Source organism: Streptomyces sp. NPDC004435, from assembly GCF_042873895.1.
In the GTDB taxonomy this organism is placed as follows: domain Bacteria; phylum Actinomycetota; class Actinomycetes; order Streptomycetales; family Streptomycetaceae; genus Streptomyces.
This window is the reverse complement of the sequence record NZ_JBIAMB010000016.1, coordinates 1-57,671: the sequence shown is the minus strand read 5'-3', so window position 1 is coordinate 57,671 and position 57,671 is coordinate 1. Positions and strand designations below refer to the sequence as shown.

General features: G+C 68.3%; 48 protein-coding genes and 2 pseudogenes (1 of these 50 running past the window's edge). 24 read left to right on the top strand and 26 right to left on the bottom strand.

Features of this window, described 5'->3' with window-relative positions; translation table 11 throughout:
- Together ACFYT9_RS26790 and ACFYT9_RS26785 are read right to left on the bottom strand one after the other, a co-directional pair.
- Positions 1-416: the start of an arabinogalactan endo-beta-1,4-galactanase gene (locus ACFYT9_RS26790; protein ID WP_389168056.1), read on the bottom strand. Its footprint begins 1,144 nt before the window's first position; 416 of the gene's 1,560 nt are visible here — the first part of the coding sequence; the start codon lies at positions 414-416; its stop codon lies off the left edge, out of view.
- A 104-nt stretch (positions 417-520) separates the two neighbouring features.
- A pseudogene (locus ACFYT9_RS26785) lies at positions 521-2,536 on the bottom strand (beta-galactosidase); the annotation flags it as partial.
- A gap of 183 nt (positions 2,537-2,719) precedes the next feature.
- On the opposite strand from ACFYT9_RS26785, the gene ACFYT9_RS26780 reads away from it, so the two are divergent.
- The 5 genes from ACFYT9_RS26780 to ACFYT9_RS26760 all read left to right on the top strand — a co-directional run bounded on the left by ACFYT9_RS26780 (position 2,720) and on the right by ACFYT9_RS26760 (position 7,957).
- Entirely contained in the window at positions 2,720-4,039 is a 1,320-nt protein-coding gene (locus ACFYT9_RS26780; protein ID WP_389168053.1) for an ABC transporter substrate-binding protein, read from the top strand.
- Positions 4,036-4,962 (top strand): carbohydrate ABC transporter permease, encoded by a 927-nt coding sequence (locus ACFYT9_RS26775; protein WP_389168050.1) that lies wholly within the window; start codon positions 4,036-4,038, stop codon positions 4,960-4,962. The genes ACFYT9_RS26780 and ACFYT9_RS26775 overlap by 4 nt, the downstream gene beginning before the upstream one ends.
- The gene (locus tag ACFYT9_RS26770; protein WP_389168048.1) at positions 4,959-5,864 is read left to right on the top strand and encodes a carbohydrate ABC transporter permease; all 906 of its coding nucleotides are present in this window, start codon (positions 4,959-4,961) and stop codon (positions 5,862-5,864) included. The genes ACFYT9_RS26775 and ACFYT9_RS26770 overlap by 4 nt, the downstream gene beginning before the upstream one ends.
- Positions 5,861-6,892, top strand: a complete 1,032-nt coding sequence (locus ACFYT9_RS26765; RefSeq protein WP_389168046.1) for a LacI family DNA-binding transcriptional regulator — start codon at positions 5,861-5,863, stop codon at positions 6,890-6,892. The genes ACFYT9_RS26770 and ACFYT9_RS26765 overlap by 4 nt, the downstream gene beginning before the upstream one ends.
- 702 nt (positions 6,893-7,594) lie before the next feature.
- Entirely contained in the window at positions 7,595-7,957 is a 363-nt protein-coding gene (locus tag ACFYT9_RS26760; RefSeq protein ID WP_389168043.1) for a hypothetical protein, read from the top strand.
- 567 nt (positions 7,958-8,524) lie between these two features.
- On the opposite strand, the gene ACFYT9_RS26755 is transcribed toward ACFYT9_RS26760, so the two are convergent.
- Complete coding sequence (locus ACFYT9_RS26755; protein ID WP_389168041.1) at positions 8,525-9,160, bottom strand: hypothetical protein; 636 nt, start codon at positions 9,158-9,160, stop codon at positions 8,525-8,527.
- Between the two features lie 1,801 nt (positions 9,161-10,961).
- Here ACFYT9_RS26755 and ACFYT9_RS26750 point away from each other — a divergent pair.
- Complete coding sequence (locus ACFYT9_RS26750) at positions 10,962-11,642, top strand: HNH endonuclease family protein (RefSeq protein ID WP_389168038.1); 681 nt, start codon at positions 10,962-10,964, stop codon at positions 11,640-11,642.
- On the opposite strand, the pseudogene ACFYT9_RS26745 reads toward ACFYT9_RS26750, so the two are convergent.
- Positions 11,636-11,848: pseudogene (locus ACFYT9_RS26745) on the bottom strand (hydroxymethylbilane synthase); the annotation flags it as partial. The gene ACFYT9_RS26750 and the pseudogene ACFYT9_RS26745 overlap by 7 nt on opposite strands.
- Positions 11,849-12,293: 445 nt before the next feature.
- Between ACFYT9_RS26745 and ACFYT9_RS26740 the strand changes: the two are divergent.
- Positions 12,294-12,584 carry an SUKH-4 family immunity protein gene (locus ACFYT9_RS26740; RefSeq protein WP_389168036.1) on the top strand — a complete coding sequence of 97 codons (291 nt, stop codon included), beginning with the start codon at positions 12,294-12,296 and terminating at the stop codon, positions 12,582-12,584.
- Between the two features lie 601 nt (positions 12,585-13,185).
- Here ACFYT9_RS26740 and ACFYT9_RS26735 read toward each other — a convergent pair.
- The 7 genes from ACFYT9_RS26735 to ACFYT9_RS26705 form a co-directional block, all read right to left on the bottom strand.
- On the bottom strand, positions 13,186-14,241 hold the full coding sequence (locus ACFYT9_RS26735) for a terpene synthase family protein (protein ID WP_389168033.1): 1,056 nt from the start codon (positions 14,239-14,241) through the stop codon (positions 13,186-13,188).
- Positions 14,242-14,320: 79 nt separating this feature from the next.
- On the bottom strand, positions 14,321-15,412 hold the full coding sequence (locus tag ACFYT9_RS26730; protein ID WP_389168030.1) for a polyprenyl synthetase family protein: 1,092 nt from the start codon (positions 15,410-15,412) through the stop codon (positions 14,321-14,323).
- Positions 15,413-16,398: 986 nt separating this feature from the next.
- A complete protein-coding gene (locus ACFYT9_RS26725) occupies positions 16,399-17,499 on the bottom strand; it encodes a hypothetical protein (protein WP_389168028.1) in 1,101 nt (366 codons plus the stop codon).
- Positions 17,496-22,142 carry a hypothetical protein gene (locus tag ACFYT9_RS26720; RefSeq protein WP_389168026.1) on the bottom strand — a complete coding sequence of 1,549 codons (4,647 nt, stop codon included), beginning with the start codon at positions 22,140-22,142 and terminating at the stop codon, positions 17,496-17,498. Before ACFYT9_RS26720 ends, ACFYT9_RS26725 begins: the two co-directional genes overlap by 4 nt.
- A 1-nt stretch (position 22,143) precedes the next feature.
- Entirely contained in the window at positions 22,144-22,908 is a 765-nt protein-coding gene (locus ACFYT9_RS26715; RefSeq protein WP_389168023.1) for a hypothetical protein, read from the bottom strand.
- Positions 22,905-24,500 carry a hypothetical protein gene (locus ACFYT9_RS26710; protein ID WP_389168020.1) on the bottom strand — a complete coding sequence of 532 codons (1,596 nt, stop codon included), beginning with the start codon at positions 24,498-24,500 and terminating at the stop codon, positions 22,905-22,907. Before ACFYT9_RS26710 ends, ACFYT9_RS26715 begins: the two co-directional genes overlap by 4 nt.
- 415 nt (positions 24,501-24,915) lie before the next feature.
- Positions 24,916-25,461 carry a DUF2971 domain-containing protein gene (locus ACFYT9_RS26705; RefSeq protein WP_389168017.1) on the bottom strand — a complete coding sequence of 182 codons (546 nt, stop codon included), beginning with the start codon at positions 25,459-25,461 and terminating at the stop codon, positions 24,916-24,918.
- A 737-nt stretch (positions 25,462-26,198) separates the two neighbouring features.
- Between ACFYT9_RS26705 and ACFYT9_RS26700 the strand changes: the two genes are divergently transcribed.
- From ACFYT9_RS26700 to ACFYT9_RS26660, 9 genes are all read left to right on the top strand, one after another.
- A complete protein-coding gene (locus ACFYT9_RS26700; RefSeq protein ID WP_389168014.1) occupies positions 26,199-30,647 on the top strand; it encodes a DNRLRE domain-containing protein in 4,449 nt (1,482 codons plus the stop codon).
- 169 nt (positions 30,648-30,816) lie between these two features.
- Positions 30,817-31,305 carry a SigE family RNA polymerase sigma factor gene (locus tag ACFYT9_RS26695; protein WP_389168301.1) on the top strand — a complete coding sequence of 163 codons (489 nt, stop codon included), beginning with the start codon at positions 30,817-30,819 and terminating at the stop codon, positions 31,303-31,305.
- Between the two features lie 5 nt (positions 31,306-31,310).
- Positions 31,311-32,081, top strand: a complete 771-nt coding sequence (locus ACFYT9_RS26690) for a hypothetical protein (RefSeq protein ID WP_389168011.1) — start codon at positions 31,311-31,313, stop codon at positions 32,079-32,081.
- Positions 32,082-32,179: 98 nt separating this feature from the next.
- On the top strand, positions 32,180-32,464 hold the full coding sequence (locus tag ACFYT9_RS26685) for a hypothetical protein (protein WP_389168008.1): 285 nt from the start codon (positions 32,180-32,182) through the stop codon (positions 32,462-32,464).
- A 742-nt stretch (positions 32,465-33,206) separates the two neighbouring features.
- Entirely contained in the window at positions 33,207-33,530 is a 324-nt protein-coding gene (locus tag ACFYT9_RS26680) for an O-methyltransferase (protein WP_389168005.1), read from the top strand.
- 38 nt (positions 33,531-33,568) lie between these two features.
- Positions 33,569-33,706, top strand: a complete 138-nt coding sequence (locus ACFYT9_RS26675; RefSeq protein ID WP_389168002.1) for a hypothetical protein — start codon at positions 33,569-33,571, stop codon at positions 33,704-33,706.
- A gap of 17 nt (positions 33,707-33,723) precedes the next feature.
- Positions 33,724-34,656 carry a hydroxymethylbilane synthase gene (gene hemC, locus ACFYT9_RS26670; protein WP_389168000.1) on the top strand — a complete coding sequence of 311 codons (933 nt, stop codon included), beginning with the start codon at positions 33,724-33,726 and terminating at the stop codon, positions 34,654-34,656.
- Positions 34,657-35,239: 583 nt separating this feature from the next.
- A complete protein-coding gene (locus ACFYT9_RS26665; RefSeq protein WP_389167997.1) occupies positions 35,240-36,064 on the top strand; it encodes a GAF domain-containing protein in 825 nt (274 codons plus the stop codon).
- Positions 36,065-37,281: 1,217 nt separating this feature from the next.
- Positions 37,282-37,836 (top strand): hypothetical protein, encoded by a 555-nt coding sequence (locus ACFYT9_RS26660; protein ID WP_389167995.1) that lies wholly within the window; start codon positions 37,282-37,284, stop codon positions 37,834-37,836.
- A 116-nt stretch (positions 37,837-37,952) separates the two neighbouring features.
- Here the strand turns inward: ACFYT9_RS26660 and ACFYT9_RS26655 are convergent, their stop codons facing one another.
- The 9 genes from ACFYT9_RS26655 to ACFYT9_RS26615 form a co-directional block, all read right to left on the bottom strand.
- The gene (locus tag ACFYT9_RS26655; protein ID WP_389167992.1) at positions 37,953-39,263 is read right to left on the bottom strand and encodes a hypothetical protein; all 1,311 of its coding nucleotides are present in this window, start codon (positions 39,261-39,263) and stop codon (positions 37,953-37,955) included.
- A gap of 44 nt (positions 39,264-39,307) precedes the next feature.
- Positions 39,308-40,351, bottom strand: a complete 1,044-nt coding sequence (locus ACFYT9_RS26650) for a serine hydrolase domain-containing protein (RefSeq protein ID WP_389167989.1) — start codon at positions 40,349-40,351, stop codon at positions 39,308-39,310.
- Positions 40,352-40,458: 107 nt separating this feature from the next.
- Positions 40,459-41,580, bottom strand: coding sequence for a glycosyltransferase family 4 protein (locus ACFYT9_RS26645; RefSeq protein WP_389167987.1), 1,122 nt, complete (start codon positions 41,578-41,580; stop codon positions 40,459-40,461).
- A complete protein-coding gene (locus tag ACFYT9_RS26640; RefSeq protein ID WP_389167984.1) occupies positions 41,577-42,113 on the bottom strand; it encodes a deoxycytidine triphosphate deaminase in 537 nt (178 codons plus the stop codon). Before ACFYT9_RS26640 ends, ACFYT9_RS26645 begins: the two co-directional genes overlap by 4 nt.
- The gene (gene dcd / locus ACFYT9_RS26635; protein ID WP_389167982.1) at positions 42,110-42,649 is read right to left on the bottom strand and encodes a dCTP deaminase; all 540 of its coding nucleotides are present in this window, start codon (positions 42,647-42,649) and stop codon (positions 42,110-42,112) included. The genes ACFYT9_RS26640 and dcd overlap by 4 nt, the downstream gene beginning before the upstream one ends.
- A complete protein-coding gene (locus ACFYT9_RS26630; RefSeq protein WP_389167980.1) occupies positions 42,646-43,866 on the bottom strand; it encodes a metallophosphoesterase in 1,221 nt (406 codons plus the stop codon). The genes dcd and ACFYT9_RS26630 overlap by 4 nt, the downstream gene beginning before the upstream one ends.
- Positions 43,866-45,179 (bottom strand): UDP-N-acetylglucosamine 1-carboxyvinyltransferase, encoded by a 1,314-nt coding sequence (locus ACFYT9_RS26625; RefSeq protein WP_389167979.1) that lies wholly within the window; start codon positions 45,177-45,179, stop codon positions 43,866-43,868. Before ACFYT9_RS26625 ends, ACFYT9_RS26630 begins: the two co-directional genes overlap by 1 nt.
- 297 nt (positions 45,180-45,476) lie before the next feature.
- Positions 45,477-45,923: a hypothetical protein gene (locus tag ACFYT9_RS26620; protein WP_389167976.1), complete on the bottom strand. Its 447-nt coding sequence runs from the start codon at positions 45,921-45,923 to the stop codon at positions 45,477-45,479.
- A gap of 55 nt (positions 45,924-45,978) precedes the next feature.
- Positions 45,979-47,208 (bottom strand): helix-turn-helix domain-containing protein, encoded by a 1,230-nt coding sequence (locus ACFYT9_RS26615; RefSeq protein WP_389167974.1) that lies wholly within the window; start codon positions 47,206-47,208, stop codon positions 45,979-45,981.
- A 140-nt stretch (positions 47,209-47,348) separates the two neighbouring features.
- Here ACFYT9_RS26615 and ACFYT9_RS26610 point away from each other — a divergent pair, with 140 nt between their 5' ends.
- From ACFYT9_RS26610 to ACFYT9_RS26600, 3 genes are all read left to right on the top strand, one after another.
- A complete protein-coding gene (locus ACFYT9_RS26610) occupies positions 47,349-47,537 on the top strand; it encodes a hypothetical protein (protein ID WP_389167971.1) in 189 nt (62 codons plus the stop codon).
- A 119-nt stretch (positions 47,538-47,656) separates the two neighbouring features.
- On the top strand, positions 47,657-48,337 hold the full coding sequence (locus ACFYT9_RS26605; protein ID WP_389167968.1) for an HNH endonuclease family protein: 681 nt from the start codon (positions 47,657-47,659) through the stop codon (positions 48,335-48,337).
- Positions 48,338-48,340: 3 nt separating this feature from the next.
- Entirely contained in the window at positions 48,341-48,520 is a 180-nt protein-coding gene (locus ACFYT9_RS26600) for a hypothetical protein (RefSeq protein ID WP_389167965.1), read from the top strand.
- A 124-nt stretch (positions 48,521-48,644) separates the two neighbouring features.
- Here ACFYT9_RS26600 and ACFYT9_RS26595 read toward each other — a convergent pair whose 3' ends face one another.
- Entirely contained in the window at positions 48,645-49,235 is a 591-nt protein-coding gene (locus ACFYT9_RS26595; RefSeq protein ID WP_389167963.1) for a hypothetical protein, read from the bottom strand.
- Between the two features lie 409 nt (positions 49,236-49,644).
- The gene (locus ACFYT9_RS26590; RefSeq protein ID WP_389167960.1) at positions 49,645-50,046 is read right to left on the bottom strand and encodes a hypothetical protein; all 402 of its coding nucleotides are present in this window, start codon (positions 50,044-50,046) and stop codon (positions 49,645-49,647) included.
- Between the two features lie 428 nt (positions 50,047-50,474).
- Here ACFYT9_RS26590 and ACFYT9_RS26585 point away from each other — a divergent pair, with 428 nt between their 5' ends.
- Together ACFYT9_RS26585 and ACFYT9_RS26580 are read left to right on the top strand one after the other, a co-directional pair.
- On the top strand, positions 50,475-50,600 hold the full coding sequence (locus tag ACFYT9_RS26585; RefSeq protein ID WP_389167958.1) for a hypothetical protein: 126 nt from the start codon (positions 50,475-50,477) through the stop codon (positions 50,598-50,600).
- 285 nt (positions 50,601-50,885) lie between these two features.
- The gene (locus ACFYT9_RS26580) at positions 50,886-51,392 is read left to right on the top strand and encodes a hypothetical protein (RefSeq protein ID WP_389167957.1); all 507 of its coding nucleotides are present in this window, start codon (positions 50,886-50,888) and stop codon (positions 51,390-51,392) included.
- Positions 51,393-51,456: 64 nt separating this feature from the next.
- On the opposite strand, the gene ACFYT9_RS26575 is transcribed toward ACFYT9_RS26580, so the two are convergent.
- Positions 51,457-51,681, bottom strand: a complete 225-nt coding sequence (locus ACFYT9_RS26575; RefSeq protein ID WP_389167954.1) for a hypothetical protein — start codon at positions 51,679-51,681, stop codon at positions 51,457-51,459.
- Between the two features lie 609 nt (positions 51,682-52,290).
- On the opposite strand from ACFYT9_RS26575, the gene ACFYT9_RS26570 reads away from it, so the two are divergent.
- Positions 52,291-52,872 carry an SDR family NAD(P)-dependent oxidoreductase gene (locus tag ACFYT9_RS26570; RefSeq protein ID WP_389167952.1) on the top strand — a complete coding sequence of 194 codons (582 nt, stop codon included), beginning with the start codon at positions 52,291-52,293 and terminating at the stop codon, positions 52,870-52,872.
- Here the strand turns inward: ACFYT9_RS26570 and ACFYT9_RS26565 are convergent.
- Complete coding sequence (locus ACFYT9_RS26565) at positions 52,817-53,020, bottom strand: hypothetical protein (protein WP_389167949.1); 204 nt, start codon at positions 53,018-53,020, stop codon at positions 52,817-52,819. The genes ACFYT9_RS26570 and ACFYT9_RS26565 overlap by 56 nt on opposite strands.
- A 292-nt stretch (positions 53,021-53,312) precedes the next feature.
- On the opposite strand from ACFYT9_RS26565, the gene ACFYT9_RS26560 reads away from it, so the two are divergent.
- Together ACFYT9_RS26560 and ACFYT9_RS26555 are read left to right on the top strand one after the other, a co-directional pair.
- A complete protein-coding gene (locus tag ACFYT9_RS26560) occupies positions 53,313-53,852 on the top strand; it encodes a hypothetical protein (RefSeq protein ID WP_389167947.1) in 540 nt (179 codons plus the stop codon).
- Positions 53,853-54,267: 415 nt separating this feature from the next.
- Positions 54,268-54,951 carry a hypothetical protein gene (locus ACFYT9_RS26555; RefSeq protein WP_389167944.1) on the top strand — a complete coding sequence of 228 codons (684 nt, stop codon included), beginning with the start codon at positions 54,268-54,270 and terminating at the stop codon, positions 54,949-54,951.
- 156 nt (positions 54,952-55,107) lie between these two features.
- On the opposite strand, the gene ACFYT9_RS26550 is transcribed toward ACFYT9_RS26555, so the two are convergent.
- Entirely contained in the window at positions 55,108-55,485 is a 378-nt protein-coding gene (locus tag ACFYT9_RS26550) for a hypothetical protein (RefSeq protein ID WP_389167941.1), read from the bottom strand.
- A gap of 957 nt (positions 55,486-56,442) precedes the next feature.
- On the bottom strand, positions 56,443-57,147 hold the full coding sequence (locus tag ACFYT9_RS26545) for a DUF6907 domain-containing protein (RefSeq protein ID WP_389167938.1): 705 nt from the start codon (positions 57,145-57,147) through the stop codon (positions 56,443-56,445).
- Between the last annotated feature and the right edge of the window lie 524 nt (positions 57,148-57,671).

Below are 57,671 nucleotides of genomic sequence, written 5' to 3'. Positions count from 1 at the left end.
CGGATCCAGCCACTCGTGGAGACCGGCAGGTCGGTGCGCTGCTCTGCGCCGCCGCAGTCCTTCAGCGCGAGGTAGGCGGCCTTCTGTCCGCCGCTGGAGCGGACCCAGGCTGTGATCGTGTAGGAGCCGTTGGCCAGTCCCGTAAGGTGCTGGTAGGTCCTCACTTTGTAAGCCCTGGAAGACCAGTGGCTGAGGCGGAAGCCGCCGCTGTGGCCGCCGGCTTCGGTGTAGCTCGCGCCTGCGGCTCCCTGCTCGGACCACCCGGCGGGGGTCGTCGTGCTGGCGCCGCCTGTTTCGAAGCCGCTGTTGGTGAGAGGGTGGGCCAGTTGCGCGCTTTGGGCTGGCACGGTGCTGAGAGCGAGGGCCACCACGAGCAGCGGCAGCACGGCCTTGATCATGCGTCCGAGATGGAACATCGTCGTCCCTTCGACGTAGGGCGTGGGGGCCTCCTCACCGGCGAGGAGGCAAACCCCTTCACCTGTGATGCGCGGCTCGCGCAGGTGAAGGGGGCGGCTGAGTCGTCGAGCCGCACAACGCGGACGGCTCCCGCAGGCACGGCCAGTCGGCCTGTGGCGCGCTCGCCGGTCAGCAACTCGGTGCCGGCGGTCTCCAGCGGCACTTTTGCGTCGGTGGTGTTGTGGTTGATTGCGAACAGATAGCGGCCCCGGTCGCCTGCGCGGCGCACGACCTCGACATCGTGTGGCAGGTCGGTGCGCGTGATGATGCGGGCATCCGCGGTTGCACGATCGAGAAGCGCATCGAGCCCCTCGTATCCGAGGCGGGTGGATACGTACCAGGCCGTGCCGTCGCCGAGACGGTGGCGTGTGACAGCTGGGTGGCCGGCGGCCGGTCCGTCGGCGTAGCTCCACACGGTCTCGGCGTCGCGCGGCGAGACGAATTCGGTCCACACGTCAGCGCTCAGCCTGTAGCCGCCGGGGCCGGTGATCCCCACCCGCTCGTCGCGCAGCAACGGTGAGAATTCTTCGACGATCAGGCCGAGGGTGTCGCGCAGCGCGCCGGGGTAAGGGCCCAGGTGGACGGCGTCGTGCTGGTCGACAATGCCTGAGAAGTACGACACGACCAGTGTTCCGCCGCGCTCGACGTACCTCTTGAGGTTGCTCCCTGCCGCCTCGGTCATCGAGTAGAGGGCGGGGACGACGACCAGGGGGTAGCGCGACAGGTCGGCTTCCGGGTGGGCGAAGTCGACGGTGAGATGGCGATCGTAGAGGACCTCATAGAATGCGTCGGCGCGTTCGCGGGCGTCATGATCCTCGCTGGGGCGCCAGTCGAGATTCTGCGCCCACCAGGACTGCCAGTCCCACACCATGGCCATGTCGGCCTGAGTGCGGGTGCCGAGGATCTCGCGCAACCGTGCGAGGGAGCAACCGAGGTCGACGACCTCGTTCCAAACGCGCGTGTCGGTGCCGCCGTGCGGGAGCATCGCGGAGTGGAATTTCTCGGCGCCGCGCCGGGACTGTCGCCACTGGAAGAACATCGCGCCCTCGGAGCCGCGGGCGACATGGGCCAGGGAGTTGCGCGCCATCTGGCCGGGTGTCTTGGCTGGGTTACGGGGCTGCCAGTTGACGCCGGAGGTGGAGTGCTCCAGCAGCAGCCATGGGGCGCCTCCGGCGACGGACCGCGTGAGGTCAGCAGCCATGGCGAGGTTGACGTGGGTACGGCGACCGTCTGTGATGAGATAGTGGTCGTTGGTGACGATGTCGACCTCGCGTCCCCACGCCCAGTAGTCGACGGAGTCGCACTGGCTGAGTGCGGTCATGAAGTTGGTGGTGACCGGTACGCCAGGTGAGAGCTGATGCAGGATGTCGCGCTCGGCGCGGAAGTTCTCGCGCATGGTGGCGTCGGCGAAGCGGCGATAGTCCAGGGCCTGAGCGGGGTTGGCGACTGTGGCGGCCAAGCGCGGCGGGTTGATCTCATCGATGCTGGCATAGCGCTGGCCCCAGAAGTTGGTCCCCCAGGCGTCGTTGACGACGTCGACCGTGCCATAGGTGCTGCGTAACCAGAGGCGAAAGTGCGCGGCGCAGGATTCGCAATAACAGGAGGAGACGGGGACGCCATACTCGTTATGCACATGCCACATCGTGAGCGCAGGGTGGTCGCCGTACCGCTCGGCGAGCCGAGTGGTGATGCTTGCGGCGGCTGCCCGGTAGTCGGAGTTGCTGTGGCAGATCGCGCCGCGGGAGCCGAACTCGAGGCGCACTCCCTCGGCGGTGACCGGGAGGGCCTCAGGGTGGGCTCGGTAGAACCAGGCGGGTGGCGCCACGGTGGGGGTACCGAGGTCGACCCGGACACCGTTCTCGTGCAGCAGGTCGAGGACCCGGTCGAGCCAGCCGAAGTCGTACTCCCCAGGTGCCGGCTCCAGCAGGGCCCAGGAAAAGATCCCGACGCTGACCATCGTCACGCCGGCCCTACGCATGAGTCGGACGTCCTCCTGCCAGACGGATTCCGCCCACTGCTCGGGGTTGTAGTCCCCGCCGAAGGCAAGCGTCGTGAGACCCCAGGGGGTCGTATCCGGCACCGATCTCTCCCATCGATGTTTGATGATCTGGGAACGAGCACAGTCTCGACAGTGGATTGATGTCAACTAAAGCGCCAGTGGCAGACGTTGACAAGCATCCGGGAAGCTTCTCTACTGTGCACGATCACAGAAGCATGACAGGTCTCCGCGTCCAGCGTGAGACCCCGGTCAGGGGAGAGAACCATGCCGTACACCAAGCCCCGTCGGCTCGTGACTTCCGCCGCCGTCGTCGCGTTAGGCGCCACCGCACTCACCGCCTGCGGCTCGTCCGACGACCAGGACGACGCCCAGTCAGGTCCGGTCACACTGACGTACTGGAGCTGGGCGCCCGGCATGGACAAGGTCGTGGACCTGTGGAACAAGGGCCCGGGCAAGAAGAACCAGATCACCGTCACGGTGAAGAAGCAGGCATCCGGCGACACGCTGGTCACCAAGATCCTCACCGCGCACAAGGCCGGCAAGGGACCGGACCTGATACAGGCGGAGTACCAGGCACTGCCGACCCTGGTCAGCAACGGCGCGCTGGCCGACATCGCGAAGAACGTAAGCGACGTCAGACGAAAGTTCACCGACGGTGTCTGGCAGCAGACCACGCTGGGCACCGATGCCGTCTACGCGATACCGCAGGACATCGGACCCATGATGTTCTACTACCGCGCAGACCTCTTCCGACAGTACGGCCTGGCAGTGCCGGCCACCTGGGACGAGTTCGCTCAGACCGCCCGCGCGCTGAGACACAAGGCCCCGGACAAGACCCTGACCACCTTCTCCGCCAACGACTCCGGTCTGTTCGCAGGCCTGGCCCAGCAGGCAGGTGCGCGATGGTGGACGATCTCCGCTGACAAGTGGAAGGTCGGCATCGACGACGCGGCGACACAGAAGGTCGCGAAGTTCTGGGGCGACCTGGTCCACGAGGGAGCCATCGACAACCAGCCGATGTACACCCCCGCCTGGAACAAAGCCCTCAACACTGGCAAACAGATCGCGTGGGTCAGCGCGGTGTGGGCGCCGGGCACCCTGACCACGGCAGCGCCGGCCACAAAAGGCAAGTGGGCCATGGCCCCGCTGCCACAATGGTCCAAGGGCGAGGAGCGCACCGGCAGCTGGGGCGGCTCCTCAACGGCCGTCACCACCGACTCCAAGCACAAAGACGCCGCCGCCAAGTTCGCCGCCTGGCTGAACACCGACGCCGAGGCGCTCAACGCGCTCGCCAGACAGAGCGGGATCTACCCAGCAGCCACGTCCGCGCAGCTCAGCGGCGCCTTCCAAAACCCGCCGGACTTCTTCGCGAACCACAGCGACTTCTACAGCAAAGCCGCCGACATCGCCGAGACCACCGCGCCCTCCGCGTGGGGTCCGAACGTGAACGTCGCCTACACCTCCTTCAAGGACGCATTCGGGGCGGCGGCCCAAGACAAGTCGGACTTCCGTGCGGCACTGCGAAGGATGCAGGCCGACACCGTGGCCGACATGAAGAAGCAGGGCTTCGAGGTCGCTCCGTGACCGCTGCCTCACACAGGAGACCGGGCAGAACCAGGTCAGCTCCCTTCGTCTTCCTCCTCCCCGCAACGCTCCTGTTCATCCTGTTCCTCGCCCTGCCCATCTGCTACGCGCTCTGGCTCAGCTTCCGCAGAGTGCACGTCCACGGGCTCGGTCTCGGAGCCCACGCCCGCAGCGAGGTCTGGGCCGGCCTGGAGAACTACGCCGACGCACTCACCGACAGCGAACTGCTGCACGGCGCGATGCGCGTGGCCGGATACGGCTGCATCGTCGTCCCCGTCATGCTGGGGCTCGCCTTGCTGCTGGCGTTGATGCTCGACACCGAAAGGGTCCGCCTGGCCCCGTTCACCCGCCTCGCGATCTTCCTGCCCTACGCCATCCCCGGCGTCGTGGCGGCACTCCTGTGGGGCTTCCTGTACCTGCCGGACGTCAGCCCCTTCTACTACGTCCTGGAAAAGCTGAATCTGCCGCAACCCGACCTCCTGGACGGTGGACCGCTCTACCTCGCCCTGTCCAACATCGCCGTCTGGGGCGGCACCGGATTCAACATGATCGTCATCTACACCTCGCTGCAGGCCATCCCTGCCGAGGTCTACGAGGCGGCAAAGCTGGACGGCGCAACCCCGCTGCAGATCGCCCTCCGGATCAAGATCCCGATGGTGGCGCCCTCGCTGGTGCTCACCTTCTTCTTCTCGATCATCGCGACGCTGCAAGTGTTCAGCGAGCCGACCACACTGAAACCCCTCACCAACTCCGTCTCCACGACATGGAGTCCGCTGATGAAGGTCTACCGGGATGCCTTCGGCTCCGGTGACCTCTACGCCGCCGCCGCCGAAGCCGTACTCATCGCCATCGCCACGCTGCTGCTCTCCTTCGGAGTCCTGAGGACGGCGACCCGCCGCAACCGTCAGGAGCCAACCCCATGAGTGCCACGGCCCTCCGCGAAGCCAGCTTGACCACCGGTACCACACCAGGCACCGCCCAGGTGCCTCCGCCGCGTCGCCGGATCGCCCTGGTCCCGACGGCGACGCTGCTGCTGGGCGCGCTGTACTGCCTGCTACCCGTAGCGTGGGTGGTGATCGCAGCAACCAAAACTGGCCAGGAACTGTTCTCCACGTTCACCTTCCTGCCAGGCACCGGATTCTCCAGCAACCTGCACGAACTGAACGCCTACCGCGACGGCATCTACTGGGAATGGATGGCAAACTCCGCACTGTACGCGGGGCTCGGTGCCCTGCTGTCGACGGCGGTGTCCGCACTGAGCGGCTACGCGCTGGCGACCTACTCCTTCCGCGGACGCGAGTCGGTGTTCAACATCATGCTCGCGGCCGTACTGATGCCACCGGTGATCCTCGCCGTGCCGCAGTACCTGCTGCTGGCACAGGTGAACCTGTCTGACTCCTACCTGTCGGTGCTGCTCCCGCAGATCCTCTCGCCCTACGGCGTGTACCTCTCGCGGATCTACGCGTCCGCCGCCGTGCCGGCGGACGTGGTGGAAGCAGGCCGGATGGACGGGGCGAGCGAGTGGCGGATCTTCACCCGCATTGCGCTGCCCATGATGCTCCCTGGCCTGGTGACGGTGTTCCTGTTCCAGTTCGTCGCCGTATGGAACAACTTCCTGCTGCCGCTCATCATGCTCAGCGACGACGAAAAGTTCCCGATCACACTAGGCCTCTACACGTTGCTGGAGCAGGGCTCAAGCCAGCCGGCACTGTACACACTCGTCATCACAGGCGCGTTCCTTGCGGTGCTGCCACTGATCGCCCTGTTCCTGGTGATCCAGCGGTTCTGGAGCCTGGACCTTCTCTCCGGGGCCGTAAAGTCATGACCATGACTGCAGCAGGGGGCCGGCGCAGACCGCCGACGATCCACGACGTGGCGCGCGAGGCGGGAGTCTCGCGCGGCACCGTCTCACGCGTGCTCAACGGCGGGCACTACGTCAGCTCCGCTGCCCAACAGGCCGTCAACGCGGCCATCCGCAAGACAGGCTACGTCGTCAACCGACACGCACGCTCACTGATTACAGGACGTTCCGATTCAGTGGGCTTCCTGCTCACCGAGCCCCAGGAACGGTTCTTCGAAGACCCCAACATCAACGTCCTCCTGCGCGGCTGCACCCAGGCGCTCGCCGCGCACGACATCCCGCTGCTACTCATGCTGGCGGGGAACGAGGACGAACGGCGGCGGATCACCCGCTACATCACCGCCGGACATGTCGACGGAGTGCTACTGGTCTCCAGCCACTCCGGCGACCCCGTTGCCCAGGAGCTACGCGAGGCGGGCGTGCCACTGGTCGTATGCGGCAAGCCTATCGGCCTGGGCTCAAAAGTGAGCTACGTCGCCGCCGACGACTGGGACGGAGCCCGCGAAATGGTGCGATACCTACTCACCCTGGGACGACGCAGGGTTGGAACGGTCACCGGCCCGCTCGACACCCCGGGCGGTATCGAGCGCCTGGCCGGCTACAAGAAGGTACTCACCGACGCGGGGCTCACGGTCGACGATCGGCTGATCGTGTCAGGCGACTACAGCAGGGCCAGCGGCGAATCGGCCGCCGAGCGACTGCTCGATCGGGCGCCGGACGTGGACGCCGTGTTCGTCGCCTCCGACTTGATGGCGCAGGGCGTACTGGCCGCACTACACCGGTCCGGACGGCGGGTGCCTGAAGACGTGGCAGTCGGCGGATTCGACGATTCCCCTGCCGCACTCTCCGCAAGGCCCGAGCTGACGACCATGCGGCAGCCGTGGGACCGCATCAGCTCCGAGATGGTCCGTGTCCTGCTCGCCCAGATCGGCGGCGACGACCCGGCGGCGGTCATCCTGCCCACGGAACTGGTCAAACGGGCCTCTACATGAGTGACTCGGTGCAGTGAGTGGCGACTGGCGCGGCACTACGGACCCACCTTCCTCTGGCAACCTGAATCTCACAGGGCACGGCTGAGGCGGGGATTGGGTCGCTCGCGTGGCTCGAACCGAGGACGTCTGAAGACGAAGCACGCGCCTGCTGCAGCACGTGGGTTCAGGCGGCGCTTGCGTCTTCTGATTTTCCTGCCGGCCTCGATGCTCTGGCTGGTCTCGGCCACGTTGCCCGAGGTCTTCACGCTGTGGGTGTCCACCACGGCCGCGGGCGGTTTCATCGTTCGATGTTTCACCAACAGACCACGGTCCGCACCCGCAATAGTGGAGGCGAACGCCGATCCTGTCTGCTTCGACGCCCCAACGCCCACGGTTTACGAACTCGTTAGGCACGCCAGAATCCTGTGCCGGTGGCCGCCTGGTCGCGGACCATGAGGTTGCCCGCCCTGAGAACCTCCGCTATTGGCTGACGGTCAACGTCAGCACGATCCTTAGGCGCCCTCGGGGGCGCGTAATTCGCGCCAGGCGTGCGCCGTCTCTCTCGTAGTACTAGATACGCTGCGAATTACCCCTGGTGATTCCAGCGCGGCGCTTCGGCCGTAGTGCAGAAGCAATTGAAGCCCTACACTCGCTTTTGAGTGATTGGCTGCGCTGGCATTCCTATCGGGGCAGCGGGCCGAATCCGTGGAAGGAGCATCCCGAGTGAATCCGATCCAGAAAATGGCGCTGACACTGGCAGTCCCGGCAACCCTGGGGCTCGTGGCTGTCGTTCCTGCCAGCACCGATGACGCAGAGATGCAGACCGTGGTGGGTGCCGGCTACCAGGCCCGAAACTTCGGGGGCAGCACGGTGGCATTGGAGGACACCGGTGGAGTGTGCGAAGAGCTCCCGAACCGCATCCTCTCCGCGCGGAACACCTCTGGGCCGAGTGGTCCCGCCATAGCGATCTACGCCAGTGGACTCTGCCTGGTTCCCCTCGTCACGCTGGAACCAGGAGAAGAGGACAACAATTTGGACCCCCTCAACCTGTGGGGTGGCGCCAACCACTACCGGACCATCAACTAAGCTCTGTCCGCCACGTAGATGATCTCTGAGTGGTGTGGGGCATGGTGAGCTGCTGTACCGCTGGCAGGTTAATCTAGCGAGGGCGAGGAGAATTCGGGCGATGCCAAAATCGGCGTGGTGAATTCCCTCGCCCTTGATCCTTTTTCATCCTGTGCTGGAGGGGGAAATGAGCTGGTCGGCGAGGGGATGACGAGGCAGGGCCCCTGGTCGTTGGCGTAGTGATCTCACACAACACACCGGCGACCGAAAGGGCGGCTTTGCCCGATACGACGGCTGGAACGTGAACAGGTTGCAGGTCACCAGCTCGCCTACCAGCTCCACCGTGACCTTCCCGCAGTCGAACTCTGCCTCGGCACCAGGCTCGTGGGTCTGCCGGACGAACGCGTCCACGACTCCCTGCGGCCTACAACCGGAGCTCCTGGTGGCGGTCGGCAACGCATTCCCGGACCATCTGGTAGCAGATGTCGACGGCGTCACCCTGCCCGCACACAACGCGCTTTGAGTGACCGGAAGCGCAGAACCGGTGCGTGTAGGAGGCGCTTCCGGTGCCGAATGGCCGTGACCGGATCAGAAGGCGGTAGGGGCCTGGTAGAGGCCACGGCCGGCGCGGACAGCCCGTGAGGTGGCCACGAGGCGGTCGAGCGTGCTGCGGACGGCGTTTACGGCGCCCGTCGAGGAATCACGACCCAGCACCTGGGCGACGTCCCGCGCACGCATCGGCTTCTCCGGTGAGTGGGTGAGAATGGCGATCACCTGCTCCGTAAAGCCACCAGGCTCCTTCGCAGAGGGGATGGCTTTCGGGGCAGAGGCCGTCACGGGAGGCTTCTTCGCGGAAGAACGTTCCTTCTGACTGTTCGCCTTGGCCGGCGAGGTCTTGCGCTTGCCGACCGCGCGCGCGGCTGTGGCCTTCCGCGGCGCGGGCACCGGTGCGGCCTCTTGAGGTGCCGGCGCCTCCGCCGTCTCGGCTGCGGTTTCGTCCTTCACCACAGAGGGTTCCGGTGCGGCCTGCAAGGTCCGGAGAGCAGGCGTGTCGGTGAGTGCCAGCAGCGCCGTCAGCGCAGTGCGGACCGCCCGGGCGCGGTCCGAAACCGCGGCCAACTCCTTCTCCAGTTCCTGCTGTCGCTGCTCCAGCTGAGGAAGTTCCCTCTGGAGTGCCGAAGTCGTCGCATCGACGCTGTGATCGGGTGCAGTGGTAACAGACACGAACAACTCCTTGGGAAGGGGGAACCGGACAGGAGGTAACCGGCCATGTGATGTGCAGGGTACGGGTTCCTGGTCGGCCTTCGACGAGTGTGTGCCGCATCCACACCTCCGCGCCGACCACCATGGCCATGCAGTCCCTCCTGCGGGGCTTCGGCTATGAAGCGATCGACATCGACCCAGGTCCTTCGAGCGGCACCGGGGACAGGCGGCGTCGAGAGTCCTCGCGTTCGCCAACCTCATCGAACCCCGCGCCCGCGAGCTGGATGCCAGGGCTGCATCACGAGCCTTCGCCTCCTCCGAGAACTCGTGAGCCAGTCGGACACCACCGCCAGCGGCTCAGAGCCCGCATGAATCGACCTTTACCACCACACAAGGCTGGCGGCTGACGCCGCCGAGATCTTCCGCGATCTGAACCCCGACACCGCCCTGGCCTCGAACCAACAGGCCGCAGCCATGCCCATCGGAGTGCTCACCCGATCGGTCGGGCTGAGGCTGGCGACCGTGAGATCCGCCCATCAAAAGGACCGCGACCTCGACCGCGGCCTGACCCTGACCAACCTATCCGTGGATATCCTCGCCCGTGTCCGCTCCTCCAGGGCCAAGGAGTACGTCAGCGAGTCCAGTCAGCCCTCGCCCCGCTGCGGATCGAGCCGGCCGCCCGTGAATCCCTCCACCGCACACTCGGCATCGCGGCCTGTCCACAGGCTCGCCGCCCTCCCTCGCCTCCTCTTCAAGCAGAGAAGTACTGGTCAGCCGACCCACTTCTGGCACCAGTCCATCGGCTGATCGAGGTGGACGACGTTTGCGCACCAGATCGCACTACATGATGGCAGCAGGGTCTGTATCGAGATCCGCCGCCCTAGACAGTTGGTACACAGGGCTGCGATGACGCCAAAAGCCCTGCTGTCCTCTGGCTTTGTCAATGACAGCATCACAGGGGATGCGACGCTTTCGCTCGTTCGCGTGGTAACTGCCAAGGGCGGTCGCAGAGCTGTCGCTCTCCAGATACGGTTGGCTGCGTAGCGGGCAACACGAGCCGACTGGTCGTTGGCGCCGTTGCCCCAGTGCCCCACACCCTTCGGTGTGGGGCACGGTACGTTTTCGGGCGGCGATGATGAGGGGAGACAGAGCACGGTGGTCGCCTCGCAGGGTTGAGCCCAGGTCCTTCGAGCGTCGATCTCGACCTGGGCCTCGGCCTGGTCGGTGGTCAGCCCGAGTGCAGAGTGGGCGCAAGCGGGCAGGCGGTGGAAGGCGCCATGTACCCCGCGGCAGATTGGGGCAAGGACAACGGCCATGGGCACAGTGGGATTCGGCGCTTCCTCATCCGCTGGGTACCACCCCATGATGGACACCTTCAGCAGGCGTACCGGGTCGGGTGTCGATCCGAAGCCCGGCCACCGGCCCCTCCACGCACAGGTAGCAGCGGCAGGGACTCCGAGGTCCAGACGTCCGGGCCTCGCGGCAACGCTCGCAGCCGCCTGCGCCAACCTCCCGGAAACGCATACCGCGCCGTCCCTCTGCGCTGGTTCCTCGTGCGACTCTGCGGACTCCTGGCATGAGGTGCTGACGACGGGACCACGGGGGAGGGACGGCACCTCTCCCTGCCCTTGACACGGGCACGCGCCCCAGACGCGATCCGTCCGCCAGTGCGGCAGGGACCAGCGCCGAAAGACAGTACGAAGCAGACGTCAACCTGCTGCGATGTCTGATCGTTTCGCCGGTGAATCCACCACCCGGATGACGGATCGCGCCCGCCCCCTTCCGCACGACGCAGGCCACCGGTACGGCAGGCTTTCGGATCGTGATCAAGAACCTTGCGCGCCGCAGCGCCGCGCTCCTCCTCGCCCTTACCCCCCTCGCCGTCTCCACCCCGGCCTCGGCCGCCCAGGCTGCGCCGCCGGCCGCGGCTGTACTGCCGCTCGCCGACGCCGTCGACCAGCTCCCGATCGAGGTCGAGGACCGCACCGGGTACACCAGGGACTCCTTCAAGCACTGGAACAAGGGGCTTAACGCGACCGACGGCTGCCACACCCGCAACGAAGTCCTACTCTCCGAGGCCATCGAGGCCCCGCTGGTCGGTGAACGCTGCAAGCTCACCGGGGGCCGCTGGTTCAGCTACTACGACGGCCGAACTCTGACGGACGCGACGGATGTCGACATCGACCACGTCGTGCCCCTTGCCGAGTCGTGGGACTCCGGCGCGAGTGCCTGGACCGCCACGCGCCGAGAGGCGTACGCGAACGACCAGGACGCGACCACCTCGCTCATCGCGGTCACCGACCGCGTCAACCAGGCGAAAGCCGACCGTGACCCCGCCGAGTGGATGCCGCCGCTGCCCGATGTCCACTGTCGGTACGTCGGCGAGTGGACCGCCACGAAGCTGCGCTGGGGTCTGGCTGCGGACCAGGCCGAAGTTGACGCCCTGAAGGTGTACGCGGAGGCATGCGAATCGACCGTCGTGCACTACACAGCCGCTCCCTGACGTTCACACAGGAGCGCGAGGACGTCGGAGCCGATCGGCGGCATCATCGATTCGGTCGACAGGATGATGGTGATGACGTCCCTGCGGCCGATCTGCTCCAGGCTGGCGACGGCCAGGAGCAGGGTATCGGCTTCGCCGGCCTCCAGTAGTTCCGCGAGGCGCCTGTTGGCATTGCCGTGCATCGGGACGTAATCCAGGCGCGGGTGGGGTCTACCCATGACCTGTGGTGTCTGGTCCGGGCGCTGTGGTCTGTGATGGCGGACCCCAGTCGAGGATGTGCAGGCCCGTGCTGAGGATGAGGCCGGCTTCCAGGTCCAGGAGCTGAACGGGGCAGCGGCCGTGGCGCTGCAGCCATCGGTGGCGTCGCTGCTGCTCCTGATTGCCCAGGTTCTCCCAATTGTCGTAGTGGATGCCGGGTGCCCTGCCGGGGTTCCCGCGTACCCAGGCACGGACCAGAGGGGTCTCATCCGGCACCGCATCCGGACTCACAGGCGTCATCTATTTCCCGCGCTACACCACCCCCCACCTATGCCTCGATGTCCGCACCGCACACCTGCTCGGCACGGTCGGCCTGCCCGACACCGAGTGGTTCATGTCGAAGGCGAGCCTGCGCGCGGACGACCACATCGACATCCACCGCTCGTACAGCAAGTGGGGACCGCTCCCGACGAGTGCCGCAACTGGCTCGTGCTCAGCATGTCCGCCGACACGACCCTCGGACTCGACCCGGACTCCGGAACCGTCTACGCCCTCGGCGACGGCTCGACCCACATGACCCACCGCCCCCTGCACCGGGACGTCGAATCCCCCGTCTACGCCATCACCGCGTTCGAGAACCTGCGCCGAGCCCTGGAAGAGGACGACGAGGAGCGCGTTGACGACCTGCGCGCCCGCATCACCGTGTTCGACGCGCTGCCGTTCGCCGACGAGGACCCGCAGTAGCACCTCGCGTTCGAGGAAGTCATCGACGGAATCTGGTAACCGCCAGATCCGTCAGACTGCTGAACTTGATCGGGTGACGCCGCAAGGGTTCGCCCGACGGCGCCCCGCTCGCTCCGCTGGCTCCAGCAGAATCACGCAGGGGCGATTGGACTGGCCGATACGGAGAGAGCCGTCGTCAGGAAGATCGAGCGCCAAATCCAGCACTCCGAGTCGCTCATCACCTGGGCGGCAATCACCCTCATGAGCAGGCGCATCACCCAGGGGCAGTCCCGCCGGGCCGGCCAGGCCGAGCCCCGGCCCCCGTTGGGCCACTGATCGTTCTCGGAGCCGTCCGAACGGCCCTGGCCTTGACCTGTGCGGGACCGGTGCGGGAGCACCTCGACTCCCCACGCTCCCGAGCCACCTGTCAGGCGATTCCCTCCCGGCGCGGCAGGCGCCTGGCCGATGATGCGATCCGTCCGGCGGCGGAGTGGCCCGGACCGGGGGAGGGGACATCCATCCGCTGCGCTGCCACAATCTCTCCCCACCCCCGGACGTGTCGGCCGCCTGTCGGCAGATGATCCTTCGCCTGGAGGGCGAAATGCGCACGCTGCTGATCGGATCAAGCCGGGCCCGACAGAGGTTTTGGCCAACTGGCGCCAAGGAAGTCGGCCATTCCGTAACGAGGCGCGGAAAGTTCGTAGTTGGTCTGACTGTCGACCCATGTGCCCATGGCCTCGGCGTACCGGCGGCTCGAGGCAGGCTCGCCTGGGTCTTCACAGATCGCCCTGAGCAGTTGGTCATGCTGGTCCCGCAACGTGGAACCGATGGCCAGGGCGCAGGCCAGGGCTCCACCGGTATCGGTTCCGTAGGCGCGTTTGATGACCTCCAGCAGCGTCTGGAACGTGCCGTCGCGTTCTTCCTTGTGGGAGCTGAGCAGGTCATTTTCCACGGCGATGAGCCGGCAGACTGTCCAGCGTAACTGTCCCAGTGCAGTCGAGACGGGTGTGCCTGGCGAAGGCATGGCCCTCTTGAGCCGAAGCAGCGGGAGGTGAGGGAAGACACCTATGGTGGCCTGCCGGTTCCTGAGATACCCGGCGACCGTCGGCAGGTGGCCCGTTGACCGCCAGCGCTCCTCACGCTCGACAGCGGAAAGGAACATGTCCATGCTTTCGGCGAATTCTTCCAGGACTGCTTCTGCGCCCATGGCGATGAGGTGACGACGTAGATCCAGTCCGGCACGGTGATACAGGTTCGCATCGTCGGGCAACTCGCCAGTGCGAATGATCTTCCCGCAAGTACCCGTATAAGCGGCCAGCGGACGGCCCAGTTCGTTGATCTTGTCGTCGAGGGCGGAGATCCATGCCATGCTGCGGACGAAGACGTCGATGACCTCATCGTCCTCTCCCAGGCACCACAGGTTCGCCAGCAAAGGCATGCAGTACGCCTGCAAGTTGGTGTACTCGTCGGGCCGGAAGAGACCAGCCTCGTAGATCCACTCCAGGGTGGCGCCTTCGATGAGATAGTCGCACGGGTCAAAGGTCTGCCAAGCCCGGCCGTCGAGGAGACGGTCCAGAACCCACGGCATATACGTGCGCAGGCCAGTTGACGCCCCGAAGGCTGGGGTACCCAGCGTGGTGTGGGTGATGTTCTCCAACCCGGATGACGGGTTCACCATGAGAGTCTCCGAAGGGTGCGAGGCGGCCCAGGAGGACCGGATACGGCTGACGGCAGTTAGCCGTCGACGGCGCCGCCCGTCATGACGTCCTGCAGACGGCTCTGTCCGCCAGGGCTCGCAGTTGGCTGTGCGCCTCGGCGGGAGCGGGCAGGCTGCCGAGGGCGGTGAGCGCCTGCTCGTACCGTTCGGTGATCATCCTCTCGACGGCCTGGTCCGCACCGGTGGCCCGCAGCACCGCCCTCACGGCCTCCGCGTCCTCCTCATCCACGCAGGCACTGCCGTACAAGGTGTGCAGCAGCCGCTTCTGCGCGTCGTCCGCGGCTTGGAGGGCCAGGGCGACAAGGACGGTGTGCTTGCCCTCGCGCAAGTCGTCCAGGGCGGGCTTGCCAGTCCGCTGAGGGTCGCCGAAGACGCCCAGAAGATCGTCGCGGAGCTGGAAGGCCTCCCCCAGCGGCAGCGCGAACCGGCTCAGCTCGGCGAGAAATTGCCCGTCGGCACCGGCGAGAGCCGCGCCGATGTGCAGGGGACGTTCCACGGTGTACTTCGCGGTCTTGTAGTGGATGACGGTCAGAGCCTGGCCGATGTCGTCGGTCGGCCGGCCGGTGCCGGTGAGGTCGAGGTACTGGCCGTACACGACCTCGGCGCGCATGGCGTCGAGCAGGGGCAGGAGCGTGGTGAGCTGGCCGAGGGCGAGCCCGGCGGTATGGATGAGTTCGTCCGACCAGATCAGGGCGAGGTCGCCGATGAGAATGGCGGCCGCGTTGCCGAACTGCTCGGCCAGGACTTGAGGGCGGGAGGTGATGTGGCGGTCGGCCAGGGCACGGTGAACGGTGGGCCGGCCGCGGCGGGTGGGGCTGTGATCCATGATGTCGTCGTGAATGAGGCAGAAGGCGTGGAACATCTCCAGCGAGGCCGCAACCTGCAACACGCCCTTCGGCGGCGGCTGTTGTCCGGCAGCGGCGTGCCAGCCGGCGGCGCAGAGCGTGGGACGCAGCCGTTTGCCGCCGGCCATGATGAAGTCGGCAAGGGCCTCGATGGTCTCGGTGGGAAGGCGCTGGGCGGCGGCGACGACGGTCTTGCGTGCCAGGAAGTCAACCAGGACTGAGTCGACCTGTTGCCGGGCCGCACCAAGGTCAGGGCCGGATGCCGCTCGCGGCGGCGTCGTGTTCATCACCTTCCCCCTCTCCTGAGTCGTCTGAAGACGTCGCAATCCGGCTTGCGGCCTTAGTTATGGCAGTAGGAAGTGAGGCGGCGGACCACTAGTACACGCCACCCGCAACGGCTCAGCCAGCCCGTTCAGGGGGCGCATTGGATGCACTGGAAGCACGGGATCCAGACTCTCTTGACCAGGGCATGTGCCAAGCAGGAACGATCCCGCTGTGCGCCACGACAGACCCTATGCAGGGGTTCGAGTCTCGGAACCCACACCAGGACCAGCAATCCCTTGCCCACCTTGACCGGGCCACTGAATGCGTCGAGAGGCTGCGAACCCGTGCGCTTCCCGCCTGACCGACGCCAAGGCCACCGCGCTGCTGTCTGCACCGGCCGTCACCGTGGCCGTGCTGACCGCCATCGTCCAGGGACGCAGCCTCACCGGCGCCGCCACCGCGCTGGTCTGGCTCGGCGGCGGCGACCTGGTTGTCGCGCTCGTGATGGTGCTGCTGGCCATCTGCCCGATGCTCGGCCCGGCGGAGGAGGGCAGGGGATCATTCCTCCACTGGGCGGACTGCCTGCCGAAGCAGCTGGTGGCGGACCTCGCCACCGACCGGCGGGCCGAACGGATCCAGACCCCTCTCGCGGATCGCCCGCCGCAAGCACCGGCTGCTGCGGCGCGATCCACCTCACGATCGACGCCCTGGTTCCACTGCTCGGCGCCTTGGTCGCCGGGCTGCTGTGACCGCCACCAGGCAACAGGCGGCCCCGGGAGCATGTTGCCCCGGGGGCCCCGCCCTTCCGGGATTCAGCGCGGGTTCGAGCCCGCCCCTGGTTGGGCGAGCGAGAGAGGGACCGTCACGTCGGGAAGGGCTCATCATGTGGGCAAAGTCGGAGTGCTGCTGGAGGACGGCACCATTCCCGGGCCGGTGCACATCGACGTCAAGACAGTGGGGAATTACGTGACCGTCCACACTCGCTTGAAGTCAGCCGAATCCAGGTGTCTCACGCAGTGGCTGGTGCCTCAGGTCCGGGACGATTTTGCTGCTCCCGCAACTGGGACAGTAGCGCCTGGTCGGGACACAGCAGATGCTCCAGCCGAGGCTTCGGCAGAGCCTCCTGCCGGAGAGCTTTTCCTTGTGCAAGAAGCTCGCAGACGTTGGTAGCCAGAGGCTCGGGCAGCCAGGCTGCCGCTGATCGGATCCGGACTGCGTCCGAGACCGGGACAGCGCGTGGCGATTGGGTTAGGAGTGGGCCGAACAATCCGACCGCCGGAACAAGTGGTGGCAGCCCGGCTGCGCAGGCACGGGCGGCTGCCTGCTGGGCGCACTCGAGGCCGTCGAGGTCAAGATCGGTGTACAGCATCAGGTCCTCGGCGTAGTGGTCGCGTTCCTCGAATGTCTCCAGACACGTGGGGAGGGAGGCGATGAGGTGGTCGCCTTCGCCGTAGGCCAGCCAGCCCACCTCCTGGCGTCTGGGCCAGCTTTTGAGAATGCGACGCAGGCTGGTGAACGCGGCACTGTTCTCGACGATCAGCATCCATGGCGCTGGCCCCAGCTCGTACATCGCCAGCGGTGCGGGGGAGGGAAACGCCCGCAGGTGGTCGGCGATGCTCAGAAAGCCCGCAGTGACCAGACGATGGGAGGCGATGCGGGAGAGCCGTTTCTCATCGCCGTACAACTCGTAGGAGCGTTCCGGGACCGGGACCGGTTCGGCATCCGGGTGGTCGCGCAGGTGGTCATTGATGGGGGAGAGGAGTTCAAGGTCTGCCCGGCTCAGCGGCTGATGCGCGGCAAAGGCAAGCGCCTCTACCCAGGCCCGCGGCCCGGGCCGTCCGGCCCGGGTCGGTCGGAGGGTGAGCCGGTCCACCCAGAAGGGCAGTGGTGGTTCGGCGCTGCGGTCCCAGCCGCGGCCGCGGGCGGCGGGGAGCCGGACAACCCCTGAGCCGGCGAGCTCCGCTGCGGCGCCGGCGAGGATTCGGCGCCGCAGCGGGGAGGTGGAGAGGCTGGAGTCGCCTGCATCGGCGGCTTGGGCCAGCAGGTCGAAGTCGACTCGCTTCACCGTCTGGTCGACGAGGAAGGCAATCATGCGGTCGGCCGGTGTCACTGGTCACCCTCAGTGTCTTCGGCTTCGCTCTCGCTGCTCTGATGCGGGATACCCGGGCCGATGTCCTCCTCGGTGTCCAGGTCGCTGCGGCGGTGCAGACGCGCGGAGGTGATGCCCTCTTCGTGGGCGCGCTGCAGGCCGCGGTTGACGGCGTCCCCGTATCGGTCGGTGATCTGCACGTACTGGGAACGGGTTCGGGCGTCGGATCCGTTGCGCAGGCGGATGATGAGCGGGAACCGTTCCAGGGCGGGCAGGTCGTTGGAGCCCGTGGTGTAGACGAGCTGGATGCCGTGGGCGGCGGCGACCTTGCGCTGCAAACCGATGAACGGCGCGTAGTTCGCCTTCCCAAACGGGTTGTCCAGCACCAGGGTGCCCACACCTCCTGTCGCCTTGCGGCCCTGCTTGGCCGCACGCAGCCGGGCCAGAGTGCAGTACAGCAGGACCGACACGGTGAGCAGTTCGCCGCCGCTGAACTTCTGGATCTGGGTGACCGAGTTGCGCTGTACGACGTCGAGGGACTGTGTCGGCTTGATGATCTTCGCGACGATGTTGCCGCGTCCTCCCAGTGCCGCCAGAACCAGCTCCTTGGTCAGAGTCATGGCATCCGGCAGAGCCGTGGCCTTTGCCGCGGTGCTTCCTGCGACAGCAGCGGTCATCCGGTCGATCTCTGTCGACAGCCGTCGGCTGAGAACTTCGTCGCCGGGCAGGTGGCGGACTTCCAGGCTGAGGAACTGCTGCCCCGACCAGCTTCCCAGTCCCTGAGGCAGGCGGGAGTGGCGGGCCACTTGCTGCAGGTCGTCCAGCACGGTCTTCACCAGCGCGAGACAGGTCTGCACGACCATCAGCTGGTCGTCGGCGAGTTCGGCCAGCTCACCGATGACGACTTTCTCCCGCAGCTCGATCTCCTCGATCAGCTCCGCCAGCCGTGCCGGATAGCCCAGGTCGTTCATCAGCCGCTCCAGCAGCTGTCCTTCGACCACGTCGCGGTGCGTTTGGTCGTGCACGAGGGCGTGGACCCTGCGCACCGACTTCTCCAAGTTCCTGCGTGCACCGTCACGGGCCTGTGCCACGGCATCGACAGCTCTGACCACCACCTGTTCCAAAGCCTCAGCCTGCTCAGGTGACAGCGAAGCCAGCGAGGAGACACTGATCCGCAAAGGCTCAGCGAGACCGCTCAGCAACGCATCAAGATGTGCGGCATCCGCCGTGTCCGGCGCCGTATGGTGCTCCGTGCCACCGTGACGACCGGCCGCGTCCCTCACCCCTTGAGCACACCGGCCGATCCGGTGGGCTGCGCTCTTCGCCTTCTCGACGGCGATGCCCAGGTCTCGAACCCGCAGCTGGTGCTTCTGGCAAGCCTCATGAGCCAGCTCGACCGACCGGGCAGCAGCAGCCTGCGCTGCGAACGCGTCGGCGGCGTCCCGGAAGGGACCCACCCGGTCCGCGTCCGCAGCGCCACAGGGAGGATCGAGCGCCTCCACCCTGGCCGCTGCCGCATCGCGCGCCTGGTCCGCCTTCCTCTGCGCCTCTCGGGCCACGCCACGCCGCTCGACCGCCGCATCGTGGCCGGCCGCCGCCTCTGCCCGCCTGCGGGAACGCTCTTCCACATCACTGGCGTGCGCAGTGCGGGCGAGCCGCTCAGCCATGCCGCACACGTCCGCGGGCTTGCGCGCCAGAGCGCCGGTGAGGGCCATGATTCTCTCGGCGCAGCCCTCCGCCCTCGCCCGCAGTGTGGCATCCCCGATCTCCCCCTGCCAGTCCCGCTGCGCCTGCTCGAAGCGGCTGCGCAAGGTGTCCAGAGGGATCGCCGCCAGCTCGGCCACGCTCAGTGAGTGGCCGCACTCCTCCGGAAGCACCGCACGCAGCCGGATGATCTCCGCAGCATGGCGCTGCTGACGCTCCTCAGCCTGCTGGAGCACCGCACGCACCACGTCCTGGCGGGCCTCGGCTGCCCTGCGGGCCTGCTCATAGCGGCGCATCTCAGCCTTGTGGAGCGGCAGCACCTTGCCGGCCTGCGACATCTCCGCATGGCAGGCCGGTACCACCCGCTCCAGCGTGGAGGCAAACTCCCGTACCCGGGGAAGGAGATCCCTCAGCGTCCCCAGGTGCGCGAGGAGCGCACTGATCTCCGGCCCGAGCAGGTCCGCCTGCTCACGCGCGTCGCGAGCCTGCTCTCTCAGCAGACCCAGCTCCTGCTGCAGCGTGTCGACTTCCTGCTCCAGACGGGCAACGGCCGCCTCAAGAACTGCACGCGGGCCGGCGCCGAAGACATCCACATGAGCCTGGAGACGACGTGCCAGAGCAGCATCCGCGTCCCTGGAACGGACCAGGTCCCGCACCCGCTCCTCCAGCCCCTCCAGCCGATGTTCCAGCCTCAGCTGCTCCCGATCGGCGGCGCCCGGCTCCAGCAGCCCGGGGTGAACCGGCAACACCATCGTGCCCTCATCCGCCTGGGCGATCACCCGCCGGGCCTGGGAGTCATCACTCACAGCGATCACCGATGCCGTGACTCCCGCACGCCGCGCGAGCGCGGCCAGATCCTCGCCGTCAGGAAGCGGCCCCGACACCACCACACCGCCGATCAGATGCGGGGCAGCTGCGATCACCGCCGCGTGCTCGTCGGCACGGAACGCTTCCCGCAGGAACTGCAGCCCCGACACCGCAGGCGCGCCCAGCGCCCGCAGGCGCTCCACCGCCCGCTCGACCTCCGCCGCACCGGGAAGGAAACCGGCCTCCCCCAGGCCGCGGACGGCGCGCTGGTCGTCGGCGGCCTCGACCTGCTCCTGCAGCATCCGGGCATCACAGCACCGACCGGCCTCAGCCAGCAGATCCAGCAAATCCCCGGCGACATCGTCCAGGTCCAGCACCGTTCCGGCCTCGGCACAGGCCAGCTCCAGCAGGCGCGGGCTGGAAGCGAGCTCGCGTCTCTCCGCCTGCAGAGCACTCAGCCGGTCCCACTGCGCGCTATGGCGGTCCTGGACCGTGGCCAGCCGCGCCGTACACGTCGATTGCCGGTCCACAAGAGCGGACAGCACACCTACCGACTCCGCCTGCCGCGCGCGACGGTCCTCCAGGCGCTGCTCGACTCGGGCGACCTCGTCCGTATAGCGGACCAGCGCATCAGCCGGCGCCTCGTCAGGTCCGATCAGCCCGTCCTGACGTGCAGCACCCAGACCTGCTTCCACCGCCGCCAGCTGCTCAGATGCCCGCCGCAGCTGCTCCTTCGCCTGCCACTCACCCTTCTTCGCCCCCGCATGGCCCTTCTCCGCCGCTTTGCGCGCAGCCGTCGCCTCATCGCGGCCGCGGCGGGCTTCAGCAATCTCGACCGCCAGCTGGTCGACCGCGCCGGACAGTCTGTCTCGCAGAGCTGCTCCCGCCGCCTCCATGGATGAGCGCAAAGGAGCCTGCTTCACGTCCTGGAGCTCCAGCAGCTGCCTGAGGCGCTGTTCCTCCTGCCGCTGTGCATCGAGGTCGAGAACTGTGTCCACCAGCTCCCATGCCTGGTGGACGAGTTGCTCCGCGGATGCCTTCTGCTCGCACCGCTCCAGGTCCGTTCCCGCTTCGTCGGCAGCCCATTGCGCGGCCTGTCCGGCCAGTACCACCAGGTGCCGTTCCTCTTGCGCGGCATGCGCCTTGGCATCAGCTTCCGCAGCCTGTTCCGCAGCGGCCTCGGACTCGGCTTGTACCGCTGCATTCCCCAGTGCTTCGGCTCGGGCGGACAGATGCTGTTCCACGCGCAAAGACACTGATACCTGCTGGGTGAGCAGGTCCTGCTTCTCGGCCGCCAGAGCACTGTGCTCGGTGACCGGCTTGAGCGCCAGGAGGGCCGCGGAGAGAAAACCTCGTTCCTTCTCGCGCCCGGGGCGCCGTGCCAGTTTCGATGCCGTCGCCTCCAACGAGGCCCGGACCACGACAGGGTCCCGTGGGTCACACAGCAGATCGATGAGGAAGTTGATGAAATCCTCGCAGGTGGAGAACTGGAACAGCTCCGTGATCCCGCCCTCCTCCCGGTTCATGTCCCGCTGGATCCGCAGCACGGCCGGGTCGAGGCGGAGGTCGGTCAGCAGGGTGCGCCATTCGGTCTGGTCCGGGGCAATGCGCAGGCTCAGCGCACGGTGGGCTTTGCCGTCGGCGGCCAGCTTCTTGAGGAACGCGCTCTGCGTCAGCTGCCCCGCTTCGGAGCGCATCGGCAGGCTCTCCAGATCGAGGATGCCGGGCAGCGGTTTGAAGGAGTACCAGCGGCGGATGAGCAGTTCCCAGCCGGTCTCCACGTCAGCCGGGCGGTGACCGTCCTGCCACTGGTAGACCCCACCCGTGACCAGAGCAGCTCCCCTGCGGGGAAGAGAGGTGTCCTCCCACTCGGCGACGACGTGGGAGACCTTCTGGTCGGGCACGTAGTCGGCCAAAGACTTGCCCTTCTTGTGGCCGATGAAGTCGTTCTTCGCAGGCAGGAAGAGACTGAAGATCAACGACAGCAGGCTCGACTTGCCGCCGCCGTTGCGCAGCCACAGGATCACATCGACAGCGGGCATCGCCCTGCCATCCACATGGCTCGTCCCGCCCGTCAGATCCAGCAGCAGCGATTTGAAGCCCGCCGCCTCATGTCCGACGTTCACCAGCCAAAGACGCCGCAGACGGTGCATCTCACATCTCCTCGGTGTCGGTAGGGGCAGCCATGCCGGCGTCCTGGGCACGCCGGATGTCGCGCAAGGTCACGAACGCCGGCATCGCTGCCGCCTCACTGACCTGCAACCGGAACCGGTGCAGCAACCGGTAGTGCCCGGGGCCGAACTCGGGGGCCGGCAGCGCCATGCCTTGGTGCACCAGCCACTCCAGCGCTTCAGCGATCACACTCTGCGTGCTGGTCTGAGTGACGCCGCGCCTGGCCGCAGTCGGTTTCGCCGGAGGCCGCATGGCATACATCCGCCACACGGCATCGACCGCCGCCTCGGGCACCGGCAAACCGTCCGCGTCCTTCGACGCCTCCCTCAGCTGCTCCACGAGGTGCCGAAGAAAGGCGTCCACCTCGCCGACACTGATGCGCTTGACCGTTTCGTCCTCCAGATCGTGCTCGGTCGGATACACACGAGCCGCGATCGCGATGTGCACGAGCCCGAGGATCAGACGCCGCTCCGCGGACCGCTTCAGATCGTGCTTGATCCGGTAGGTGAACAGGCCCCCGTCCAGGGCGTGCAGAACCAGCCCCTCCTGGGTGTGTGCGGCAATCACCTGCACCCCCAGCCCCTGGCCGATAGCCTCGACCCTGTCCCGGAAGCCTTTGTCCATCCGGTAGCGCTGCAGCAGATCGTGGTAGCGCGCATCGGAGAGCGGTCGCAGCCGCGGCCGGCACCCGTATCGCACCAGTTCCGCAGCGTCCTGCAGGTCATCGCGAGCCGCAACCGTGCTCATGCCACAGCCTCCTCAAGCAGGTCCTCGTCGATCAGACGGTGAGCCGGAACGACGAGCAGATCGCTGCCCCCGTAGCGCCCGCCGTCGAAGCACGCTCCGTCGTCCAGCACCACCAGCTGTTCCCCCAGCAGGTCCGACAGGTCGTGCACGCCGCTCTCCTCGTCCTCGCCTTCGGGGTCCGGGGCGAACGCGCCCAGTACCGTCAGCGCCACGACGTCCGCCACTTCCGCCCCGGAGGACAGCGCGACCGCCAGCAGCTGCGACAGCCTCACGGGGCCGGCCAATGCCGAGGACAGCACCCTGCGAGCCTGCGCGTAGTCGAGATCGCTGTGGCCCGCAGCGTCAGCCGTCAGATCGTCGTCCGTCAGCTCCACGATCTCGTCGTCCTGGAACGTCCCGCCGCTGTCGCGCACCGGCGCCAGCAGCAGGCTCCACCAATCCCGAAGCCGCGGCAGGTGTGTCACGAGCGGCCCGCTCAACGCATCGGTGAACACATCAGTCACCGCGACGGCCTCTGCCGCGCTCAGCTCCAGCAGCGGAGCGAGGACATCGTTTTGCAGAGCCACGCGCGACAACCGGGGGATCGGCCGGAAACGCTGCTGAGCCTGCGAGTGCAGGAACGTCGATCTCGCTCCGACCACCTCTTCGAGCAGCTGCGAGTGCCGGTGATGCGCTCGCTGCAGCAACTGCAGAATGCGCATGCAGGTCAGCAGTACATCGCTTTCCTGGATCCCGTCGCGTGCCGTACGCATCAGCTCGATCAGCCCCTGCTCGGCCCGCTGCCGCTCCAGCAGGTGGCTGCGCGCCGAATCGAGGAGGTCGGGTACATGCTGTCCCCAGTCCACGGCTCGTACGTCGCGTTCGGTCTCGCGCAGCACCATCCGGATTCGCTCCGCGTACGCCAGCGACAGCTTCAGGCTCTCTCCCGCGCTCTCCTCCGCCCTGCCCCACCGCCCTGTGCGTACCTGACGGCGCAGGATCTCGTCCTTTGCCGCCTGGTGGTCCTCCACGTCGACGTCCATCCCCGCCAGCAGCAGGTTGATCGCCGGCACGCTCGCCCGCAGCACCGCCCGGCCGTCCCGTCCGATCTCCTCGCTCAACAAGCGCACCGCCAGCTCCTGCCGGCAGTGCCCTTGCCGGTAGTCGCTGTAGGCGACGGCAAAGTCCATTCCGCCCTGCTGATCATTGAGCAGCTCCCGCAGCACGAACCCGGCCACGGCCTCGTGCTCGGCACAGTCCCGGCCCGGTGCCGCTTCCTGCGCCAGCTCCACCAGGAACTCCACCACCGCTGCGGTGGTCGCCTCCTGCTCCAGCCCCTGCTGGTGCATTACCGCTTCCAGCGCCGCCAGAGCCAGAGTCCGCGGGTCGTACACCCCTGAGGGGAACTGCTGCCAGGCCTGCTTCAGATCCAGGCGGTGCAGTGGGCTCGAACGGGCCAGCACCGCAGAGCGCCTCACGAAGCCGGCGTCGGACACCAGAGGCTTCCATCCCCCCGGATCACCGCGTCCGGGAGCCGCGGCCAGCAACTGCCGCTCCTCACTGTCGAGCAGTCGATCCGCCCCGTCGAGGTCGTCACCCAAGAGAAGAACCACCCTTACATGGCTAAAAGCTCGCTTTTAGGTCGTGCCGAAGAGTCCAGCACCCACCTGTGACAATCACGGCCAAAAAGGGGTAACACTCTCATCACGGTGGCCGACCGCCACAAGGGTGATCTTCACGCCGCCAGGACCCTCTGACCAGGGACGACTCCCGCGTCCCGAATCCCAGGTGCGCGTTCGGAGCCGCCGCGGAATTCCGACGCCCGCCCACGCGCCTCAGCTACCGCCTCGACGCTGCCGACAGCCACCGATTGGCCACGAGCTCGCGCCCTGTCAGAACGACATCACCCGAGGCGAACGCCGGCCGACACGCGCCGCACTGCCCTTCCACGGCTGGGGGGCGCCACCGTTCACAACCGGGGACCAGGCACGCAGGCGGAGCAGCCCGCGGCGCCCGTCCGTCGCTCCTCTACGTTCGGGTAGCTCTCAAGGACCTCCTGGACCATTCGCAGGTTCTGCTCGGGGAACCTGTTGCCCAGAACCACGCCGGTGACGGCGTCGCGGATGTCGATGTAGTCGTAGTCGTCGGACTGGTGAGCAGGACGAGCCGGTACCCGGATTCGTAGGCCCAGTCGCTGTGCTTGCGGAAGGGCAGCGGGTCCTTGTTCTTGGCGGCGTAGGCCCGAGCAGCTGCGTCCGCCCCGAACTCCTTCACCTGGCCGAGGTTGACATCGCTGATGGTGGAGGCCGGGTTCTGCCCGTTCAGATATCGGACCGGCCCGTGGAAGGCGAAGGTCGCTGACTCCGAGTGACGCAGGAAAGACTCGAGGAGTTTGTCCTGGTCCAGTCTGAGGCAGATGCTGGCGTACTTGTCGCCGTAGTGCGACCACAGCGCGAGATGCGACCATCCGCGCGCCGCATCGCGGTTGCGGATGTCCGGGGCCGGGACGAAGTCGCGTGTCAGGCAGCCGACCTTGGTGCGCAGGCGAAGATGCTGGTCGAGATCCTCCAGCACCAACCATCGAACCCGCTCCCGGTGGATCCCGGCCTTGAGCAGGACATGAAGTGCTGCGGTCCGCCGCCCCTGCCCCTTTCACCGCTGAGCGCCAGCGTGTGGCTTCGCTCGCGCAGACGCGTCAGCTTGCTGACGGCCCACGCCGCCTGTCCGGCTCCGGTGGGGCCGGCAGGGTCGACAGAGGCGTATTCGGCGAGGTCCAGCTCGGCCGCTTCGATGCCCACCCCGCGCAGATACTGCCAGCTCCGCGGCACGCCATCGCGGAGAAGTCCGACAGTCACGGTGACCGGCAACGACGGTGGCTGCGGCCCGCACGCCTCATACCCATAGGTCGCGGGCTGTGAGGAGTTCGACTTGACATACTGCATATGAGCACGAGGCAACTCGACTACGTAGCAGGGGAATTGCTGGACGCGACGTGCGTGACTAGACCCAAGCCTGCGCTGCTCCGACATTTGCCGTGCCTCCCCGCGGTCTGGCCCTTGCCGCAGCTTGTCACCGGGTGCCGTGCCGGCCGAGGGCCGACCCAACCGTTCCGCGAGTGGTGACCTCTCGCGTGCCGTGGCCTGGACTGGCCGCATGTCAGGATTCCTCGATTTCTATAGTTGTGAAGATCAAGTGGGGGGATTGTGCAATCGAGGAGAAGTAGTGGACTGCCCGATGAGCAGGGTGTGGGCAGGAGGCGAAGCAACGGCCGGCGTACAGGGCGCATCGTCCTCGCGGTCACTGCGAGCCTGGTGGCGCAGGCATTGATGGCGCCGGGATGGGCTGGGGCCACGGATCCCGCGAGCCCAGCCGGCTCCAGCGCCGATGCCACTGTGCCGGGGCTGGAACCGACGGGGCCCCCGGAAGCGGCGGACGAGAACGCCGCGCGGCTGCTGGCCCGGTTGCAGCAGCGGCGTACCGAAGTACTTGGCGAACGGTCCGAGGACGCGTCGGTCTTCGTGAATCCCGACGGGAGTACGACCGTAGAGGCGTATACCGGCCCGGTACGGATCAAGAACGCTGATGGGCAGTGGGAGGACGTCAACACCGATCTGATCGACACCGGGGCGAACCTCACTCCGGTCGCGGCGCCGGCGCAGGTTCAGATATCCGACGGCGGGTCGGGGGTGCTCGCTTCGGTGAAGGACGGGAAGCATCTGTTCGGGCTGAAGTGGGGTCAGGCCCTTCCCGCCCCTGACATCAACGGGGACACCGCGACCTACGCGCTCGGTCCAGGTCAGTTGATGACGGTTCAGGCGCTGCCGCAGGGCTTCGAGCAGTCGGTCGTGCTCACCGAGCGTCCCGACGAAAAGCTGGAATACCGCTTTCCACTGGCCATGACGGGGCTGAAGCTGTCGCAGGCGGAGAACCGGCACCTGGTCCTGGAGAGCCTCTCCGGTGAGGTGATCGCGGAAGCCTCCGCGCCGATGATGTGGGATTCGAGCATCGACCCGGCGTCGGGCGATCCTGCCCACAGGGCCGAGATCGAGACCCGCCTGGAAACCGCCGCGGACGGCAGCGCGGTGCTGGTACTCGCACCGGACCCCTCGTTCCTCGCCTCGCCTGACGTGACTTACCCGCTGATCCTGGACCCCATCGCCACACTGGCAGCCTCCACCGACACGTGGGTGGCGACCAACTACCCGGATTCCCAGCGCGGTTCCACCGAGCTCAAAGCCGGAACGTACGACGCGGGCACCACCGTCGCCCGCTCCTACCTGAAGTTCGACGTCTCCAGGTTCGCCGGCAAGCACATCACGGACACGAACCTCGCTCTCTACTCCTACTATTCCTCAACCTGTTCCACCAGCGGTTCGGGCGTGCAGGTCCGCCGGATCACGTCCGACTGGGATCCTTCCGCCATCACCTGGGGTGCTCAGCCGGCCACCACTTCCACCGGGTCGGTCACCAACAAGGCCGCCTTGGGATACGGTGCCTCGTGCCCGGCTGGCGTGATGGCGTTCGACACGGACGCGATCGTGCAGGCGTGGGCCGACGGTGCCGCGAACTACGGTTTTCAGGTCCGTGGGGCCAACGAAGGCGACTCGCTGACGTGGCGGCGCTTCCGGTCGGCCAACTACACCGCTGACGCGGACTCGGCCACCGAACCTCACCTGACGGTGACCTACAACACGCCGCCGCCCGTCCCTACCATGGTCTCACCAGCGCCCGGCGACGCGACGAGCGATACCACCCCAGCCCTGTCGGTGAAAATCACCGACGCCGACGGCGGAAATGCCTCGGGCAAGGTCGTTGGTGACGTCCAGATCTGGACCGCGAGCGGGACAGCACCACTCCAGTCCGGCAACACCGGCTGGATCGCCAACGGCACGGCCGGAAGCTGGTCACCCCCGGCCGCGCTGCCTGCCGGTACCTACAAGTGGCGCGCCCGGTCAGGCGACAGCACGGACAACAGCCCGTGGAGCGCCTTCCGCACGATCGTCATCGACTCCACGGCCCCGGCCGCGCCGACGGTGACGAGCACGAGCCACCCGGCACAGTCCGCCTGGTACGCGTCCAAGGACTTCACAGGATCCGCCACCGCCGCGGACACCAGTGGCATCGAGGGCTACGCGGTGATCGTCGACCGGTCCGCGACGACCACGCCGGCGACCACGATCACCCAGACGGGGACCGCCGTGTCCAAGACGGGCCTCGCCGACGGCACCTGGTACGTCCACACGCGGGCCAAGGACAACGCCGGACTGTGGTCCGCGGCGACGCACTTCGCGGTCCGCGTGGACACCACCGCCCCGGGAACCCCCCTGGCCGTCGCTTCCAGCACGCACCCGCTGGGCACGTCCGTCTACGCCTCGAAGAACGCGTCATTCAGTTGGACGGCCCCGTCCGACACCTCCGGCGCGGCCGGATACGCCGTCGTGGTGGACCAGTCGGCCGCCACGGTCCCGCCGACCACGAGTACGTACGTCACCACCACGACGTACAGTGCCACCGTCGCCGGCAACGGCACGTGGTACCTCCACCTCCGTGCGCGCGACAAGGCGGGCAACTGGGGAACTTCAGCGGCTCACTTCAAGTTCGCGGTCGACACAACCCTGCCTCCGACCCCGACAATCACCTCGTCCAGCCACGCCGACCAGAGCAACGCCTACGCAAACGGATCCTTCACCGCGAACTGGACCGCGCCGGCGGCGGACACGGCCGGGTTCAGCCTGACCGTGGACAGCTCCGCCGGCACGACACCCGACACCACGGTCGACACCACCGGCACGAGCCATGCCGTCACCATGAGTGACGGCACGTGGTACCTTCACCTGCGCGCGGTGGACAACGCTGGAAACTGGGGCGCCCCCACGCACTTCCGCTTCACTGTCGACACCACAGCGCCCATGGCCCCGCAGGTCGGTTCGGCCGACTTCCCCCAGGACACATGGGTAGACGGTCCGGGAAACGCGGGCACCTTCACCATCGCTCCATCCGGTTCCGACGTCTCGGTGGTGCGGTACCGCATCGACGACGAGATCGGTAACGAAGGCGACGAGGAGCGGACGCTCGGCACGGACGGCAGCCCGACCACACTCACCTACATCCCAGTGGGCGACGGCGAGCACACGCTGACCGTGACGTCGGTCGACGGTGCCGGCAACGTCTCCGCCGAACGATCCTGGCGCTTCTTCGTGGGCAGCGCGGAGATCATCTCGCTCAGCGATGCCGATGTCGTCAGCGGCGCCGTCGAGCTCGCCGCCGTGGCGCCGGTCGACGCCACCGCCGTCACCTTCCGCTATCGCGCCGGCAGTGTCGGCGACTGGACTACCGTCCCCGCCTCCGATGTCGCCGACAGCAACGGCGCACCGGTGACATGGCCTCAGAGCATGGCCGAAGGGATGTCCGACAAGCTGACGTGGAACATCGCGGCCGGTACGCAGGACGGCCCGCTCGAGATCGCCGCCGAGTTCGTGGGTACCGGTGCTCTGCCCGGCTCCCGGTCCACGACGATCACGCTCGATCGCGCAGCCGTCCAGCCGCCTGAAGTTGACGCGCCACTGGACGACTTCATCCAGAACGAAGGCGCCGACCGCCTCGACCGCCAGCGAACCCTGGACGACTTCAGGGCATGGATCAACGACCTGCCCGACGTCGAAGCGAACGGCTTCGTGGGAACGGTCCATGACGCCGATGCCCTCTCGGTCGTTTTGCTCTGGCACGGCGACTCCGCGCAGCGCACGCACATCGCGCAGGAGGCAGCCACTCGCGGCATCACCCTGACCGTCGAACAGCGCAACCACGACGCGGCCCAGCTGGACGGCGCGATGGACGCGGCGTTCGCACAGGCCGAGGCAGGTACCTGGGCGGGCTTCCAGATCGCATACATCGCCGGAGTCACTCCGGACTTCGACGGAATCGAAGTCCACGGCGCCTACACCAACACCGTGGCCGAGCCTGCCACGAGCGAGCCGGCTGAGGGAGGCACCGGCGAGTCCGGAGCCGAGACCGGCGCGCCGCCGCTCTCTCCGGGCGAGATCAACGGCGTACCTGTCAAGATCATTCCGGACACCGAGGCGGAGACTGCAGCCACCCGCTCCAGCGACTACGCGCCGTTTAACGCAGGCGGACTGATGTACAGCCCCAAGTGGGACACCTACTGCTCGACAGGCTTCTCCATCAAGATCTCCGGAAGGGCCTACGTCACCACCGCCCGCCACTGCTACGCCCAGGACTACCGAGCGGCTAAGGGAAGGGCCGCGTACGGCACGGGCGTGCGCAACGCCGGTGGCGGATCGCGCGTCCTGTCCGCCAAGGGATCGGCGCTGATGTTTGACGGCGCCTGGAACAACCGGTCGGGGTACAACAAGCGCGTCGTCGGTTACGACGACCTCGGCATCGGCGACAAGGTGTGCACCAGTGGTGCCAACACCGGCGTCCACTGCAACATCAAGGTCGACAAGATGAGGGTCCGGTTCGACGACAGGATGGGGATGGGGACCTTCGACACCATCCATGGGACCCAGCTGTCGTCGAACCAGATCGCCGTGAGGCAGGGAGACAGCGGCGGTCCTGTACTCACCTTGGCCGGAGACGGCAAGGTGTACGCGGCAGGCATGATCCAAGGCGTCGACAAGTTCGTCGGCAGCTGCGGGCCTTCGGCTATCAACCGGGGAATGTGCGGCAAGGGCGTGCTCTTCAGCTCGATGCGCACCGTCGTGAGGTCGATCTCCGGCGCCTCGCTGGTCACGTGGTGAGCCACCGCACCGGTGTGACCGCCGACTGACCGGATGTCCGAAGCGTGGTCCCCGGCTGCCTGAACAGGCGGCCGGGGACCACGCCATTTCGTCACTGCACAAAATCGCCCTCACATGACGTCTAGAGAGTGGAACGCCGTCGTGGGCGGCGCGAACAAGGAGGCATCCCATCAAGACGCTTGAGGAGTTCCTCGGCGCGCACTTGCCGGAGCTCGGCCGCTTCGCCGGGGCTTTGACCGGAGATCCGCATCTGGCCGAGGACGTACTCTCGGACGCGCTGGTCGTGGTGGTGTCGCGCTGGCGGCGGATCTCCCGGACCGAGCACCCGCTGGCATACGTACGCAGGATCGTGGTCAACACCTATCTGTCGGACCGCCGCAAGGCAGCACGACGCCGTACCGAACCTGTCCGGGAGGCGGACGTCCTCGACCGACCCGTGCCGGACGGTGGTGACGACTTGGTCCGCCGGGACCAGGTGGCGAGGCTCCTCGCGCTGTTGCCCCCGCGTCAAAGGGCGGCGGTCTGCCTGCACTACCTGTACGACATGGACGACCGGCAGATCGCCGAGCTCATCGGCTGTTCGCCGGCCACGGTCCGGTCCCACCTCTCCCAGGCCCGCGCCGCCATGCGGCTCGCGTCCACAGCAGACAGGAGCTGACGCACATGAATCCACTCGACGACAAGGCCGTCCTCGCGTCGCTGGCGGCCGCCTCCGCCCCCGAACCGGATCGGGTACTGGCGGCCCTGCGGCGGAAGCGGACCCGACGGCTCCGACGGAGGGCCGCGGTCACCGCCGGCGCACTGGCGCTCGTCACAGCGGGCTTCGCCCTCACCCATGGCATTCCGGGCCTGCGCGACGCACAAGAACCGCCGGCCGTAGCCCTCGGGGGGAGCGTGTGCGGGGACACGCCGTGGGAGCAGCACTTTTCCTACGCCCGGGAGATCGGCGGCTCGTTCGTCGTGGCCAAGGGCACCCTTACGGGACGCGACCACACCATGGAACGCACCGGGGAGCGGATGTACGAGATGCGCCTCTCCGGCATCCGCACCTTCTTCGGCCCCGCTGTCGCCGAAGGGGCTCTCGTCTGGATCCCCAGCGCGACGACCCGCGCCGGAGGCATCATGGGGCAGCCCGCTGGATCGCTCTGGGCGACCGACGGATCCCTCATGGCCTTCCTGAACCCCGACCCGGGCGCCCGGGAGGAGCTTCCCCGCCCCTTCGCGAGAATCGCCCCGGTGATCGGCGACCGGCTCGTCACCAGCGCGGCGGGTTGCTGGGCGCCGGGAGGACTCGCCTCCGAGCCGTACACCGCCGAACTGGCCGAGATCCCGGGCAGCGACTCCTACCAACGCGCAGCCGTCACCGGCATCGAATCGATCTCCCTGAAGAAAGTGGAACGCATTGCCCGGCATACGGCTGGAGCGAGCCGCTGACCTGGAGGAGCCCTGCTCGCGTCGGAACCCAACGAAGGGGCATCCTCGTACAGGCGGGGAATAGGGGCCGCCAGCCATGAGCCCTTGAGCGGGACTGGGTGCGCCGCTCCCAGCAGGTGGCCGCTGCGGCTGTACCGCTGCCTGAGGACATCGCCCGATTCATCTCTGCGATCCGCGAACGTCTGGGCGCAGCCGAGGCCTCCGACTCGCTGACCGCCCTGCGCATCATCATCGCCCTGGACACGGTCATCGGGATTGACGCCGCATACATTACCCGCGCCGCCATGGCCAAGCACACCGGCAAGGAGATCGCCGACGCGCTTGGCAGCACCCCGAAGGCCCTCGCGGCCCGCCTGCGGCGGTATGACAGCGCCCTGTTGTGAACAAGGACGGGCGCCGGCCCCGCTCGGGGGATTCGGGGACCGGAGCCGACCTTGAGGGGTAGCGGTCCTGTGCGCCACCTCACAGCGACCCTAGAGGCTTCGGAGGACGGACGCAGACTCTGATGGGCCACCAGGAGACGTGGTGAAGCCAGCAACGGAGCCTCGCGACTGATCACCCAGGTTCGGGACGCCACTGCCCCGTCCGGTCGGGAAGCCTGGGACGAACTTGCGTGCCGGACTTGCCGACTGCCTCCGATCGCGAACAGACGGTCCCCGCCGTCGTTGGCGAGGACCCATGCGATCGAGTGCCGTGCCGTACGGTGGCGTGGCGGTGGAGTTGGCACAAAGATCTCCCTGGACCCCGAGTAGGAAGCGAAGCTGCGCATCGAGCCGGTGATCGACCGCCTCAACGCGCGCTGGCGGGGCTCCGTGGTTCCGCTCCGCGGGCGCGTACCGAAACGCCTCCTGACACCCGCGTGGGAGCCCCGGGCGCCGCGCGGCCCCTCGATGGCGGGCAGCCACAGGGAAGGCGGGGGGCGAGTTCTCCCGAGGCTCCGGTGCCCGCCGTCGGCGCACAGGTGTGCAGTTTCACTGCTCGTGAGGGCCGGCGCGAACCAGATCCTCACCTTCGCCGCCGAGACCGTCGCCGCCCATCTGGAGGCCTGCCATACGTGACGTCCCCCACCAGCGCCCGCCGCAGCTCGACGCGATCCTCGAAGACGCCGCCCACGCAGGCTTCGCCATGTCCTGCGAAGACCGCACCGGCAGCCTCTTGGCCACCCTCGCCGCCTCGAAGCCGGACGGCCACTTCCTGGAGCTTGGCACCGGCGTCGGTGCCGGCGCCGCGTGGCCGGCTTCCGGCATGCCCCCCGGAGCCCGCCTTGTCACCGTAGAGGCCAACACGGTCGTGCAGGCCATCGCCTGCCACCACCTGGCCGACGACGCCCGGATCGAATTCGTCCACGCGGTCGCGGACGACTGGCTCACACCCAGGCGGACGGCCTGTTCGACTTCGCGTACGTCGACTGCCGGCCCGGGAAGTACCTCCGGCTGCCCGATCTCCTGACCCTGCTCAAGCCCGGCGCCCTGTACGTCGTGGACGACATGCTGCCCCAAGCGACGTGGCCGGACGACCATCAGCCCCGGGTGGACGCCTTCCTCGAAGGACTGCCCGAGGTCACCAACTGGCTTGCCACGCCCATGAGCTGGGCCTCGGGCCTGGTGGTCGCCGCCAGAATCTGACGGTCTATCGTGCGTACATGGCTCCTGATCTGATCCGCATCGTCTCCCGTGATTCGCCGATGGCTCTCGCCCAGGTGGAGCGTGTCCGTGCCGAGCTGGCCGCGCTCCACCTGGACGTGGAGACCACCGTCCTGCCGGTGAAGACGACCGGTGACAAGTGGATGGGCGACCTGTCCCAGGTCGAGGGGAAGGGCGCCTTCACCAAGGAGGTCGACACCGCGCTCCTCGCCGGTGAGGCCGACCTCGCCGTGCACTGCGTAAAGGACGTCCCGGCAGACCGGCCCCTCCCAGCCGGCACCACCTTCGCCGCCTTCCTCAAGCGCGACGACATCCGCGACGCCCTCATCCACCCGGGCGGCCTCACCCTCGACCAGCTGCCCGCCGGCACCCGGATCGGCACCTCCTCCGTCCGCCGCATCGCCCAGCTCGCCGCCTCCCACCCGCACCTGGACTGCGTCCCCATGCGCGGGAACGCCAACAAGCGCCTCGCGAAGCTGGAGGCCGGAGAGGCCGACGCCCTGCTCCTGGCCGTCGCCGGCCTGGAGCGCATCGGCCGCACCGACGTCATTACCGAGACTCTCCCGGTCGACGTCATGATCCCGCCCATCGGCGCCGGCGTTCTCGCGCTCCAGTGCCGCGAGGGCGACACCGGCCTCATCGACCTCGTCAGCGGCCTCGGCGACCACGACGCCTACCGGGAGACCCAGGCCGAGCGAATGTTCCTCCACGTCCTCCAAGGGCACTGCAACTCCCCGATCGCGGGGTACGCCCGGGTCGAGCGCAACGGCGAGCTGTCGCTGCGGGCCACCGTGTTCTCGCCCGACGGCAAGGTCATGCTCCACGCCCACGAGTGGGCCGGCCGCCTCGACCCCGCCACCCTCGGAACCTCCGTCGCCGTGGCCCTCCTGCGGCAGGGCGCGCGCGAGCTGATCGACGGCATCGCCCACTGAGCGGCCCACCCGGCCCGCGACCGGGCCCGATCGGCACCGCGAGAACGATGCCCTGACGGGCGTGCAGCGCCCCCTGCCCCCTGCTCTCGGGCAGGAGCCGCCTGTTCGCCCGAGGGGGGCGGGACCCCGACCTGCTTCTGCGGCAGCCCGCTGTGGACGGCTGCTATCGGCAGCCGGCCAGGTTGGTGGCCGTTCTGTAGATCACGTCGCGGACCACGAACAGTGCTTGGTCGCACATGCTCGCCCCAATCAAAGGTTCCACAGCGCCCCCACGTCTTCAGATCGAAGACTGGCAATGAAATCTGCGACGGATTCCCAGGCGTCACCCCTGGCGTTCGCTCCACTGGGAAAGCCGCAGCGATCCAGGAGAACCAGGCCTCCGCGCCGGTGCTGCCGCGTGTACTCCCCGCCGGAAACGGTTTCGGCCTCACGCGCGCGCGTGAGACGTGAGGCCAGGAACGATCAGTAGGGTACATCCGGTTCATCGGGCGGATGAGGTGATGCGAGCCTGGTGTGCAAGGGGGCTATGGGACGATAACGGGTCCAGGCAGGGCAGCCGTGCGGGGTACGGGAGGAACGGCACGTGGGGTGGGCGTACTGGCGCAAGGTCATTGCCTTCTTCTCCATATCCGCACTTGCCGGTGCGGGTCTGGTGGCAGTGGGTACCTATGGGGAGGGCTTCGGTAAGAACGACGACAAGAGCGCGATCTACATCGTCGGCATGTCGTTGGCAGTCGTGGCTGTGCTGGGGACCTTCGTGGAGAACCACTTGGCCGAGCGTTCCCGGGTCCTGGCCCGGGAACGGGCGATCAGGGCCGAGACCGAACTGGACTTGCTCCGCGCCAAGGTGCTGCCCGTGATCGCACGGATCCTGAGGACGCAGGTTTCCCGGCAGAGCGTGCTGAACCCTGCACCAGCCGGCGCGGCGCCGGATGCGGTGCTGGCCGCGGAGTTCGCCTCCCTCGTGAAGGAGGTCCTGGAGGCTTCAGTGAATCTGACCGTGCCCCCAGCCACGCCGGCGTCTCCGGCGCAGGCCCGGAGCGCCTACTACGAGCTGGACTCCGCAGGGGACTTTGCGCTCATCGGCTTCTACCCTCCGAACGCCGCACCCCCGCGCGCGCTGATTCCCGGTGCCAGCACGGGGGGTACCCATATCAAGACAGAGATTCTGGATGTGGGAAAGGTGTGGGTGGTGGACGGGAGTGCAAACAGGATCAGTCACCTGCGACCGACCTCCTCCAACAACTACACAGCAGTCATCGCCGCTCCGGTCGCCGACGGCACCAGACATTTCGGCCTGCTGTCGGTGGATGCCCCCGAACTGGAGCAATTCGTGGACGAGCATGAGCAGTTGATCGAGGCACTAGCGGCTCTGCTGGCCGCTGGCCGGGTCCCCATCACTCCCTGAGGCATCGGCGGGCACCCGGCTGCCCAGCCGAATACGAGGAGACAACGCGCATGAGATGGAGAAGGCCCTCACCATCGGACAGCAGAGCACACGACAGCGGCCGTCATGCTGAATCCCGCTACGAGGAGACCTCTTCCGTGCCTGAAGTCCTGTGGGCGAGGGACGCCCAGCGCCAAGAAGCACGGGCAAGGGCTGCGAACCGGGTCGATGCCGACTTGGCCCGCACACAAGATGAGGCACTGCCACGTCTGGCCGTCACTACGCTGGCTACTGGCGCGTTCGCCCTGGTCAGCTTCACACTGGCACGAATGGCGGACGGCTGGTGGTGGACCGCCCCGTTCGCAGCGGCCCTCGCCACCGGCGCCGCAGCAGCGAGGTACACGCGCAAGACCGTGCACCGCACGAACAACCGGGGCTCGCGACCTGCACACCGCCAACGCGGACGTGAGCAGCTGTAGAAGATCCACATCAAGCAGGCGCAGCCGGCCGCCCTCCGCTCGGACAACCAGCCTTACGTCATCTGGCGGCGAGTACCGCCCCTGCTTCGCGTCCTTGAGGAGCGCCAGGAACACGGCTTTCCGGATCCTGCGGGTGTCGCCGCCGTCCAGGATGCATACGACCCGTCGCCCGAAAAGGGCGCCGAGCACGGGGCCGGGGAAGACAGACGCGCGCGGCGGAGGGTGACGAGGATGGATCCCATAACGGTGGGGCTGCTGGCGGCGCTGGCCGGCGGAGCCGGCGGCGAGAGGGGCGGCAGGCATGGGCGGGACTGGGCGCTTTGGTCAGGCACCCGTTCAGGCGTGCTGACAGCGGGAACTCCCCAGACCCGGTTGCCGGCTCCGGCGTTCCGGAACTGGAACTGCTGACACAGGACCCCGCCGACCCGGGACGAGCCCAGGAACCGAGCACCGCGCTAGCAGCCAGGGCGGCCCTGGACCCCGAATTCAGCGCCGACCTCGAGACATGGCACCGGCAAGTGCAATCGGCGCGTGCCGGAGATGGAGGCGTCAACAACCACATCAGCGGAGGCTCTCTGTACGGGCCTGTGCTGCAGGCCCGGGACTTCCCCGACGTCGCTCGTCCCGCTTTGGCAAACGCCTGGGGCGTTCTCTGCGGGCTGGGAGACTGCGTGGCTGCGGGCCGCGGGGAGCCACCGCAGCCCGGACTCGGGATAGGCTCCCGGGTCTGGGCAGCTCTGCTACGAGAGGGGCGGCAAGATGGCCGATCAGATCGGGCGCCTCACCGAGGTCGAAGAGCAATTGCTGGCCTATCTTCGCCAGGCAGCCGACGCCATCGATCCGTCGGCCCGGTCGATCAGGGAGCGCTGGACCTACACCAGCCAGTACGACCTGCTGCTGCGTGAAGGTAGGTTTTTCAGCCCGGCCCCGCTCCCTGACGGCGTTGAGTCCTTGCACCCCGGCTTCTGCTTCACCAACAGCAGCCAGCTCGCCGACGAACACCCTGAGTTGCAGCTGACGTACTGCGAGGGATTCGGTGCCGCGCCGGTCGGCGCCAGCCAGTTTCTGCACACCCCGCACGCTTGGACTGCTACTCCCGAGGGCTTGGCTCTCGACGCCACCTGGCCCCTTGAGCCGGGCACTGCCTACCTTGGTCTCCCGTTCGCCAACCCGAGCATGTGGCCTCACCCCTTGTTCGGCAGGAGCCTCCTTCAAGAGCCGCCCTTCTTTCTCGAGACGCTTCGGTCCGGCCTCCCCCGCGGAGTGCTCGCTGACCTCGGACGTCCTGTTCCGCGCCAGGCAAGCGCCCTCTGAGTGCGCTCTCGCGGGTGATTTGACCGCTGAGTCCAGCGTTCGACGCACGTTCTTCGTCCCCCTGGGTAGCAGCGACTCGGGCCTGGCACTGCAACGGTGTTAGTCGTGACTGGTGGTCAGGTTATGGGAGTGTGTGGCCGCGTCGTTTGTAGTGGCTGCCAGCCGGCCCCGGTCGACCACGTCCTGCACTGGTCGAACTGGCAACGCCGACGACAACACCAAGCCCGCAGGGTCCGCAGGGTGCGGGCCAGCCACTGGCGCTGGTCGACTCCTTCAGCGAAGACGAAGTGGCCGGCGTCCGTGACGGCGTCCGCGAGGTCCAGGACCTGGTCCCAGAGCTGGAAGGCACGCTGCTGCAGGGGCAGGGGACCGGCGACGTCCTCGCGGGGCAGGAAGTGGGCGATGTCGCCCAGGAGCGTCGAGACGGCGGCCGGGCCGCCGCTGCCGGTGATCAGCTCGGTGAGGAAGCCAGGCCCGAAGGTGTCGGGGGAGCGCAGCAGGGTGGCGGCGAAGCGGTCGAACACCTCCTTGGGGGCGCCGGTGCGCAGGTAGTCCATGGTCTGGCCGGGGTCGAGGTCGCCGAGCACGGCGTGCTCGGCGTCGCCGAGGTGGCGCAGCCAGGTGTGGATCGGGGCGGCCGGCGCGGTGATGTCGAGCAGGGCGGCCCGGTGGGTGGTGTACCAGGTCAGGGCGTGGCGGCTCAGCGGGGTGAGGGCCGTGCCGATGGAGGCCAGGGCGCGGCCGTCTCGCCCGTCGGTGACGAGGCCGGTCAGCAGAGTGTCGGCTTCGGCGGGCAGGCGGCCGGTGTCGGGCGCGCGGGGCACGGCCCACTGGAGGAATGCGGTCAGGGCGAGGCCGCCGGAGATGGCCGCCGCGGCGATGGAGGGGGCGTCGCGCACAGAGACGGGTTCGGTCCAGGCCCGGACGGTGGCCGCCAGCCAGGTGACGGCGGCGCTCTCGTCCACGCCGAGATCGGCGCCGAGTACCCAAGCATTGCGCAGTAGGTGCAGCAGCGTGTAGCGGGCGCGTTCGTCAATGGCGGGGCCGGCGCTTCCGTCACCCGCGTCGAGCCGGGCCTTCAGCACCCAGGCGGCGGTGCATGCCGTGGTGCAGGCGGCGGTGAGAGGCCGTTTGTCGGCGTCGGTGAACCCGGCGGCCTGCCAGACGGTGTACAGGCTTTGCAGGTAGACCGTGCACAGGTCGAACGTGCCGAGCGCCCCAGTGACGGCTTCGACATCGGCCGCCCAGGCAGCGCGGTCTGCGAAGACGGCGTCCTCCAGCATCTTCAGGTCGACGCGCTCGAAGCAGTGCCCCTGCGAGGGGGCGCCAGCCGCGAGCTCGGCGGTACCCGCGAGAACACCGTGCTCCTTGCACCGGGCGACGAAGTCGGTCGCGGTGCTCTCGCCACGGTCGGGGTACGGCTGCACCCTGATCAACGGCTCGGTGAGGGGCGGAGGCGGCGCCAGGTGCGTCAGGTGAACGCCAGCTCTCGGAAGGCGTTGCGGACGTCGGTGAGAGGCTGGCGGTCGCGGGTGTAGTAGAGCTTGTTGGTCAGCAGCACCGCCCACCTGTCCTGGGTGGGGGAGATCCACATGCCGGTGCCGGTGAAGCCGTAGTGGACCCAGACGTCCTGATCGTCGGTGGTGCCGGGGGCCGGGTGCCAGAACAGGCCGCGTTCGGGTTGGAGGCCGCCGGTCTGCACGGTGAGGGAGTGGGCGCTCCACTCGGATCCGAAGCCGGCCGGGGCGGGGGCTGTGGTGGGGGCGAGCATGTAGCGCAGGAAGACGGCCAGGTCGTCGAGGACGGTGAAGGTGCCGGCGATGCCGCACACCCCGCCGAGGAGCCGGGCGGAGAAGTCGTGGGCGGTGCCCTTGAGGTGGGTGCCGGTGTCCTGGTCGAGCTCGGTGGGAGCGCAGCGGGACGCGATGCCGGCGGGCAGCGGGCCGAAGCGGGTCGAGTCCATGCCCAGCGGGCGCCAGGTCCTCGTCTCGCAGAGCTGGTCGAGGGGCCGGCCGGAGAGGTGTTCGGCGAGGTAGCCGAGGATGAGGGCGGCTCGGTCGGTGTACTCGACGGCTTCGCCGGGCGGCCGGTTGAGGGCCTCGTGCAGGACTCCGCGGCGAATGGCAGCGGGGTCGGTGCCGTAGAGGCTCTTCAGCTGGGCCCGGAGGGGGAGACCGGCGGTGTGGGTCAGGAGCTGCCGGGCGGTCACGGTGCCGAGGGGGTGGCCGGTGACCTCGTCCCAGAAGGTGCCGAGCGGGGCGTCGAGGTCGAGGACGCCGTCCTCCCACAGGGCTCCGATGGAAGCCCAGACGGCGAGGATCTTGGTGAGGCTGGCGGCGTCGAAGACGGTGTCCGGCCGCATCCTCACGTTCGGCTCGTCGGGGTCGAGGACGCCGGTGGTGCCCGTCGCCCGTACGCCGGCGGAGTCGCCGACAGCCCACACCGCGCCCGGGTAGACCTTGTCGCGGACGCCTTCGCTCAGCAGGTGCTCGATGCGCTCGGTGCGGTACGGCATGGTCTCCCTCTTCGTGTGGGCACCCCAGCGGCCAGCGTAGTGACGTGGGCCGGTCGGGCCGAGCAACGGCGTGCCGGGGGTCGCGGAGGGCTCGGCCCGGGTGGTCCTCAGGTGAGCTGGCTGCCTAGGCCGGCCAGTTCTCGGGCGGTCTGCGACAGGGGATACCGGGCGGCGTTGGCGTACCCGGCCTGCCTGAAGACCGGGAGGAGACCGGGTTCCGTTCGCAGGCGGTCCAGATTCCGGGTGAGCGCCGAGGGGCGGGTGAAGTCGGTCGCCATACCGGTGCGGGCGAGGGCTTCGCTGAGGCCGGGGACGGGCTGGTAGAGGACGGGGAGGCCGCAGGCTTGGGCTTCCAGGGCGACCAGGCCCATGGCCTCCAGGGTCGTGGAGGGCATGACGAGCACGTCGTGGTCGGCGAACGTCTTCCACAGCTGAGGGCGGCTGAGCCAGCCGAGATAGCGGGCCCTCACCCCGGCCCGTTGCAGCCGGGGGGCCAACGCGCGGAACTGGGCTGTGGGTGCGGCGATCGAGAGTTCGACGCCTTGGAGCGGGGCCACGCTTCGGAGCAGGGCCTCGACGCCCTTCTCCGCGGTCAGGCGGCCCGCGTAGAGCAGGCGGAGGTGGCTCTTGGACGTGCGGGTGGTACGGAGGGGCGGGTGGGTGAGGAGGCGGTCGGGGATGCCCCAGGGGATGTGGGTGATCTTGCGGCGGTCGGTCTGCGGGGCGAGCTTGAGGAGGTGGTCTGCCATGGTGCCGGTGGGGACGACGATGGCGTCGGCGGCCCGGGCGGTCGCCCGCAGGACCTGGAGCTGGTCGCGGTGGGCTTCGGCGAAGAGCAGGTCAGTGCCGTGGACCAGGGCGATGCGGGGGTGCGCGGGCAGGGCCCTCATCAGGGCGGGAGTCGCCCCGAAGGTGAGGTGGTGCAGGTGAAGGACGTCGATCCCGGAGTGAGCGAGCGCGGCCGTCAGGGCTCTGCGCAGCTGAGCGACGTACCGGCTGAAGGCCGGTCCCTCCAGGCACTTGCCGGCCACGCTGAGCAGGTCGAGGCCGGCTGGAGTCCTGGGGCGGGGCCCGGTCGGGGTGAGCATGAAGGCCCTTGCGGGGATGAGGGGTTTCTCGCCGGTGTAGAGGTCGAGGAAGAGTTCGACGCTGCCGCCGGGACTGTCGGCGGGCAGGTCCAGGAACGTGGCCGTCAGCGGCCCCGGGGCGGGACGGGCGAGGGAGTTCATCGGCTGCCTCCGGCGATCTCCTCGTAGAGGCGGGAGATGTCGATTCCCTCGGTGGTGGCGTACTTCGCCAGCTGCCGCTGATAGCTGGCCGGTGTGCCCTGGGTGGTCAGGAAGACCAGCTTGCCGAACGTCATGCCCCGATAGACGCGGACAGGCCGGGCGGCCCGGATCTCCAAGGTCCAGCGGATCGCATGCCCCTGGTGCCCGAGCGGGGCGGAGACGTGGACCCAGATGCCCAGGGCGCCGATGGTCCGGTCGCCGTTGAGCATCTGCGCGTACGCCTCAGAGCCGGTGCGCTCGTGGGTAACGCCGAGGTAGAGCACTCCGGGCTGGAGGACCAGACCGGTGCTGGGGATCGTCTGCTCGGTGTAGGGGGTGGGGGCGGCGGCGTCGAGGTCGCCGGCGCAGACGCGGAGGGTGGCGCCGAGGCTCCAGTCGTAGGCGTTCGGGGAGACGCGGGCGGGGTCGTACGGGTCGATGGTGATCTCGCCGGCGTGGACGGCTGCTCTGATCGCGGGGCCGGTGAGGATCACGAGGTGACCGCCCCGATGCGGGCGAGGTCCCGCCAGTAGCGGGAGGGCTGGGGGCCGTCGGCGGCCTGGTACTTGCCCGCATACAGGTCGATGACTCCGGTGGAGACGAAGAACATGATCTGTCCGATCTTCATGCCCGCGTACACGCGCAGGGGCCGGATCGGGGAGAGCATCAGGGTCCACTGGCCGTGGAAGCCGATGTCGCCGATGGGGGCGGTGATCTCGACGAACAGGCCGAGCCGGCCGACGGAGGAACGGCCGAAGAGCAGCGGGACGAAGGTGTCGGAGCCGACCTGTTCGAGGGTGTGGCCGAGGTAGAGCTCGCTGGGCTGGAGGACGTACCCGTCCTCGCCGATCTCGACCGTCGCGGTCGGGTTGGGCTGGTGGGCGTCGATGACGGCGGTCGTGTAGGTCAGCAGGGTGGGGCCGAGGCGGACGTTGTAGCTGTTGGGGTTGACCTGCCCGGGTTCGAACGGGCTGATCGTCAGGCGGCCGTCATGAGCGGCGGCGGTGATCTCGGGGCCGGTGAGGATCATCGTGCGCCTTCCTGGTCGGGCAGCGGGATGGCGAGGGCGCGGCGGACGACCTCACCGAGCCGGAGGCCGGCCTGGCGGGTATGCCCGCCGAGGTAGGTGTCGGCGAGATAGCCGGTCGTCAGTACGGACCGGATGTCCGGTGGCAGAGGCCACGGGGAGATGGCCAGCGGGCCGGTTTGCTTGGTCAGGTGCGAGAGCAGTCCGGCCGGGGTTCGCGTGTGTCGGTCCGCGAGGACGGTGTGAACGAGCTGGTTGCCGAACGGCTCGATGGCCAGCAGGTTTCCGAGCGTCAGAACGTCGCTGAGGTAGGCGGGCCGTAGGGCGGTGTCGTTCAGGACGACAGCATCGGCGCCGAGGCCAGTGCGAAGGCGGGATGCGACGTCCTGGAGAAGCCGGTGACGGTCGAGGACGGCGCCGCGGTAGGGATCCTTGACGGTACCGAGGGGAGTGCCGAGTGTTCGGCAGATGGAGTCGATCTTCTTGCCCAGGGCGGCGAGCTCGTCCGGGACCATCGCGGGGGCGGGGAAGACGGCGGTACGGGCGGCCCAGCCGGAGCCGACGGGTTCGGCTGCGGCGTATCCGTCGGCCAGCTCACGGCCCTTGACCACGAGGGTGTCGCCGACGTGCACGGGGCCATAGGTGTCGCTGTGGCAGTGGCCGGCGAAAACGACGTCCACGAACGGGCAGGCTTCGGCGAGCTTGAGATCCTCGTCGAAGCCGGAGTGGGACAGCACGATCCAGGAGTCCACGTAATGGTGGTGCGCCAGCATCAGCTCACGCAGCGCTGCCACGGGGTCGGTGACACGATGTCCTACCCGCTGATTGAGGGGGACAGTCAGGAACACGCTGACGCCGATGACTGCGGTGACGGCGACCCGGCGGCCGTGCATCTCTACGACACGGAGGCGGTCGAAGAGCGGCCGCCCGGTGGAATCGATGGCGTTGGCGCAGACCGTCATCTCGCGCAGACCGGGCTCAAAGTAGTGGGGCCAGCCGTGGTTGCCGGGCGCCAGCACGTCGTACAGCGACGTGAGGATCTCCCGCTCGATAGTGCCCTGGCCCAGCTGGTAGTAGCCGGTGCCCTCGAAGAAGTCGCCACAGTCGGCGATGAGCGAGGTCGCCTTGAGCTGGTGCAGGTGCGGCAGGAGCCTGCTGGCCTGGTCGAGAGCGGAGTGCAGGTCGGTGGTGGCCACGATCTGGCCATACGTCCTGCTCATCACGGCACGTCGGTGAGGTCGGCACCGAGGGCACGGAGCTTGGCGGGCAGGTCGGCGTGACCGCGACGCAGCTGATCGAGCCCACTGACAATAGTGGCGCCCCGGGCACCGAGGCCGGCGATCAGAAGAGCGGAGCCGGTGCGGATGTCGGTGGCCTTCACGGTGGTGCCGTTCAGGCGCTGTGGTCCGTCCAAGCGGCACTGCGTGGGAGAGAGTTCCTCGATCACCGCTCCGAGCCGGGCGAGCTGGGAGAGGAGGTTTCCATGGCGGCCAGGGTTGATGCCGTCCGCGAACAGATGGGTGCCCGGCAGAGTAAGGGCCAGGGCCACCAACGCGGGCTCGAAGTCGGCGTCCAAGCCGTCCGGGGCCAAGGAAGCAACCGCCTGCAGCGGCCGTCCGCTCACGGTGCGGGCCCGGTAGACGGTGATCGCGTCGGGGGCGAGGGAGACCGGGATACCGGCCCAGTCCAGCAGGCCGGCCAGCACCTTGAGATCCGCTCCAGCCACGCCTTCGATGCACCCTTCACCACCAGTGGCAGCGATCGCGCAGGCCAGGGTTCCCGCCTCGATCTTGTCGCCGGGAACCGTCCAGGCGACGGTCCCGGCCGGGACGCCCGGCGGCGGGGCCAGCGTGATCGTGCCGCTGTCGGCCTGGGCCGTCCACCCGGCGGACTGTAAGGAGGCGAGCACGCCCGTGGTCTCCGGGGACAGGTTGGGGTTCCCCAGTTCCAGACAGCAGCCGGCCACGACCGCCCGGCAGATCGCGGCGATGCTCGCTCCCCGCGAGCGGAACGGCAGCGCCAGGACGACCTTGTCGCGGGCCCGGTCGGCGGCAAGGATCCGGTATCCGGTGTCATCGAGCAGGACGATGTCACCGAATGCCTCGTAGACGGTGAAGTGCAGCTCCATCCCGCGGTCACCGATCTGACAGCCACCCGGCCAGGGAAGGGCCGCCTGCCCGTAGGCGGCCAGCAGTGGAGCCACCAGGTAGTAGGAGGCCCTGATCTGCCCGGCGTCGGTCAGATCGGGCGCGGCGGCCAGGTGCTCCTTGGGCACCACGATCACGGCTCCCGGTTCGGCGACCGGGCGGGCGACGCGGTAGCCGCATTGTTCCAGTAGGCCGAGCATCCTCTGGACGTCGGCGCTGGCCGGGATGCCGGACAGGCGGACTCCGCGGCCCAGGGACGCGGCGGCGGCTAACAGCGGCAGAGCCGCGTTCTTCGAGCCGTCCACCCGGACCGTCCCGGCGAGCGGACGGCCGGGGCGGACGGTGACGGCGTCGACGCCTCTAGTACGGGCGGGGACAAGATCCATCAGAACCTCCTGATCGCAGGTGGTCGGGGTGGTGTGGCTGCAAGAGGCGGTACGACCGAGCCGCTGCTCACCACGCGCTTCGCTGTTCAGCGGTCGGTGGTGAGGGCGCCGAGATACTGTCCGGTGTGACCACGACCGCTTGGTGGACCGTGACATCGAGGAGCTGACCGGCGTGGGTACGCAGCGTCCAGATCGGTCCGGCCAGGCTGGCGAAGGCGAGGAACGCCAGGGCGATCCGGCCGCTGTGGTCCGCCCGTACGAAGGACGTGGAGCGAGGAGTACGGTGTCGGGCCCCGCTCACGAGGTTTCGCCGAGGGCGTTCTCGTGTGCGGCGAGGAGGCGGCTGGTCTGCGCGTACAGCCGTTCCAGCTCGGCCGAGGTGAGGACGAGGGCTCCCTCGCGAGACGAGCCGTCCTCGAAGTAGATCTCGACGGGCACCGAACCTTGGCGGGCGCGCGGGTCGTAGACCGCGTCGCGGCCGGGCAGCAGCGTGGCGTGGGTGGCCTGCGCCGGCACCGGGCGCAGTGTCGTGCCGTCCGCCGGCGCGGACCAGGCGGGCCCGCCGCCGGGCGGCCGCAAGTGGAAGGTGGTGGCGGAGCCCTCACCGGGAAGGTTGACCACGACGCCAACCCGGCCCTCGCGGGCGGAGTCGGCGGCGAGGTCGCCGAGCTGAGGGAAGAAGGGAGCCGCTGTTCCTAACTCGGCTCCTTGCGAGGGGAGATGGGCAGAACGTCGTCCGGTCATGCCCCGAAGCTAGGAACCGCCGCCACCCCAAATATGAGCCGGAGGAATACGGCCCCTATCCGTCCAGGTGAAAGCGGTCGGACATGCGCCGCAACTTCTCCCGCGTGGCTGCCCGTTCGGCGTAGACGATGCTACGGAGCGTGGAGCGGGCGATGGGGTGGTTGCGTACCAGCTGGGGGGCGATCCGCTCGGCGGTCTCCAACTCGCCGAGGGCCTTGTCCCGGTTGCCATCCCACAGCCACGCCCGCGCGATGTCCATGTGATGGTGCCCCTGACGCGAGTTGGGAAGAGCGCCCACCAGCTCGGGGCTGGTGCGGCGGTTGATCTCCAGAGCCTTGCCCTGCTCGCCCATCTCCAGGGCCACGCTGATCGCGTGGATCTGCACGTTCCCCGCGGAGAACGTCAACGAGTGCCGGTCGTACACCGGCACCCCGGTGTACGCGTCCATCCGCTCGGCGGCATCCTTCGCGTACCCGATCCGGTCCTCCGCCTCAGACGCCCGGCCGGCGCGGGCAGCCGAGACCGCCGCCCGCAGCTGGAGCGTTCCCCAGGCCCGTACAGCCAGCGGCTCACCGTCCTCGTACGCCTGCTGCACCGAGCCGAGGGCCTTGTCCGAGAGCGTGAGCGCGTCCGACCAGTCGGCCGTGGCCCACATGTCCCAGACCCGCATCCAGTCCGCGACCGCGGGCAGCACCGGGTCCCCGGAAAGGCGGGCCGACCACGCGGCCCGCTCGCAGGCCATCGCGACCAGTTCGGGGTGGCCGAGGGAGTGGGCGGCCGTGTGGGCGAACTTGCAGCACACCGCGTAGATCGCGTACGCCTCCTCCCGCTCGTGCCCCTCCGACACCTCGGCCAGAGCCCGCGCCTCACGGAACAGGTCCGGCAGGACCCGCAGGATCGCCACGTTCGAGGCGGCGTCGCGCAGCCGATGCAGGCGGGTCACCTCACCCCACAGCTGCGAGGCCGGCCTCGGCGTCCCGTCGAAGACCGGGGAGAGGTCGTAGCGGCGCAGCTCCCGCAGGATCGAAGAGGCGGCCACCTGCCACTGGTTGTCGCCGGGGGAGCTGCTGTACGGGCGCCCGATCAGGTCGTTCGGGTGGACGTGCAGCTCCGCAGCCACTTGGTTGAGCAGTCCGACCCGGTCCAGCTCGATCAGGCCTCGCTCCATCTTCGACACCCAGCCCTGCGACTTCCCCAGGGCCGTCGCGAGATCCGCCTGTGGCATCCCGAGGCGCAGCCTCGCCCTGCGGACGCGTCGGCCGATCTCCTCGGCTTCCTCCAGCATCAGGACACCTCCCAAACCGTCGGACCACCGGGCTGATCACCGGGGTGTCCGTACGGTGTTCGTCAGCAGCACGGTACCCAGGAGACTGCATGAGTGGGGGCAGTTATGGTTCCGACCGAACGCCGTTGGGGCCCCGGATCGTGAACATCGACAGCGTCAATGTCTGCCCCGGCTGGCTGAGCCTCGTCACCTACAGCACCACGAAGGCCGGACTGCTGGGTCTGCCCCGCTCTCTCGCCCGGGAACTGCGACAACGACGGGCACCGACTCTCCCAGTCGGCCACTCCCCGGTGTTCAAGGGTTTCGGCATCGGGTTCGACGACGCCTGACGGGCGTCAACCTGCGGTGTTGTCGGATCGTTTCGGCGGTGAATCCGCCACCCGGATGACGGACCAGCCCGGTGCGTTCTCGCACGTTGAGGGCTCCCGGTCGGGCAGGCTCTGGGTTCGTGATCATGAACCTTGCGCGCCGCAGTGCCGCGCTCCTCCTTGCCCTCGCTCCTCTCGCCGTCGCCGCCCCGGCCTCGGCCGCTCAGTCCGCGCCGGCGGCTGCGGCGGTTCTGCCGCTCGCGGACGCTGTCGACCGGCTCCCGGTCGCGGTCGAGGAACGCACCGGCTACGACCGCGACTCCTTCAGGCACTGGAACAAGGGGCTCGACCCCGCCGACGGCTGCCACACCCGTAACGAGGTACTTCTCGCTGAGGCGGTCGAGGCCCCGCAGGTCGGCCCGCGCTGCAAGATCACCGGAGGGGCGTGGTTCAGCTACTACGACGGCCGCACCCTGACGGACACGGCCGATATCGACATCGACCACGTCGTGCCGCTCGCCGAGGCGTGGGACTCCGGTGCGAGCGCCTGGACCGCGCAGCGCCGGGAGGCGTACGCGAACGACCAGGACGCTTCGGTCTCGCTCGTCGCGGTCACCGACCGCGTCAACCAGGCGAAGGCCGACCGTGACCCGGCCGAGTGGATGCCGCCGCTGCCCGACGTCCACTGCCGGTACGTGGGGGAGTGGACCGCCACGAAGCTGCGCTGGGGGCTGTCCGTCGACCAGGCGGAGGCCGACGCGCTGGCGGTCTACGCGGAGGCGTGCGAGACGACCGTCGTGCACTACACGCCCGCTGGGTGAGGCATGGACGACTTCGCGTTCGATGACGGGCTGCTCCCCGGTCCGAGGGTTGCGCTGCTGACAGTCGAAGAGGCGCGCACGCTGATCGCGACGCTGTCGCATTTCGCGGACGACTCGCAGGAGGGGCGGGCGGCGAGCGGGCTGGCACACCTGCTGGCCATGAGGGTTCCCGCTGTGGAGTAGGGGGGCCTGGCCGGACGGGTCCGGATGTGCCCGGATCCGTCCGGCCGAAGGCGTGGGCTCCTGCCGGGCGCTCGGTGGTCCGCTCTGCTGTTCAGTCCGCGGGACGGCAGGAGGTATCGGGGTGTCAGGGGGTGACGTGGCCGATGACCTTGGCGACGACGTCGGTGATCAGGGGGCCGCATCCGCCGGGTGCGCGGCCGGCGAACTCCAGGGTGAAGTGGTCTTCGCCGGCGATGAACTGGAGGCTTCTGTTGATCGAGGCGAAGCGGGGGCCGATGGGGGTGTAGGAGTCGCCCACGGGGTCCGAGGTGGGCGGGGGGATCACCTGGGCGCTGTAGGACTGGTCGCCCATGTCCTTGGCGCATGCGGGGTCGGTGTTGCGGGCGTGCTTCCAGGTGACGCTGACCACGGAGCCCTCGTCCGCCTCGAAGTCCTGGGAGAGGGTTCCCGGTCCGATGTCGACCGCCTGGTAGGTGTACTGGGTGAGGGCGCGGCTGTAGAGCGTCACGCCGCCTCGCGGGGTGGAGGCGCCGACCTGCCAGGGGCCGATGTTCTCGCCGTCCTCGTACTCGACGTAGCCTCCGGCCGGGGCGTTGGGATCGGAGAAGGTGCCGTTCTTGATGAGGTTCGGGGCCGCTGCCGCAGGGGTGAGGGCGGCGGTGGTGGCCAGGACTGTGGCGCCCAGCAGGGCGCCGACGGATGTGCGCTTGTTCATGCGTTTCCTTCCGTTGGGAGATGGTTCCGCCGCTTCATGCAGGGACGGCGGTGGGGAGGGGATCCATCCACGCGGCCGGGAACTGCGGCTGGGCAGACACTCCTGGGCGCCTCGCATGTGGGCACCGCCGCAGGCGTGTGGGCAGCCATGCCGATGGCGTTGCCGCGCCTTCGGAAGTTGGATGTGCCGACCCGGGGGCCGGCTCGCGGAACGCGCCGGCCCCCATGCCTGGGCGGGCCCGGTGCAGAGCGTCCCGGCGGGGATTAAGGATGCAGCGACGGCGGCGCAAAGCGCGCCGGTGGGTCAGATCGGCGGGCTCACCGGCATGGTGGACGCCGTCGGGGATGCGGTTGCTGTGCGCCGGGAGGGGGACAGCGAGTGCCCTCGCCTCACGGTCGGCCTCCGCGCGTCAGCTGCCGATGTCGAACAGCGGGACGACCCGTCCGTGGTCCTCGGAGGGCAGGTACTCGTCGTTGCCGAGGTACTTGACCGAGTACCCGCCGATCTCGCCCATGAGGGAGGTGAAGATGCCGCTGATGCTTCCGCCCTCCATTTCGGCGATTCCCCTCGCGTCGGTCTGCGAGGTGCCGAGGAGCTCACCGTGCTTGCCGGCGTACCACTCGATGTCCTGCCAGGCCACAGGCTTTCCCTTGCACGTCAGACGGGCCCGGCCCTGCGCGGACAGCCCGCCCCCCAACTGGCCCTTCGTCGTCTCGGCCTTCAGGCTCGTCGGCTGAGGCGCCTGGGCCGGGGCGGGGGCCGGGGCCGGCTGCGACTTGGTGTCCTCGGGTGAAACCCTCTTCGGCGACATGGTCACTCCTTGTGATCAGTGGACCTGCCCCGTGCGGGCAGGTAAGGAGTTAATCGCCCGCACAGGCATGCATCACATCCACATCGGGAGCCTCACCACTACAATGTGTAATCGGGAGGCGAGAGTGCAGACCAGGCGTGCTCCGGAGCGCACACCCCGGCGCAAATGATCTCCACAGCCGCACGAGGCCGCGTCGGGAAGCCGGCAGCGAGCACGCGCTCCGCATCCCACCCGCGATGGGCAAGCGCGCGCCCCGGATCGTGCGCCCCGCCAGTCGGCGCAGGCGCGGACTGGCGAACAGCGGGCGGCACACCCGAGCGGCCAGGCGACCTCGATGCCGCCCGTCGCGGTCACCGCGCGCGATCCCACCGCCAGACCGGGACCCCGCCGAGTGGATGCCGCCGCTCCCGGACGCGCACTGTCGGTACGTGGGGGAGTGGACCGCGACGAAGCTGCGCTGGGGGCTGTCCGTCGACCAGGCGGAGGCCGACGCGCTGGCGGTGTACGCGGAGGCGTGCGAGACGACCGTCGTGCACTACACCCCCGCCCCGTAGCAACGGGCTCTCCATACGGGGCGGAACGCCCCCGTACCGCCGCTACTGTGGCGTTGGGCCCGCAGGTCACGACTGGTCAGTCCCCGTCCTGCGGGCCCTTCCCGGTCCCCGCACCTCCCCGAGTCACGAGCGGGTCCACCACCAGCAGTGGGACAAGGAGGGCATCGCGATGATCTGGGGCTACTTCGGCGAAGGTCTGGACCCGTGCACCAACCAGTACGAGATCGACGCCGATCTCGCCAAGGGGGACTACCCGTGCGGCACCCCCTGACACGAGCGCTCCGGGTGACCGCCGCCACCGCCGTCCCAGTGACGGCGGCACTCGTCCTGACGGGCTGCACGCTCGCGGGCCCGGCTCCCCGTCAGGTCGACTTCGGTTTCCGTCTGGACGCCACGGGCAATGTGGTGGTGGCGTATCCGCTGTGTGCCGCGCATGAGGTGGCCGGCGCCAGCGTCTATGTCGAGGCGACGGGCAGCGGAGCGGACGGCGACGGTTTCACCACTCTGTGGAGCGGGCGGGACCCTGCCACGGAGGAAGCGAAGCGCGGTGTGTTCGTGATCGGCACGGACGCCGATTTCCGAGAGCACGAGGCCGTGAAGTCCCCGTTGCCGGACGGCTACTACGTAGCAGTGACCGAACGCTCCGGGGGACAGGAGCAGGACGGCCAGGACCACTGGGTCACACCCTCCCGTCTGAAAGGGAGATCCCTGGGGCTGGACGAATACCTGACGGACAAGGGGAAAACCCTGACGCGGGACCAGATCAACGCCCAGGCGGTCTGCGCGAAGTGACGGCCCCACCGGGCGGCACCCGCCCGAGTAAGCCCGGGGGCGGTGGCCGGGGCGGCCTCAGTGGTCAGGCGGCGTCCCACTGGTGGGCGCGGCCTCCGCGCCACTCGATCCATGCCGGGTCGTCGAGGGCCGTCTCGGGGTCGGGGACGCCCGCGCGGTCGAGGAACACCAGCAGGTCGTGATCCGAGTAGGCGACGCCCAGGATCTCGTCCTGGCCGTGGTGGTGTGCGGTCACCCGCCGGCCTCCGGACGGCGAGGGCCGGTGAACGGTGATCGGCGTCGTGCTCATCCACCCAGCCTCTCCCACGGTGTGGTTCCGGGCGAGCTGCAGGCGGGGTCGGCTGCACGTGCAGGAGGGGAAGCGACGTGCAGCCGGGTCAGGGGTGCCGCAGGTCTGCCCTGCGCGGCTACCCCTGTCCAGGGTCCATACGCGTCCGCCCCGGCCGGGGCCGGGGCGGACGTGAGCGCACCGGATGCCGCTGGCGGGGTGCCACTCCCTGGCGGGCGCGGCGGCGGTGCCGTGGTCGGGGCACCAGGGCGTGGGGATGATGCCGCCGCAGGTCTGCCGGGCGCACGGGCAGTCGGCGCCCGGGGCGGCGTGGGAAGGGCGTGGCGGACGATTCCGCCGACCGCGGTGGGGGCGGCGTGGCCGCGCAGACGGTTTGGCCAGGTGAGGGTGAGGCGCAGTCCGCCGGAGGCCCCGGCGAAGAAGACGACGGCCAAGCGGCGCAAGTCCGCGTGAGGCGAGCGGGATGAGAATTGCGGGAGTGCCCGCCTAGGACCAGAACCACCGGTCGGAGGACCCTCCACACCTGCTCGGCGTCCCCCCCGCCCCCCTTCTCGGCTCACCAGGGGCGCAGGTCTGAGTGGCAGCGACGGTTGTGGGCAGCCGCCGAGTATGAACCTGGAGTCGGTGGTCGATACCGTTCTGGACCGGTCGATCGTGCTCGGCTACGGCAGGCCCGGTCTGTATGTACGGCGCCGGATGCCGGGCTGGCCGGCGGACGGTGGCCGGATGGACGGCAAGGTCGTGGTCGTGACGGGGGCCGCGTCCGGCATCGGGCAGGCGGCGGCGGTCGGATTCGTACGACTCGGTGCTCAGGTCCATGCCCTGGCCCGCAATCATGAACGTGCCGAGGACGTCGTTCGCCTGATCCGGCAACGCGTGCCTTCGGCCGCGGAACGCGTACACCCCGGGGTGTGCGATGTGAGCAGCCTCGCTTCGCTGCGCGGCTTCGCCCGCGGGTTCCGTGAGCGCCACGAATCCCTTCACGTCCTGGTCAACAATGCCGGGGTCATGCCCGACACCCGCGAGCGCAGTCCCGACGGCGTGGAGCTCACCTTCGCCACCCACGTCCTGGCCCCCTGGGTGCTCATCGACGAGCTGACCGATCCGCTGGCCCGTGCCGCGTCGTCCCGCGTCATCACCGGCGTCCGTGAGCCGGTTGAGCTGCTCGGTCGGCGCCGGCCTCCGCGATAAGCAGCGCCGGCAGCAGTGGAGCGAGCGTCCACTCGCCGCCCTCGGAGTACTCCTCGTAGACGCGGATGACGGAGTCGGAGAGCACTGCGTCGAGGTCGTCCATGGTCAGCCGCAGGAGGATGGCGTCGGCCTGGGGGAGCGCGAGCACACCCCGCTCATCGGACTCCTCTCGGACTCCTCGCGGACCTCCATCAGGACGTCTTCCACGCTCCCCGGCGCTGTCGCCGTCCAAGAGACGGTGAACGCGATCCACCCCTCAATCCGCACCAGGACATCGCGCCGGTACCTACCGCACATCTTTCCCACTCGAAACTGCCTCCTGCTGAGGCATCGCAGCGACGATGACATGCGGAGAAGCACCTGCGAAGCACCGTCAAGGGGCGCAGGCAGCCAGCACCGCCCCGGAACGCCAGGACCGACCAGAATGAAGGAGCTCATACATGTACGACTGCGTGGAATGCGGTCAGCCCCGGCATGGCGGGCTGTTCTTCGGCGCCGGTATCGGAGACGCACAATGGCGTTGCCTACGCTGCCAGAGCCCCAGTCACAGGAACCTGATCACCGACCTGGACAATCGGGCACGGGACATCCTCAGGCGCGACACCGACGGGGTGCACTGGCCCTACGGGCCGAACATCTACGTGCAGATGCGCGCTGACCTACTGGACTGGGCTGACCAGCACAAGCTCCGCAGCGGTGACACACGCTGCTCCTCCGGACTTCACTGGCTGGACAAAGGCCGCTGCGCCAAACGGGACTGTCACAGCAAACCGGACTTCTACGACCACACGACGATGTGGCTTTCGCGGAACACCGGCCGGCCGGCTCTGGTCTTCACCCAGCCCTACCGCTCCGTCGACCCTGCCGAGATCGACCAGGCCATCAGCGACCACCCCTATCTCACAGCGGAGATCAGCCCGGAGAGCTGGTACGGCGGAGGCACCACCGGCGTCTACATCTGGAACGACAACAACCGCTGAGTGGCCTCCTGTGTCCGTCTCTCGTCTCAGCAGACCCGTAGGAGACGGACTGCCACCTGCGCCGGTACTTCCACCACGCGAGATGCGTCCCACGATCGACAAACCCGCCTAATCGAAGGACTTGGCGCGCCCCTGCGTCTTGATATCGAAACCAGAGAGGAAAAATATCCATTGAAATAAAGCCAACGGATGCTGTTGAAGACACTGAGAGAGGCCATGGAAGCATCCCTTGACCAGACGTGTGCCAGCGCCGCTATGAGGTAAGCGCCCATCAAGCGGTCACTGTCGACGGCTCCGCCTACCTGCGGACTGGTCCAGGCCGTGCAAAGTCGCGGGCCGGACCACGCGACAGCAGGGCGCCGAACGCGCGGGACGTACGGACCCCGCTGTCAGACGCTGTCGGTAGCGTCAACGCATGGACCACCTCAGAGCCCTCAGCACCGACGGCTGGACAGTCATCGTCGCCGTCGTCGCCGCCCTCATCGCCGTATGGCAGGCGTCTATCGCCCGTGGCACCGCCAAGAGGCAACTGAAGCTCTCTGAACGCATTCACCGGGAACAGAACGAACCGTACGTCATCGTGGACATCCAGCCGGATCCCCTGCACGGGGCCCTGCTGCTCGTCATCGAGAACACCGGCCCCACTGTCGCGCGTGATGTCCGCATCTCCTGCGACCCGCCCCTGGAGTCCGGATGGGCCCCCAGACAGGGAGAACCAGACCTGACCCAGGTCATGCAGGAGGTTCTCGGCCGGCGCATCCCCATCCTGCCGCCGCATCGCCGGCTCACCTTCCTCTTCGACAACAACGATCGATTCCAGAACGACCTCCTGCCCCGCGTCTACACCTTCACGGTCGACGCGAACGGCCCGGAAGGCAAAGTCGAGACGGCGCAGTACATCGTCGACCTGGATGCAGTGAAGTGGATCCTCATCGAGGCCCGGCCCACCAAGCACCTCGAAGACAAGCTGGTCAAGATCGAAAAGGCGATCCGCGGACCAGGTCACACGGCCCGGCGAAGTCCCCTTCCCGGAGGATCCCCGCTTCCAGACGGAGTCCCGGTACAGGTCCAGCAGCCGACGCCCGCCAGCCAAGAGTGATCCGGTCTCAGGCTCGGGCCGTCAGCCCCCGTACCCCATGCATCGACAGACCAGCCGATACAGAGATGGCGCCGCACGACCAGGACGCCACTGCAGAGAAGCAGGGCAACCGCACAGGCAGCAGACACCGCGAGGTGCCGCGGCCGCTGCGCCGTATCAGGCAGCCAGAAGTCTGCCGGGCCGGCCGAAGACGTTCGCGAACGGCATGGACTGGCCGGCGGGGACGAGGAGGTAGGGCGTGCCGGAGCCGGCAGTGGTCCTTGGGCCTTCCTGCCCGTAGCTGAGGGTGTCGTAGGGGGTGAGGAGGTCGAGGTTGTCGAAGACGTAGTACAGGGGGAGCTGGGTCCAGGCGACGAGCTGAAGGTGGGCGGTGACGGCAGCCCGTTCGATCACGTGCCACCGGCTGGCCCGGCTGGTCATCCGGCTCTTGCAGTCGATCAGCACGACCTGCCGTCCCTGTGCGGCGATGAGGTCGGGCATCCAGCGCAGCGAGCTGCTGGTGTGGTGCAGGGCGAGCCGTACGGGCTCGCCCATGACTCCTTGCCCCCAGGGGCTGACGTGCCATCCGCTCCGGTTGAGTTCCTGGGCGACGCGTTGTTCGTGAGCGTCACCGATCGCCTTCCTTGTCTGAAAGCTCGGCATACGGGGGAGTGTGGCGCACCCCGGCCTGGATGAAACAACGACCGCTCCCAGGCCCCGTATGGTTCGGCCACACCCCTCCCACGTACGCGGACGTCCGTCCTTGTCCGTGAGTGTCCGACCACGTCCGCCGGTGTCCGACCAGGTTCGGCTGTCACCGGCTGGAACTTGGCCGGATCACCACCCCGCTGCAATCCGTCGGCACGAGCCCCGGGGTCAGCCCCCCCCGGCGGCGCTGGCGCCCCGACCGCAGCCGTGACAGCCGTCCTGTCCTCCAGGCCGTCCAGGCGCGCTGCCAGGACATCGGCGTCATCTGCCATCGGGCGCAGCCGCCTGGCGAACGCCCGAGTCTGATCAGCGTCCAGATCCGCCGAGAATCCCGGGCAGAAGAACGAGACGACAGGCCCGCACGACGGGCTGTCCCCCCAAAACAGCTGCGCCGTCACGACTCCGGCGCCATCAGCCGGTGCCCGGGCACAGTGCTCCTGACCGAAGAATCCAGCCCCCCAGTTCGCATCCCGCATCGGGTCCGAGCCGGCCTGCATGTCTGCCAGCCGCGCAGCCAGGGGCGCCAGCCCCTGGAGGAACGCGTGCACCTGTTCCTGAAGCCCAGCGATCTCACCGGGGTTCGTCAGTTCCAGGCACGAGCCGGCGATGTCCGCCCAGACCTCCCACGCCCGCGGGTACTTCTCCTCAGGATCCAGCTCCACCAGCTCGGCACCCGCCTGCACCCCACCGCGCTCATCGAGCGTCACCGCGAACCCGAACGCACTATGGGCAGCTCCCGGGAACTTCACGTGATCAACCACGCAGGCACCCTCCAGCCCCACACAGCCATCCCTACCTCACTGCTCACGCCCCCGCTCCCTTGTACACGCGCCGGGCCTCGGCAAGCCGCCCGCACAGACCGTCCAGCACGTCCAGGTGCGCCCGCAAGGTCTGAATCACGTCCGCGAGCTCGCCGGGGCCGAGGCACTCCATCCACTCGTCCATGAACACCTCCAGACTCACGTAGGGCACTCGGCGTGAGGCCTGACTGGAATGCGGTTCAACGCGGATTGAGCCCGACAGCACCCGCGAGTCGGCGGTTCCCTCCTTGGCATCCCAGACGGGAAGCTCAAGGGCCGCACCTGCACCGATGTCGTGGGAGATGTCCTCGAGCATGGTCCCCTCCCGCATGGCGCTGGTGTGGTCGCTCACGCACCCTTGCGGGCACCAGGTGAGGAAGGGCTCCTTGGAGTGCCGATCTCGCCGCAGCACGACGAGGGGCCGCTCCGCGGGGACACCAAGCTCCCGGGCGAAGAGAGCGGACACGATCCGCTCACGCTCAGCCGTGGCCAGCCCCGACGGAAGCGAAATCACCCACTGGCTGTCCCCGATGTGCAGCACCCGGCTCACCGAGCCGTCACCCAGGGCCGCTTCACGTGCCAGATGGACGCCCAGATCTCCCAGACGAGGCAAGAGAGGCAGGCCATCCTCGTAAGCGGCCCGACGAGCAGCAGAAAGATCCGCAAGACGGACAGCAGGAAGGGCCGATTCGGACAGCGCAACGCTCACAGCAATCCTCCAGACCAAAGAGAGCACACCCACCAACCGGCGAGCAGGTACAAGACTCAAGATGTCCGGCAGCACACACGAGTCCGCCAGGACGAGAAGAAGAGAAGCGACAGGGACTCTCCCGAGCAGCAAAGCAACCCGGCCTCATCAAGCGTGAGCCCACCACACCCCGCCACGCACAGAGCCGGCCCCAACACCATCCATTAGACGGAAGCCAGACACCACCACGTTTGAAACAACCAGGCCCACCACACCACCCACGCAACCCACCACTCCCCGCCAGGGGAGGAGGTGGCAGCCAATCAAATCACTGCCCAAAAAACCCACATGACATCAAGGCGCCGGCAGGCGCCCCCACAACCCACCCCTTCCCGCCAGGGAAGGGCAACACTCAACCCCCTCATGCCGCCAGGCATGACACCCCACCAACCTCCGGCCGCCAGGCCGGAGCTGACAGTTCCCCACGTTGGGCCGCCAGGCCCAACCCCCCCCCCCCCCCAAACCCCCCCCCCGGGGGCCCCCCC

What these genes read in the sequence shown, in the direction of transcription:
- ACFYT9_RS26590 (WP_389167960.1), bottom strand. Translation starts at nt 50,046, where the DNA reads ATGTCGCCGAAGAGGGTTTCACCCGAGGACACCAAGTCGCAGCCGGCC.
- ACFYT9_RS26660 (WP_389167995.1), top strand. Translation starts at nt 37,282, where the DNA reads ATGGCCGATCAGATCGGGCGCCTCACCGAGGTCGAAGAGCAATTGCTG.
- ACFYT9_RS26570 (WP_389167952.1), top strand. Translation starts at nt 52,291, where the DNA reads ATGAACCTGGAGTCGGTGGTCGATACCGTTCTGGACCGGTCGATCGTG.
- ACFYT9_RS26600 (WP_389167965.1), top strand. Translation starts at nt 48,341, where the DNA reads ATGGACGACTTCGCGTTCGATGACGGGCTGCTCCCCGGTCCGAGGGTT.
- ACFYT9_RS26595 (WP_389167963.1), bottom strand. Translation starts at nt 49,235, where the DNA reads ATGAACAAGCGCACATCCGTCGGCGCCCTGCTGGGCGCCACAGTCCTG.
- ACFYT9_RS26645 (WP_389167987.1), bottom strand. Translation starts at nt 41,580, where the DNA reads ATGAACTCCCTCGCCCGTCCCGCCCCGGGGCCGCTGACGGCCACGTTC.
- ACFYT9_RS26720 (WP_389168026.1), bottom strand. Translation starts at nt 22,142, where the DNA reads ATGCACCGTCTGCGGCGTCTTTGGCTGGTGAACGTCGGACATGAGGCG.
- ACFYT9_RS26735 (WP_389168033.1), bottom strand. Translation starts at nt 14,241, where the DNA reads ATGGTGAACCCGTCATCCGGGTTGGAGAACATCACCCACACCACGCTG.
- ACFYT9_RS26615 (WP_389167974.1), bottom strand. Translation starts at nt 47,208, where the DNA reads ATGCTGGAGGAAGCCGAGGAGATCGGCCGACGCGTCCGCAGGGCGAGG.
- ACFYT9_RS26550 (WP_389167941.1), bottom strand. Translation starts at nt 55,485, where the DNA reads ATGGGCGAGCCCGTACGGCTCGCCCTGCACCACACCAGCAGCTCGCTG.
- ACFYT9_RS26715 (WP_389168023.1), bottom strand. Translation starts at nt 22,908, where the DNA reads ATGAGCACGGTTGCGGCTCGCGATGACCTGCAGGACGCTGCGGAACTG.
- ACFYT9_RS26620 (WP_389167976.1), bottom strand. Translation starts at nt 45,923, where the DNA reads ATGACCGGACGACGTTCTGCCCATCTCCCCTCGCAAGGAGCCGAGTTA.
- ACFYT9_RS26765 (WP_389168046.1), top strand. Translation starts at nt 5,861, where the DNA reads ATGACCATGACTGCAGCAGGGGGCCGGCGCAGACCGCCGACGATCCAC.
- ACFYT9_RS26675 (WP_389168002.1), top strand. Translation starts at nt 33,569, where the DNA reads ATGCTGCCCCAAGCGACGTGGCCGGACGACCATCAGCCCCGGGTGGAC.
- ACFYT9_RS26630 (WP_389167980.1), bottom strand. Translation starts at nt 43,866, where the DNA reads ATGAGCAGGACGTATGGCCAGATCGTGGCCACCACCGACCTGCACTCC.
- ACFYT9_RS26560 (WP_389167947.1), top strand. Translation starts at nt 53,313, where the DNA reads ATGTACGACTGCGTGGAATGCGGTCAGCCCCGGCATGGCGGGCTGTTC.
- ACFYT9_RS26650 (WP_389167989.1), bottom strand. Translation starts at nt 40,351, where the DNA reads ATGCCGTACCGCACCGAGCGCATCGAGCACCTGCTGAGCGAAGGCGTC.
- ACFYT9_RS26770 (WP_389168048.1), top strand. Translation starts at nt 4,959, where the DNA reads ATGAGTGCCACGGCCCTCCGCGAAGCCAGCTTGACCACCGGTACCACA.
- ACFYT9_RS26575 (WP_389167954.1), bottom strand. Translation starts at nt 51,681, where the DNA reads ATGAGCACGACGCCGATCACCGTTCACCGGCCCTCGCCGTCCGGAGGC.
- dcd (WP_389167982.1), bottom strand. Translation starts at nt 42,649, where the DNA reads ATGATCCTCACCGGCCCCGAGATCACCGCCGCCGCTCATGACGGCCGC.
- ACFYT9_RS26730 (WP_389168030.1), bottom strand. Translation starts at nt 15,412, where the DNA reads ATGAACACGACGCCGCCGCGAGCGGCATCCGGCCCTGACCTTGGTGCG.
- ACFYT9_RS26680 (WP_389168005.1), top strand. Translation starts at nt 33,207, where the DNA reads ATGTCCTGCGAAGACCGCACCGGCAGCCTCTTGGCCACCCTCGCCGCC.
- ACFYT9_RS26625 (WP_389167979.1), bottom strand. Translation starts at nt 45,179, where the DNA reads ATGGATCTTGTCCCCGCCCGTACTAGAGGCGTCGACGCCGTCACCGTC.
- hemC (WP_389168000.1), top strand. Translation starts at nt 33,724, where the DNA reads ATGGCTCCTGATCTGATCCGCATCGTCTCCCGTGATTCGCCGATGGCT.
- ACFYT9_RS26690 (WP_389168011.1), top strand. Translation starts at nt 31,311, where the DNA reads ATGAATCCACTCGACGACAAGGCCGTCCTCGCGTCGCTGGCGGCCGCC.
- ACFYT9_RS26780 (WP_389168053.1), top strand. Translation starts at nt 2,720, where the DNA reads ATGCCGTACACCAAGCCCCGTCGGCTCGTGACTTCCGCCGCCGTCGTC.
- ACFYT9_RS26555 (WP_389167944.1), top strand. Translation starts at nt 54,268, where the DNA reads ATGGACCACCTCAGAGCCCTCAGCACCGACGGCTGGACAGTCATCGTC.